The sequence below is a fragment of the Streptococcus mitis genome (assembly GCF_009496155.1).
Taxonomy (GTDB): Bacteria; Bacillota; Bacilli; order Lactobacillales; family Streptococcaceae; genus Streptococcus; species Streptococcus mitis_BQ.
Window position 1 is genome coordinate 1 of the sequence record NZ_WIJP01000005.1, and the last position, 57,671, is coordinate 57,671.

At 40.3% G+C, this 57,671-nt stretch carries 53 protein-coding genes and 1 pseudogene (1 of these 54 running past the window's edge); 15 read left to right on the plus strand and 39 right to left on the minus strand.

Annotated elements, in window-relative coordinates; all coding sequences use genetic code 11:
• Positions 1-415 precede the first annotated feature (415 nt).
• The 3 genes from GEZ84_RS03840 (at position 416) to GEZ84_RS03850 (ending at position 3,045) form a co-directional block, all read left to right on the plus strand.
• On the plus strand, positions 416-985 hold the full coding sequence (locus GEZ84_RS03840) for a TetR/AcrR family transcriptional regulator (RefSeq protein ID WP_319946415.1): 570 nt from the start codon (positions 416-418) through the stop codon (positions 983-985).
• 88 nt (positions 986-1,073) lie between these two features.
• Complete coding sequence (locus tag GEZ84_RS03845; protein WP_153223550.1) at positions 1,074-1,850, plus strand: ferredoxin reductase; 777 nt, start codon at positions 1,074-1,076, stop codon at positions 1,848-1,850.
• A 121-nt stretch (positions 1,851-1,971) separates the two neighbouring features.
• Positions 1,972-3,045 (plus strand): DUF2974 domain-containing protein, encoded by a 1,074-nt coding sequence (locus GEZ84_RS03850; protein WP_153223551.1) that lies wholly within the window; start codon positions 1,972-1,974, stop codon positions 3,043-3,045.
• A 171-nt stretch (positions 3,046-3,216) separates the two neighbouring features.
• Here the strand turns inward: GEZ84_RS03850 and GEZ84_RS03855 are convergent, their stop codons facing one another.
• Together GEZ84_RS03855 and GEZ84_RS03860 are read right to left on the minus strand one after the other, a co-directional pair.
• Complete coding sequence (locus GEZ84_RS03855) at positions 3,217-3,654, minus strand: Rrf2 family transcriptional regulator (RefSeq protein WP_153223552.1); 438 nt, start codon at positions 3,652-3,654, stop codon at positions 3,217-3,219.
• A gap of 75 nt (positions 3,655-3,729) precedes the next feature.
• On the minus strand, positions 3,730-4,572 hold the full coding sequence (locus GEZ84_RS03860) for a metallophosphoesterase family protein (protein WP_194252018.1): 843 nt from the start codon (positions 4,570-4,572) through the stop codon (positions 3,730-3,732).
• 111 nt (positions 4,573-4,683) lie between these two features.
• Between GEZ84_RS03860 and GEZ84_RS03865 the strand changes: the two genes are divergently transcribed.
• The 5 genes from GEZ84_RS03865 to GEZ84_RS03885 all read left to right on the plus strand — a co-directional run bounded on the left by GEZ84_RS03865 (position 4,684) and on the right by GEZ84_RS03885 (position 7,131).
• Positions 4,684-5,334, plus strand: coding sequence for a metal-dependent transcriptional regulator (locus GEZ84_RS03865; RefSeq protein WP_153223554.1), 651 nt, complete (start codon positions 4,684-4,686; stop codon positions 5,332-5,334).
• The gene (locus tag GEZ84_RS11055) at positions 5,300-5,494 is read left to right on the plus strand and encodes a hypothetical protein (RefSeq protein ID WP_153223555.1); all 195 of its coding nucleotides are present in this window, start codon (positions 5,300-5,302) and stop codon (positions 5,492-5,494) included. The genes GEZ84_RS03865 and GEZ84_RS11055 overlap by 35 nt, the downstream gene beginning before the upstream one ends.
• Positions 5,451-6,161: a nicotinamide mononucleotide transporter gene (locus GEZ84_RS03875; RefSeq protein WP_000749117.1), complete on the plus strand. Its 711-nt coding sequence runs from the start codon at positions 5,451-5,453 to the stop codon at positions 6,159-6,161. Before GEZ84_RS11055 ends, GEZ84_RS03875 begins: the two co-directional genes overlap by 44 nt.
• Before the next feature lie 124 nt (positions 6,162-6,285).
• A complete protein-coding gene (locus GEZ84_RS03880; protein WP_153223556.1) occupies positions 6,286-6,699 on the plus strand; it encodes a hypothetical protein in 414 nt (137 codons plus the stop codon).
• 18 nt (positions 6,700-6,717) lie between these two features.
• The gene (locus tag GEZ84_RS03885) at positions 6,718-7,131 is read left to right on the plus strand and encodes a hypothetical protein (protein WP_153223557.1); all 414 of its coding nucleotides are present in this window, start codon (positions 6,718-6,720) and stop codon (positions 7,129-7,131) included.
• A gap of 38 nt (positions 7,132-7,169) precedes the next feature.
• Here GEZ84_RS03885 and dtd read toward each other — a convergent pair whose 3' ends face one another.
• Both dtd and GEZ84_RS03895 read right to left on the minus strand, forming a co-directional pair.
• The gene (dtd, locus tag GEZ84_RS03890) at positions 7,170-7,613 is read right to left on the minus strand and encodes a D-aminoacyl-tRNA deacylase (protein ID WP_153223558.1); all 444 of its coding nucleotides are present in this window, start codon (positions 7,611-7,613) and stop codon (positions 7,170-7,172) included.
• A 29-nt stretch (positions 7,614-7,642) separates the two neighbouring features.
• The gene (locus tag GEZ84_RS03895) at positions 7,643-9,865 is read right to left on the minus strand and encodes a RelA/SpoT family protein (RefSeq protein ID WP_049521216.1); all 2,223 of its coding nucleotides are present in this window, start codon (positions 9,863-9,865) and stop codon (positions 7,643-7,645) included.
• Positions 9,866-10,350: 485 nt separating this feature from the next.
• Here GEZ84_RS03895 and GEZ84_RS03900 point away from each other — a divergent pair, with 485 nt between their 5' ends.
• Positions 10,351-10,578 carry a hypothetical protein gene (locus tag GEZ84_RS03900; protein ID WP_319946416.1) on the plus strand — a complete coding sequence of 76 codons (228 nt, stop codon included), beginning with the start codon at positions 10,351-10,353 and terminating at the stop codon, positions 10,576-10,578.
• A gap of 229 nt (positions 10,579-10,807) precedes the next feature.
• On the plus strand, positions 10,808-11,437 hold the full coding sequence (locus GEZ84_RS03905) for an MBL fold metallo-hydrolase (protein ID WP_153223560.1): 630 nt from the start codon (positions 10,808-10,810) through the stop codon (positions 11,435-11,437).
• Between the two features lie 295 nt (positions 11,438-11,732).
• On the opposite strand, the gene GEZ84_RS03910 is transcribed toward GEZ84_RS03905, so the two are convergent.
• From GEZ84_RS03910 to pepO, 4 genes are all read right to left on the minus strand, one after another.
• Entirely contained in the window at positions 11,733-13,394 is a 1,662-nt protein-coding gene (locus GEZ84_RS03910) for an LPXTG cell wall anchor domain-containing protein (RefSeq protein WP_228113015.1), read from the minus strand.
• Positions 13,395-13,796: 402 nt separating this feature from the next.
• Positions 13,797-14,438, minus strand: a complete 642-nt coding sequence (locus GEZ84_RS03915) for a recombinase family protein (RefSeq protein WP_153223561.1) — start codon at positions 14,436-14,438, stop codon at positions 13,797-13,799.
• A gap of 169 nt (positions 14,439-14,607) precedes the next feature.
• A complete protein-coding gene (locus tag GEZ84_RS03920) occupies positions 14,608-15,372 on the minus strand; it encodes a hypothetical protein (RefSeq protein ID WP_153223562.1) in 765 nt (254 codons plus the stop codon).
• Positions 15,373-15,431: 59 nt separating this feature from the next.
• The gene (gene pepO, locus GEZ84_RS03925) at positions 15,432-17,324 is read right to left on the minus strand and encodes an endopeptidase PepO (protein WP_153223563.1); all 1,893 of its coding nucleotides are present in this window, start codon (positions 17,322-17,324) and stop codon (positions 15,432-15,434) included.
• A gap of 177 nt (positions 17,325-17,501) precedes the next feature.
• On the opposite strand from pepO, the gene GEZ84_RS03930 reads away from it, so the two are divergent.
• The 4 genes from GEZ84_RS03930 (at position 17,502) to tpx (ending at position 20,644) form a co-directional block, all read left to right on the plus strand.
• Positions 17,502-18,224 (plus strand): metal ABC transporter ATP-binding protein, encoded by a 723-nt coding sequence (locus GEZ84_RS03930; protein WP_153223564.1) that lies wholly within the window; start codon positions 17,502-17,504, stop codon positions 18,222-18,224.
• On the plus strand, positions 18,221-19,069 hold the full coding sequence (locus GEZ84_RS03935) for a metal ABC transporter permease (protein WP_000559786.1): 849 nt from the start codon (positions 18,221-18,223) through the stop codon (positions 19,067-19,069). Before GEZ84_RS03930 ends, GEZ84_RS03935 begins: the two co-directional genes overlap by 4 nt.
• A gap of 31 nt (positions 19,070-19,100) precedes the next feature.
• The gene (gene psaA, locus GEZ84_RS03940) at positions 19,101-20,030 is read left to right on the plus strand and encodes a metal ABC transporter substrate-binding lipoprotein/adhesin PsaA (protein WP_153223565.1); all 930 of its coding nucleotides are present in this window, start codon (positions 19,101-19,103) and stop codon (positions 20,028-20,030) included.
• A 122-nt stretch (positions 20,031-20,152) separates the two neighbouring features.
• Positions 20,153-20,644 (plus strand): thiol peroxidase, encoded by a 492-nt coding sequence (gene tpx, locus GEZ84_RS03945; protein WP_057487168.1) that lies wholly within the window; start codon positions 20,153-20,155, stop codon positions 20,642-20,644.
• Between the two features lie 201 nt (positions 20,645-20,845).
• Here tpx and GEZ84_RS03950 read toward each other — a convergent pair whose 3' ends face one another.
• The 19 genes and pseudogenes from GEZ84_RS03950 to pbp2b all read right to left on the minus strand — a co-directional run bounded on the left by GEZ84_RS03950 (position 20,846) and on the right by pbp2b (position 44,056).
• Positions 20,846-23,554, minus strand: a complete 2,709-nt coding sequence (locus GEZ84_RS03950; RefSeq protein WP_153223566.1) for an ABC transporter permease — start codon at positions 23,552-23,554, stop codon at positions 20,846-20,848.
• 1 nt (position 23,555) lies between these two features.
• Positions 23,556-24,257 carry an ABC transporter ATP-binding protein gene (locus GEZ84_RS03955; RefSeq protein WP_153223567.1) on the minus strand — a complete coding sequence of 234 codons (702 nt, stop codon included), beginning with the start codon at positions 24,255-24,257 and terminating at the stop codon, positions 23,556-23,558.
• Positions 24,258-24,502: 245 nt separating this feature from the next.
• Positions 24,503-26,915, minus strand: a pseudogene (locus tag GEZ84_RS03960) (glycosyl hydrolase family 95 catalytic domain-containing protein).
• A gap of 52 nt (positions 26,916-26,967) precedes the next feature.
• The gene (locus GEZ84_RS03965; RefSeq protein WP_000240129.1) at positions 26,968-27,660 is read right to left on the minus strand and encodes a phosphoglycerate mutase; all 693 of its coding nucleotides are present in this window, start codon (positions 27,658-27,660) and stop codon (positions 26,968-26,970) included.
• A gap of 134 nt (positions 27,661-27,794) precedes the next feature.
• Positions 27,795-28,130 (minus strand): hypothetical protein, encoded by a 336-nt coding sequence (locus GEZ84_RS03970; protein WP_319946417.1) that lies wholly within the window; start codon positions 28,128-28,130, stop codon positions 27,795-27,797.
• Positions 28,131-28,264: 134 nt separating this feature from the next.
• Positions 28,265-31,057 carry an isoleucine--tRNA ligase gene (ileS, locus tag GEZ84_RS03975; RefSeq protein ID WP_153223568.1) on the minus strand — a complete coding sequence of 931 codons (2,793 nt, stop codon included), beginning with the start codon at positions 31,055-31,057 and terminating at the stop codon, positions 28,265-28,267.
• 252 nt (positions 31,058-31,309) lie between these two features.
• Complete coding sequence (locus tag GEZ84_RS03985) at positions 31,310-32,185, minus strand: DivIVA domain-containing protein (protein ID WP_001123208.1); 876 nt, start codon at positions 32,183-32,185, stop codon at positions 31,310-31,312.
• A gap of 8 nt (positions 32,186-32,193) precedes the next feature.
• Positions 32,194-32,979, minus strand: coding sequence for an RNA-binding protein (locus GEZ84_RS03990; protein ID WP_153223569.1), 786 nt, complete (start codon positions 32,977-32,979; stop codon positions 32,194-32,196).
• Positions 32,976-33,239 (minus strand): YggT family protein, encoded by a 264-nt coding sequence (locus GEZ84_RS03995; RefSeq protein WP_000898130.1) that lies wholly within the window; start codon positions 33,237-33,239, stop codon positions 32,976-32,978. The genes GEZ84_RS03990 and GEZ84_RS03995 overlap by 4 nt, the downstream gene beginning before the upstream one ends.
• On the minus strand, positions 33,239-33,772 hold the full coding sequence (locus tag GEZ84_RS04000; protein WP_153223570.1) for a cell division protein SepF: 534 nt from the start codon (positions 33,770-33,772) through the stop codon (positions 33,239-33,241). The genes GEZ84_RS03995 and GEZ84_RS04000 overlap by 1 nt, the downstream gene beginning before the upstream one ends.
• 9 nt (positions 33,773-33,781) lie before the next feature.
• The gene (locus tag GEZ84_RS04005) at positions 33,782-34,453 is read right to left on the minus strand and encodes a YggS family pyridoxal phosphate-dependent enzyme (protein ID WP_153223571.1); all 672 of its coding nucleotides are present in this window, start codon (positions 34,451-34,453) and stop codon (positions 33,782-33,784) included.
• A gap of 4 nt (positions 34,454-34,457) precedes the next feature.
• Positions 34,458-35,714 carry a cell division protein FtsZ gene (ftsZ, locus tag GEZ84_RS04010; RefSeq protein ID WP_153223572.1) on the minus strand — a complete coding sequence of 419 codons (1,257 nt, stop codon included), beginning with the start codon at positions 35,712-35,714 and terminating at the stop codon, positions 34,458-34,460.
• Between the two features lie 16 nt (positions 35,715-35,730).
• Positions 35,731-37,104, minus strand: coding sequence for a cell division protein FtsA (gene ftsA, locus GEZ84_RS04015; protein WP_153223573.1), 1,374 nt, complete (start codon positions 37,102-37,104; stop codon positions 35,731-35,733).
• Between the two features lie 216 nt (positions 37,105-37,320).
• Positions 37,321-38,025 (minus strand): TIGR02206 family membrane protein, encoded by a 705-nt coding sequence (locus tag GEZ84_RS04020; RefSeq protein ID WP_153223574.1) that lies wholly within the window; start codon positions 38,023-38,025, stop codon positions 37,321-37,323.
• Positions 38,026-38,115: 90 nt separating this feature from the next.
• Complete coding sequence (locus GEZ84_RS04025) at positions 38,116-38,727, minus strand: NUDIX hydrolase N-terminal domain-containing protein (RefSeq protein ID WP_153223575.1); 612 nt, start codon at positions 38,725-38,727, stop codon at positions 38,116-38,118.
• Entirely contained in the window at positions 38,714-40,087 is a 1,374-nt protein-coding gene (locus GEZ84_RS04030) for a UDP-N-acetylmuramoyl-tripeptide--D-alanyl-D-alanine ligase (RefSeq protein WP_153223576.1), read from the minus strand. Before GEZ84_RS04030 ends, GEZ84_RS04025 begins: the two co-directional genes overlap by 14 nt.
• Before the next feature lie 84 nt (positions 40,088-40,171).
• Positions 40,172-41,215, minus strand: a complete 1,044-nt coding sequence (locus tag GEZ84_RS04035) for a D-alanine--D-alanine ligase (protein WP_153223577.1) — start codon at positions 41,213-41,215, stop codon at positions 40,172-40,174.
• A gap of 176 nt (positions 41,216-41,391) precedes the next feature.
• Entirely contained in the window at positions 41,392-41,988 is a 597-nt protein-coding gene (gene recR / locus GEZ84_RS04040; protein WP_050206372.1) for a recombination mediator RecR, read from the minus strand.
• A 10-nt stretch (positions 41,989-41,998) separates the two neighbouring features.
• Positions 41,999-44,056, minus strand: a complete 2,058-nt coding sequence (pbp2b, locus tag GEZ84_RS04045; RefSeq protein ID WP_153223578.1) for a penicillin-binding protein PBP2B — start codon at positions 44,054-44,056, stop codon at positions 41,999-42,001.
• Positions 44,057-44,247: 191 nt separating this feature from the next.
• On the opposite strand from pbp2b, the gene GEZ84_RS04050 reads away from it, so the two are divergent.
• On the plus strand, positions 44,248-45,099 hold the full coding sequence (locus GEZ84_RS04050) for a MurR/RpiR family transcriptional regulator (RefSeq protein ID WP_153223579.1): 852 nt from the start codon (positions 44,248-44,250) through the stop codon (positions 45,097-45,099).
• Between the two features lie 15 nt (positions 45,100-45,114).
• On the opposite strand, the gene GEZ84_RS04055 is transcribed toward GEZ84_RS04050, so the two are convergent.
• The 12 genes from GEZ84_RS04055 to GEZ84_RS04105 form a co-directional block, all read right to left on the minus strand.
• Positions 45,115-45,999: an ROK family protein gene (locus GEZ84_RS04055; RefSeq protein ID WP_153223580.1), complete on the minus strand. Its 885-nt coding sequence runs from the start codon at positions 45,997-45,999 to the stop codon at positions 45,115-45,117.
• A gap of 17 nt (positions 46,000-46,016) precedes the next feature.
• On the minus strand, positions 46,017-46,934 hold the full coding sequence (locus GEZ84_RS04060) for a dihydrodipicolinate synthase family protein (RefSeq protein WP_001281525.1): 918 nt from the start codon (positions 46,932-46,934) through the stop codon (positions 46,017-46,019).
• A 173-nt stretch (positions 46,935-47,107) separates the two neighbouring features.
• Positions 47,108-47,752, minus strand: a complete 645-nt coding sequence (locus GEZ84_RS04065; RefSeq protein ID WP_153223581.1) for a YesL family protein — start codon at positions 47,750-47,752, stop codon at positions 47,108-47,110.
• Between the two features lie 82 nt (positions 47,753-47,834).
• The gene (locus GEZ84_RS10820) at positions 47,835-48,029 is read right to left on the minus strand and encodes a hypothetical protein (RefSeq protein ID WP_228113017.1); all 195 of its coding nucleotides are present in this window, start codon (positions 48,027-48,029) and stop codon (positions 47,835-47,837) included.
• A 9-nt stretch (positions 48,030-48,038) separates the two neighbouring features.
• On the minus strand, positions 48,039-48,383 hold the full coding sequence (locus GEZ84_RS04070) for a hypothetical protein (RefSeq protein WP_153223646.1): 345 nt from the start codon (positions 48,381-48,383) through the stop codon (positions 48,039-48,041).
• 326 nt (positions 48,384-48,709) lie between these two features.
• A complete protein-coding gene (locus tag GEZ84_RS04075; RefSeq protein WP_000575436.1) occupies positions 48,710-49,162 on the minus strand; it encodes a YhcH/YjgK/YiaL family protein in 453 nt (150 codons plus the stop codon).
• A gap of 125 nt (positions 49,163-49,287) precedes the next feature.
• Positions 49,288-50,127 (minus strand): carbohydrate ABC transporter permease, encoded by an 840-nt coding sequence (locus GEZ84_RS04080; protein WP_153223582.1) that lies wholly within the window; start codon positions 50,125-50,127, stop codon positions 49,288-49,290.
• A gap of 15 nt (positions 50,128-50,142) precedes the next feature.
• Positions 50,143-51,009 carry a carbohydrate ABC transporter permease gene (locus GEZ84_RS04085; RefSeq protein ID WP_153223647.1) on the minus strand — a complete coding sequence of 289 codons (867 nt, stop codon included), beginning with the start codon at positions 51,007-51,009 and terminating at the stop codon, positions 50,143-50,145.
• A gap of 155 nt (positions 51,010-51,164) precedes the next feature.
• Positions 51,165-52,493, minus strand: coding sequence for an ABC transporter substrate-binding protein (locus tag GEZ84_RS04090; protein ID WP_153223583.1), 1,329 nt, complete (start codon positions 52,491-52,493; stop codon positions 51,165-51,167).
• Positions 52,494-52,605: 112 nt separating this feature from the next.
• Entirely contained in the window at positions 52,606-53,304 is a 699-nt protein-coding gene (locus tag GEZ84_RS04095; RefSeq protein ID WP_001135682.1) for an N-acetylmannosamine-6-phosphate 2-epimerase, read from the minus strand.
• A 257-nt stretch (positions 53,305-53,561) separates the two neighbouring features.
• Positions 53,562-57,020: an SIALI-17 repeat-containing surface protein gene (locus GEZ84_RS04100; RefSeq protein ID WP_153223584.1), complete on the minus strand. Its 3,459-nt coding sequence runs from the start codon at positions 57,018-57,020 to the stop codon at positions 53,562-53,564.
• A 327-nt stretch (positions 57,021-57,347) separates the two neighbouring features.
• Positions 57,348-57,671 carry the end of an acetylxylan esterase gene (locus tag GEZ84_RS04105; protein ID WP_153223585.1) on the minus strand. Its footprint extends 657 nt past the window's final position, so 324 of the gene's 981 nt are visible here — the last part of the coding sequence; the start codon falls outside the window, past its right edge; the stop codon is at positions 57,348-57,350.

Genomic DNA, 57,671 nt, shown 5'->3' on the forward strand with positions numbered 1-57,671 from the left:
AAACGCTTTCAGATGAGGGGATTTTGTGCGCTCTTTTTTTCGATGCCTTTCGGCTACAAAAGCGATGAAATCAAGCATTAGTAAAACCAGTGGAACTTACCCTGAAACGGATTTCCACTGGTTTTTATGATTTTTATCAGACTAACTTCCACTTCTACTAGCGGTGGAACTTAGTTTGGAAATTTACCTTTTCAACCTTCATTTCAGTTCTTTTATCCATCCCCTTAACCAAAATTTATATCTATTCTTCTAAACCTTGAGTGTAGTTAAAACGAGATTCCATACTCTTATAACATTGAGAAGCTCCTTATCGAATAGTAGACATAAAAAGTTCTAGCTTTCGGATTGACAATCTGCAAAAGATTTGTTAAGATATGAATGAACAAAACAAAATATTCATTCAGAGGGAGATTAAATCAAATTGGACAAAAAACAGGCTTTGAAATCCGCAGCTTATGAAGTTTTTTCAAAAAAAGGATACAAGGCGACAGGAATTTCAGAAATTGCTAGACAAGCTCATATGGCAGTCGGATCTTTTTATAACTATTACGAAAGTAAAGAGGCTATTTTTTTAGATATCTACATTGATGAAAACAACCGTGTTCGCCAAACTATGATCGAAGAACTGGATTGGGAAATTGATATGATTGATCTTATTAGTCAACTCTTTGCTCAATCCAGAGCACTCGTTTCTTCCAATAAAATCCTTGCAGAATGGTACAATCCTGCCATAGCAGATGAGTTACATAGCTACTATTCCTCAGAAGAAGGGAAGGTCGCGAATCCATTTCATAAATTTCTCGTGAAAACTTTTACTAATCGTTTGCGGTCTGAAGGCTATTCACCAGAAAAAATTCAAGATATTTTACAAGTTTACAACCTATTTTACTACATGGATATGCATATCACAGAAAATGATTTTCCAGATATTAGCAAAACTGTAGAAATACTAGCAACCAACTTCATTAAAGGAATACTGAAATAAAGAAATCTTTTCTTTATTTTTTGGAAATTATTGAATGAAAAAAAATATTATTCATTCATAGAAAATTACTACACTATAGGAGTTAAAAATGAAACGAGGGAAAAAAATGTTCATGATTATTCTAACTACACTTGGAGTGCTCGGCTTTATATCTTGGGGAATCATTACCTATCTTGGACGAAGTCAAACTTTATCGATAAAATCCATTGAAAATCCCAGCGGAGATTTGTATTTAGTTCACATCACAAAACCAAAAAATCAAATATGGAAAGCTGGCTCCTATGCTCAGTTTAAGCTTCCTGACAGCTCGTTTGGTCCAGACAAAAGTCCAGTAAAGGAGGATCAGGCTAGCCGATGGTTAACCCTTGCTTCCACTCCTGATGAGGATGAAATTCTTATTGTAACCCATAATAGTGGTAGCGTGTTTAAGGAAACCTTAACACATTTACCAGCTAGTAGTAAAATTGAGATGAGTTGGCTGGAGTCATCTTTATCTGTTAAAGACAATGACCAAGCACTGGTTTGTTTTGCCTCTGATGTCGGTATTTCTACTCTACGTCCAGTTGTGAAAGAGTGGGCTGGTAAGCGCTCCATCATTCTTAATCATTTAGACAAAGGAGTAAACATTTTTGATAATGAGTTAAGAGAGCTTAGTCAGAACAATCCGAATCTAACTTATAAAACTAGCGAAACCTTTTCTCAAAGCCAAGCATTTCTAAAAAATGCTGTTGAGAAATACAGCAACCAAGCTATTTATCTCTTGACCGGCCAACCTGATGATATAAATGAGATGAAAAATTTCTTAAAAGAGAATGGGATTGACGACAAACAGATGCAAACAAGTATGTTTAGAGGTTTGAAATAAAAGCAAACTGCCTTCTATGTATCTGAATCATATCATTATAGATTGGTATGTAGAGACCATACAAACTAACTAGTAAATTCTATGGAATTGTGATAAGATAAATACAAAGAAAGGAGCTCTTATGGCCAATATTTTTGACTATCTAAAAGATGTCGCACACGATTCCTTTTACGACCTTCCTTTGAATGAATTAGATATTCTAGCCTTAACAGAAATCACCTATCTCTCCTTTGATAATCTGGTCACCACAACTCCTAAACGTCTCTTAGACCTAGCACCTCAGGTTCCAAGAGAACCTAACATGTTGACCAGCAAAAATCGACTCCAGTTATTGGATGAATTAGCTCAACACAAACGCTTCAAGAATTGCAAACTCTCCCATTTTATCAACGAAATCGACTCTGAACTGCAAAAGCAATTTGCGGCTATGACCTACCGCCTCACTCTCGATACCTATCTGATTGTCTTTCGTGGGACAGATGACAGTATCATTGGCTGGAAGGAAGATTTCCACCTGACCTATATGAAGGAAATTCCTGCTCAAAAGCACGCCCTCGCCTATTTAAAAAACTTTTTTGCCCATCATCCTAAGCAGAAGGTCATTCTGGCTGGGCATTCCAAGGGAGGAAATCTAGCTATCTATGCTGCTAGTCAAATTGAGCAAAACTTGCAAAATCAGATTACAGCAGTTTATACATTTGATGCACCTGGTCTCCACAAAGAACTGACACAAACCGAGGGCTATCAAAGGATAATGGATAGAACCAAGGTCTTCATCCCACAAGGTTCTATTATCGGTATGATGCTAGAAATCCCTGCCCACCAAATCATCGTGCACAGTACTGCCTTGGGTGGTATCGCCCAGCACGATACCTTTAGTTGGCAAATTGAGGACAATCACTTCGTCCAACTGGATAAGACCAATAGCGATAGCCAACAAGTCGACACGACCTTCAAAGAATGGGTGGCCACAGTCCCTGACGAGGAACTTCAGCTCTACTTCGACCTCTTCTTTGGCACTATTCTTGATGCTGGCATTAGTTCCATCAATGACTTGTCTTCCTTCAAGGCTATTGAACACATCCATCATCTCTTTGTCCAAGCGCAATCCCTCACTCCAAAAGAAAGAGAAACCATGGGACGCCTTACCCAGTTATTGATTGATACCCGTTACCAAGCATGGAAAAATAGATAAAAAGCTTATGAAAAGGTAATACTCTTCGAAAATCTCTTCAAACCACGTCAGCTTTATCTGCAACCTCAAAGCTGTGCTTTGAGCAACCTGCGGCTAGCTTCCTAGTTTGCTTTTTGATTTTCATTGAGTATAAAAACCTTCTCATAAGCTTTTCTTGTTTTAAAGAAGAAATCACTCCTTCATCTGACTCTCTGCATCAGCCACGACTTCTTCTAGACTGGTCTGACCAAGCTCAGCCTCCATAGCCAGCTGAATTCTCTCCAATTTTTGATCCAAAACATCATGAATATGAGCTCCGACTGGGCAATTTGGATTTGGATTGTCATGGAAACTAAAGAGTTGACCTGTCTTACCAAGACACTCAACTGCCTGATAAACATCTAATAGACTGATGTCCTTGAGATCCTTAACAATCTCTGTTCCCCCTGTTCCACGCGCTACTGAAATCAGCTCTGCCTTCTTCAACTGGGACAAGGTTTTTCTGATAATGACTGGATTGACCCCGACACTAGCAGCCAGAAAATCACTGGTCACCTTGCTTTCCTTCCCCTTGAGAGCGATAATAATCAGCATATGAGTCGCAATGGTAAATCTACTTGGAATTTGCATCCTCTTCTCCTTTTTACGAGGCTACCCTGCCCCTACTCTTCTTTTCCTTTTATTATACCCTTTTTAGTTGTAATGTCAATCATTACCACTTTCCAACCAGGCATCTAACTCCCTATCGTAGCCCTCTTTCTGGGCCAATTCTCTCAGAAATTCCTGATGATGAGTATGGTGAATACCATTGACCAGACTTTCATAGTAAACCTCAAAATAAGGAAGTTTGAGGTCTTTAGCCAGTTGCAATTCAGCTGCCACATCGTAGTCCACCCGTCGGAAATCCATGTCTACCAAGCCCTTGTCATCAAACTCCAAAATCATATACTGGGCCCGCAAGTCCTTCCGTAACTGGGCATCTAGAAAGAAAGGTTGCCCAATCGAACCCGGATTGACAATTAATTGTCCACCAGTCCCGTAACGAAGCAACTGCTGGTGAATATGACCATAAACAGCAATATCACAAGCGGGATTGGTCACCAAGCGGTCAAAATCCTCTTGCGCTCCAGTATGAATCAACTCTCGTCCCCAGTTCTTATCAGGCAGATGATGGCTAATTCCCACCGTCAAATCACCAAACTGACGATGAATCTGGAGGGGTTGATTGTGGAGCAGTTCAATTTCTTCTAGGGAAATTTCCTCTAAAACATACTGGCACTGGCGCAAGAGATAACGTTGACTAGGACGAGTACTATCTAGTTCCTTGCGGACACCATGCCACAGACTATCTTCCCAGTTTCCCAAAACTCTAGCTGTAATCGGTAGTTGAGCCAACAAGTCCAAAATCCTTCTACGCCCTGTCCCTGGCATGAGAATATCTCCCAGAAGCCAGTATTCATCCACTCCTAGCTGCCGAGTATCTGCCAAAACAGCCTCCAAGGCTGTAGTATTTCCATGAATATCTGAAAGAAGAGCTATTTTTGTCATATTCATCTCCTCGTTTTTTCTCTTGCAATAAGTATAACATAAAAAGTCACAGCTAGAGAAATCTAGCTTTTTTTGATATACTAGATAAAGATATTAGACAAGAGGAAACGAATGACCCCGAATAAAGAAGATTATCTAAAGTGTATTTATGAAATTGGCACAGACCTGCATAAGATTACCAACAAGGAAATTGCGGCTCGTATGCAAGTCTCTCCCCCTGCCGTAACTGAAATGATTAAACGGATGAAGAGCGAAAATCTCATCCTCAAGGACAAGGAATGCGGTTATCTACTGACTGACCTTGGACTCAAGCTTGTTTCTGAGCTCTATCGTAAGCATCGCTTGATTGAAGTTTTTCTAGTTCATCATTTAGACTATACAAGTGACCAGATTCACGAGGAAGCTGAGGTATTGGAACATACTGTCTCTGACCTATTCGTGGAGAGACTAGAAAAATTGCTTGGATTTCCCAAGACCTGCCCTCACGGAGGAACTATTCCTGCCAAGGGAGAACTCCTAGTTGAAATCAATAACCTACCACTAGCTGACATCAAGGAAGCTGGCTCCTACCTCCTGACTCGGGTGCATGATAGTTTTGACATTCTCAATTATTTGGATAAGCACTCACTTCACATAGGTGACCATCTCCAAGTCCAGCAGTTTGATGGCTTCAGCAATACCTTCACTATCCTCAGTAAAAACGAGGATTTACAAGTAAGTATGGACATTGCCAAACAACTCTACGTCGAGAAAATCGACTAATTTCTCAAGTACCCAACCAACCCTGAAAGTTTTATTTTCAGGGTTTTATTTCTATCATTTGATTTTACTCTCATTTAGTTGTAGAATATTTGTAAAAAAGAAAGATATTTTAATATATGAAAAAATCACTCAAAATTTTTGCGACATCCAAATGGTTTGACCTCTTCGGGGTTGCTTTGGTCGTTGGGATTGCGATTGCATCTGGTTACCTCAACTCCCGTCTCGACAAATTTGTAGACTGGGGACCATGGACAGCTCTTGTACCCTTTGGATTGATTTCCGTAACCAACGTTGGGATTTCCATGTTGTCCACTCGTTTCACGGGGAAATTAAGCAAATGGGGAAATTACTTTGGCATTGTCAATACGATTTTGTCTGGTACCATTGATTATATCCTTGGAAATAAGGCAGCCATCATTACCTATCCCGTCACCTTCCTCATTTATACCTTTGCCATAAAGAAATGGGAAGCTTCGCAAGAAGGCAGACCCAACCAAATGAGCCAAAAACAGGTAAAATTGGCGGCCATCATCATTTCAATCATCGCCTTCCTCTTTGCCTTTGTGACCAACTATATCGGCTATGGAGGGAAGATGAATCTCCTTGCCTACGTAACAACGATTGCCTTTGCACTGTCCCTCATTGCCAATGCTTTAAACGCATTGAAACTGACAACTCAGTGGGGATTCTGGTTGATTTACAATTTTGTGCAGCTTACAAAGGCTGGCATTCAAGGAAATTTTGCTAATATCGGCAAATACATCTTTTATATCCTCAATGCAATCGGAGCCTTATTTGTCTGGAATGATGAAGAAGTAGAGCAATAGAAGGAAACTCAAATAAAGAAAGCCGACTTTAGAGAATCTTCCTTCTACTATTTTTTATCATTTTACTTGTAACTCCCATTCTTTTGGAGTAGAATGAAGTTAGATAAAAGAGGGAGGTCATCTTATGAAAAAACTCTTTAGAATCCATTTTACAGCAATTGCAGTCATCGATTTGCTACTATTTGCATTTTTTACTACTAGACCCGAGACAGCTTTCGACTGGCTCTTGCTCAGTGGTTTTATTTTCCTCCTTGCTCAGGGACTCCTGCTGTTTCGCTTGGTTGTCCAACTCAAACATCAATTCGCTGAGATTTATCCTCAACTCAATAAAAAGATTCGCTTCTACTATTTAGGGGTTCTCTCCATTGATTTTCTATTTTTTGTCCTTTTAACCTTCGTTAATTCTCATCGTTTTTTATCTCTTATGCCAATCATCACTGCTTGCTATTCTACTTTATATTATAGAACGGCGGACTACCTAAGAGAAAACTATCTAGATTTTTACAACAAACATATCTCTTTGTGGGAATGTCTCTAAGGAAAAGGAGGTTTTATCATGAAGAAAATCATCTTCATCAAAACCACTCAAGTCCTTGTCATTGATGGAATCATGCTGGCTTTTTTGACATTTAAAGAGAGACTTACTTGGGATTGGATTTTGATTTATAGCGGTTGGCTCATCTTCTTTCATCCTGTGCTATTGACCTATCTTTCCAACCAACTTTGTGACCACTTTAGTCAACTCTATTCCCAGATTAGACCGAAGTTCTGGCGTTTTGCCTTACAAATCCTCCTATGGGATAGTCTGATGATTCTCTCCTTGATATGTTTAAGTAATATTCCACTTTTTCTTCAGGGAACTCTCCTAATTCTAGGGCACCTCATCCCTTCCTATCGCATAAGCCAAAGCCTGAAACAAGATTTCCCAAAGGCCTATCAGGAACAGATTTCATTCTGGAGTATTTTATGATAGATGAGAAAGACCAAGCTTACCGGGCTTGGTCTTTCTCATCTATTTTTAGTATCTAGGATAATGGTGACTGGTCCGTCATTGACCAGCTCAACCTGCATATCCGCTCCAAAGATGCCTGTCTGAACAGGCACTTCTTGCGCTAATTTTTGATTGAAAGCGTCATAGAAGTCCGATGCCATATCAGGCTTGGCTGCCCCTGTAAAGGCTGGACGATTGCCTTTCTTGGTGTCCGCAAAGAGGGTAAACTGAGAAATAGAGAGGATTTCTCCTCCAATATCCTTGACAGACAGGTTCATCTTGCCTTCTGCGTCTGAAAAAATTCGCATATTGACAAGCTTTCTCACAGCATAGTCCAAATCTTCCTCTTGGTCCTCTGGTCCAACACCAACCAGCAATAAGAGCCCCTGATTGATTTTGCCCTGAACCTGGCCTTCTATACTCACTTGGGCTTTTGTAACCCGTTGGATAATGATTTTCATAATAGCCTTTCTAGTAAGAGCTAGGACAATTAGCCATTGGTACGTTTAACAGAGTAAACTTCTGGCACACTCTTAATCTTGTCCACGACCGTAGTCAGCGTCGAGAGGTTGGCAATGCCGAAGGATACATGGATATTAGCAAACTTCATATCCTTGGTTGGTTGGGCATTTACTGTTGAGATATTCTTGGTTGTGTTTGAGAGGACTTGCAGTACATCGTTCAACAGTCCTGTACGGTTGAGGCCGTAAATATCGATATGGGCCATATACTCCTTATTTGAGCTAGAGTACTGGTCTTCCCACTCTACATCAAGGAGACGTTGCTCGTAGTTTTCTTGGGCACGCAGGTTCATACAGTCCACACGGTGAATAGCCACACCACGTCCCTTGGTGATATAGCCGACAATATCGTCACCAGGAACAGGATTACAACACTTGGCAATCCGCACGAGTAGACCAGAAGCACCTTCAATGACCACACCACCTTCATGCTTGACCTTGAGAGTTTCTTTATTTTCAACCTTAACCTCGCCACCTTTGACAAGTTCTTCTGCTTCAGCCTTGGCCTTGGCACGTTCTTCCTCACGGCGTTCCTTTTCAGTCAGACGGTTAAAGACGGTAATAGCACCGATTTCTCCAAAACCAATGGCCGCAAAGAGGGATTCTTCTGTCTTGTAGCTGGTCTTTTGCAGAACTTGGTCCATATGACGCTTGTCCATGAATTTATTGGCCACATAGCCATTTTCTTGGAACTGGGCCATCAACATTTCACGACCCTTATTGACTGACAATTCCTTATCTTGATTTTTAAAGAACTGACGAATCTTGTTACGTGCCTTGCTGGTCTTGACCATATTGAGCCAATCACGGCTCGGTCCAAAGGAGTTAGGGTTGGTGACAATTTCAACCTGATCTCCTGTCTTGAGCTTGGTTGTCAGTGGAACCATGCGACCATTGACCTTGGCACCAGTCGCTTTTTCCCCGACTTTTGTATGGATTTCGTAGGCAAAGTCAATCGGGCCTGAATCTTTTGGAAGGGAACGAACCGCACCATCTGGGGTAAAGACGTAAATCTCCTCAGCCAGATAGTTTTCCTTGACAGAGTCCACAAATTCCTTAGCATCATCAGCCTGGTCTTGAAGCTCCATCATCTCCTTGATCCAGTTCATCCCAATAGCTGATTCCTTGCTGTTGACTTGCCCCTTAATGCCTTTCTTATAAGCCCAGTGAGCCGCAACCCCGTACTCAGCCACCTCATGCATGGCTTTAGTTCGAATTTGGAATTCGATCGGTCCTTTTGGCCCATAAACAGTCGTATGTATAGACTGATAACCATTTGCCTTACGATTAGCGATATAATCTTTAAAGCGACCTGGCATCGGTTTCCAAAGCTCATGCACATAACCAAGCATGGCATAAACATCACTTTGGGTATCCAAAATACAACGAATGGCAATCAGGTCATAGATTTCCTCAAAACGTTTTCTCTTGTCCTGCATTTTGCGGAAAATCGAGTAAATATGTTTGGGACGACCGTAAATCTTCCCTTTTAAGTGACGATCCGTCGTATAGTCTTCTAATTTTGTGACTACCTCATCCACCAAGGCTTCACGCTCTCTGCGTTTTTCCTTCATCATATGGGTAATCTTGTAAAACTCCGTTGGATTGAGATAACGGAAAGATAAGTCTTCCAATTCCCATTTGACACTGGAAATCCCCAAACGATGGGCAAGCGGGGCATAGATTTCCATAGTTTCTTTGGAAATGCGCTCCTGCTTGTCTTTTCGAAGGTGTTTCAGGGTCCGCATATTGTGCAAACGGTCAGACAGTTTGACCAAGATAACACGGATGTCCTCAGACATGGCCATGAGCATCTTGCGGTGGTTTTCAGCCAACTGCTCTTCGTGAGACTTGTACTTGACCTTACCGAGCTTGGTAACTCCATCGACAATCACGCGCACATCAGGACCAAACTCTCTTTCCAAATCATCCAAGGTCGCGTCTGTATCTTCCACCACATCATGCAAGAAACCACAAGCTACTGTTACAGCATCCAGCTTGAGTTTGGCTAAAATACCTGCCACTTGGATAGGATGAATGATATAAGGCTCGCCTGATTTGCGGTATTGACCACTATGGCATTCCACCGCATAGACCAATGCCTTATGGACAAAAGCAACATCTTCTTTTGATAAATATTTTTGTGTTAGAGCGACAACCTCATCGCCCGTCAAATTCACTTCTTTTGGCATCTCTACTCTCCAATTCTTCCTACCATTTTATCACTTTTTTAAGAATATGAAAACTAGATTGGAACAGAATAAGAAAAAAATAATTCAGAATTGATTGACAATTCTGAATTATTGATCTATAATATATTACGAAGTTAGATTTTAAACTTAGGTGATAGAAGGAGAGATAGAAGAACGGAAACCATATTGTAACCGAAAGACTTTCTGACTTCCCCAATTCCATTGAAGATACGAAAGATAAACGGTGGAACTCGTGTCACATACACTGGTACCTTGACTGGATTTTGGAATTAATACTCAATGAAAATCAAAGAGCAAACTAGGAAACTAGCCGCAGGCTGTACTTGAGTACGGCAAGGCGACGTTGACGCGGTTTGAAGAGATTTTCGAAGAGTATAAAAATCCTCAAGATACTTTCTTTTATCCTCTAGTTTATAAGGAGAACACCTATGAAAAAAACTGCTATTTCTATCTTTGCTCTCCTAGTGTTAGGAGTTTGCTGCCTGTTTCTATTCAGCCAGCAAAGCTATAAAAAAACAGTCGTTCAATACTATGCTAACGACCAGAACCTGCCCAATAGGATAACTTATAGTGAATATAGCGATAAACGAGAAGCCAACTACGGTGGCACTCTAAATATCACATCTATCAAACCAGCTAATGACGGAGTTTATGCAACATATGAAGGGCAATTGACACCTCTCAAATATTGATAAATTGATAACCAGCCTGTCTTCATCTAATCATGCTGGTTTTTAAGTTCATTCTAAATCCTTACCTATTCTCCCCAACTGTGCTATACTTAATGTATACTCAATGAAAATCAAAGAGCAAACTAGGAAACTAGCCGCAGGCTGTACTTGAGTACGGCAAGGCGACGTTGACGCGGTTTGAATTTTATTTTCGAAGAGTATTAGTGCATTCTTTGAGATTGGAGCCAATATGAAAATCCATAAAACTGTGAATCCCGTTGCCTATGAAAACACCTATTATCTGGAAGGTGAAAAGCACCTCATCGTTGTTGATCCTGGTAGCCATTGGGAAGCCATTCGTCAGACCATCGAGAAGATCAATAAACCGATCTGCGCTATCCTCTTGACCCATGCCCATTATGACCATATCATGAGTCTGGAATTGGTTCGCGAAACTTTTGGCAATCCTCCTGTCTATATCGCAGAGAGTGAAGCCAGCTGGCTCTACACTCCTGTCGATAACCTCTCTGGTGTCCCTCGTCATGATGATATGGCAGATGTGATCGCAGAACCTGCTGAACACACCTTTGTCTTTCATAAGGAATACCAACTGGAGGAATTTCGTTTCACTGTCTTGCCAACACCAGGTCACTCTATCGGCGGCGTTTCTATCGTCTTTCCTGATGCTCACCTAGTCTTGACAGGTGATGCTCTGTTCCGTGAAACCATCGGACGAACAGATCTTCCGACTGGTAGCATGGAGCAACTTCTTCACAGTATCCAGACCCAACTCTTCACCCTACCAAACTACGATGTCTATCCAGGACATGGTCCAGCTACAACCATCGCTCACGAAAAAACTTTCAATCCTTTTTTCTAGAAAGATGATGACAATAGATATCGTAATTTAAGTAAACTATAGCAGTTTGAAATTGGAATAGTACAACATGACTTCTAATTCATTTTTATAAATTACTTTCAATTTTCCAATTGATTTGTTCAGATTTTATTTCATCTCACTATATTTATACTATTTTAGAATTATAAAAACGCATAATATCAGATGTAGAAAATTTGATATTATGCGTTTTATCATGAAAAGATTTTCTAAATTATCTCCTCAAATTGAGTTTTTCACAGTCTAAAATAATTGAACTATAAACTATGAATTGGAGTTATTCTGACTCCTTACGAAAGCTAAATAATCCAGCAGTTAGAGTTAACATTCCAAATAGGGTAGCGAGAATTGAGTGATTTTCTCCAGTATTTGGCAAAGTCTTAGCTACTTGTTTCGAAATAGTTTCAGTCTTAGTTGCTAACGGTTCAGCTTGAGTTTTTGTACTACTTGAGTCATTTCCTTTTTGTTCTGTAGTTGTTGGAGTATTACTACTATTTACAACTGGAACAGGAGTTGGACTACCTCCGTTATTGCGGCTTGCAGCAACTTTGAAAGTCATAGCATAGATACTAAAGTGATTGGTTTCAAAAGTCACCTTATCTGTATCTTGTTTGAACTTCAATGCCTGTAAGGTACCATCTGGAGCAACATAATAGACATTTTCAACTGGCTTATCGGTAGAAAGACTTACTAGAACCATGCCGTTTGGCTGGATAGCCTTACCATTCGCGTCATACAGATGAATGTCAAAGGCCTTGTAATCTTTTGATTCAAGTGAAGTCGGCTTGGTTTCTTCTACCTTGATATAGCTGACATTTTTGAGTGTTGCTTCTGAACCATGTACTCGAACGCTTCCAGATTTGTTCGAAAGAACACGAATATTGTTTGGAATGGCTGGATTAAGAGTAGGAGTTACGGGAATTGTCGGTGTTATTGGAGCAACTGGTGTAACTGGATTTACAGGATTCTCACTTGGCTTCTCTGCTGGTTCCACTGGTTTAGTAGGTTGTGGTTGCTCAACTGGAACAGTAGGAACACTTGGTTGCTTGTCTGGCTTAGGCTGTTCGCTTGGCTTAACTTCTGGCTTTACTTGCTCGGCTGGTTTTTCAGCAGGGTTCTTAAACAAGAAAACGTAAGTATCGTAGGTCTCACCAAATAGATTGTATGAATGAGTTTTAGTTTTCTCATCATAGCGATTTGTTTCTTCACTTGGGTATCCTGGATAATAAAGTTCTTCTAGTTTTTTATCCTTAGTCAGTGTATAAACCTGAATATCTTCTTTCTTCTCTTTTGATTTGATATTCAAAAAGATACCACCACCTTGGAGAGTTCGATTTGTTCCGTAAGTTGGTTTTCCATTTTTATTAGGAACTTCATAGAAGATTGTATAAGCTTCGTAGTTCATTCCTTCCAACTCTGGAACTTTTACTCGAACAAGAGCAGGTCTAAACCTACTATCCATATCTTTATAGTTATCTTTAAATTTTATTTCTTTGCCGTTTTCGAACATCGGTCTATTGAAATTCGAACTGAAAGTGCTTGTTTTTATATGGGATCCTGCATGAAGAAAATCTGGCTCAGCTGTCCACCAACCGTAAGATGTTTTTTCTACATTTTCAGTAGGAAGCGGAATAGCGAGGTCTTCTGTTGTTAGAGTAGGACGACCTGCTCCGTTAAACCAGCGTTTTGGCTGGTCTTTTCGATAAGGAATCTTTGGCAATCCAACATTTTCAGCTGGCTTCACAGGTTTAGCAGGTTGTGGTTGCTCTGCAGGTTTAACTTCTGGTTTAGGCGCGGGTGTTGGTTGAGTAGTATTAGGTTGAGCGGCAACGTTTGGCTGCGGCGCAACGTTTTCCTCAGCATGCACCAAAGTCGGCACGGCAGCACTAAGAGTGACAGCAGAGAAGGTAACAATACCTAGTTTAGTGAGTTTATTCATAATTTTTCCTCCTCAGGAATATAAAATTGCCTTTTTAGGCTTATAAAATGACAAAATCAACTTCCTTTCAAGACCACAAAAGCAAAATTTTGAGCCAACTCATTATCTAAACATTTAATGTTCTTGATAGAAGCCTTAAATGAACCTTCATCCATTAACTGAACAATACAGCTATTACATATCTTAATAATTTTTAAATTTTTTGTTACCAAAAGCTCGCTACCTCCTTTAGAGATAGGGAACTAAGTGTATCGCGTAACGACCGTTAAACGATACACAAAAAAATACCAGTCTAATACAGGTTAAAAACACTGTTAAACTCGCATTTTTTAAAATATTCATATTGTTGTTTTGACTGTTTTATCAAACGGTCGTTAATCGAAACAAATTTACGGCTTCATTCTACCATTTTTCCCTGTTTTTAGCAATGATTTTCCGTTTTTTTTGACGATTGTTCGCCACTTTATTACGTTCTAACACTTTATATAGGGTTGATGTAGAAATTTGTTCAGCTTTTGCAATATTACGTATGCTTATATCTGAATGTAGATATTTGTTAAGTATGCGCTCCTCCTTTTCTTTTGAAATCCGTTTTGCTCCTAATCTAACACCATTTTCCTTAGCTTTTCGAAGTCCCTCTTTTGTGCGAAACCTCAGATTTTCCAGCTCATTTTCTGCCACAAAGCCTAAAATGATGCAAAGTAATCTGCCAATAAGAGAACCTGTTTCTAGTTTTTCATGCAAACTGACTAGGTGAATATTAGATTCATTAAATAGTTCAATAAGTTCTAGTAGCTTAAACATAGATCGAGTCAGTCTATCTAACTTATAGATAGTGAAAGTAACCTGCTTGCCATCTTTCGAAAAGTCAGAGGCCAGTTTTAAGGCTTTTGTGAGTTCAGGACGAGTGTTATTTGCACCAGATTCCTTTTCTATAAAAAGTTTATCGCAATGTTTGAGAGCTTCGATTTGCACTTTCAATCCTAAATCTTGCTTATGAGTAGATACACGGGCGTAGCCTATGTTGATAGTCTTTTGAGACATAAAAATCCTCCTGTTATCTTGATACAGAGGGATATTTTACTATGAATTTTAAAATAAGAAAAGACCTGCAATCCTTTCTTCTAGTACGCAAAAAACCAAGGAATTTTTTATCCTTGGTTTTTGTGTACTGCTATTTTATGACGTCAGAATCTAGCCTATTTATCAAGTACTAGTTGACCCGCTCGAGTTCTTTCCAATCAAATTTAGCTAAATCAACTTCATTAGAAGAAATCTCTAAGACTTGCTCTGGCTTTTGATTCCCACCAATTTGGAGAGTCCCTTCTTTAATCTTCTGCACTCCGTCCTTATTAAAGGCATAAAGGCTTAAGTTCATTTCTGGTCGTGTTGACTGCCAGTCTGCATATATGACTTGACCATTTTCATAAATGACTAAACTGGAACGAAAGCCACCTGCAGAAGCTACATAAGCTGTATGAAGCAACTTAGGTTGTTTATTTTCTAAATAATAAATGGCTGAAACAAATTTTTCATCCCCAATAAGCAACTCGTCTTGACCATCCTTATTCAAATCAACAAGGGCATATTTAAAGTCTGGTGCATTTTGATAATCCATTCGAGAGAAAATCATGCCATATTCTTCTGATGTAATCTTGTGTTGTTTATTTTCCTCGTATAAATCTTCTCTATTCCCTTGCTTTAAAAGGTCTGTAAAATGATTGTACCGCTCTATTACTCCCTCGTACAAATCTTTTCCTGTTTCACTTTTCTTTTCCATTGTTGTTGACGGCGTTGCCATTGAAGAACTCCTACTAGTTTGGCTCTCTGACTTCGTAGAGGTTTCCTTATGTTCCTCTTTGGTCGAAGATGATTGTGTTGCCGAAGGTTCTATTTTTTCATCTTTTTTGTTTGCATCACAAGATGCTAAAATAAAAATAGTAAGAATAGCTGAAAGCATCATTAAAAATTTCTTCATGTTAACCTCTTTAGCCCATCCTATGCAGATTTACAGATTTTAGTATTAGATTGGATTCATTACCAAATAATCACGCGCTCTTCTGGTGAACGCCACATACCGTCCCCTTCTTTGACATCATAGGTTGTAAAGAAATCATCGAAGTTTGGTACTTGCACATTGACACGAAGTTTGGCTGGCGCGTGCACATCGACGCTAGCCAAGAGTTTCATAAATTCTGGACGACCTTTCATGCGCCAAATACGACCGAAGTTGTAGAAGAATTCTTCTGCTGAAAAGTCTGGTTCTCTCTTAGCTGCTTCAAGCGCTGCAGCGATTCCTCCCAAGTCAGCCACGTTTTCTGACACAGTCAGTTTACCATTAATGGTTGCTCCATAAGAATCCTGTCCATCAAACTGGTCAATAACTTTTTGTGTTTTCTCCTTGAAGGCAGCATAGTCGCTCTCTGTCCACCAATCCTTGAGGCTACCATTTTCATCAAAGGAAGCTCCGTTGGTATCAAAAGCGTGGGAAATTTCATGGGCAATAACCGCCCCAATACCACCGTAGTTAGCAGATGATGATTGATGCAAGTCATAGAAAGGCGCCTGTAAAATAGCTGCTGGGAAGACAATCAGGTTCTTCTGCGGATTGTAGTAAGCATTGACCATATGAGCAGGCATGCCCCATTCCTTGTAGTCTACAGGCTGGTTCCACTTGCTCCAACTGTGCTTGATTTCCACACGCGCAAAGGCTAGAGCATTGTCAAAAAGGCTAGCATTTTCATCCACTAGCTTGTCCTTGTAGCGTTCTGGCAATTCCTCTGGGTAACCGATGTAAGGCTTAATGACATTGAGTTTGACGATGGCCTTGTCACGAGTTTCTGGAGTCAACCAGTCATTTTTAGCCAAGCGTTCTTTATAGACATCAATCATGGTTGCCACTTTTTTCTCTACGTCTGCCTTGGCCTCTGGAGAGAATTTTTCATGGGCATACCAAAGACCCAAGGCTTGTTTGAAAGGACCTTGTGCTAGCTGGTAGGCTGCCTTGACCTTGTCTTTGGCTTCTGGAACTCCTGAAAGCGCACGGCTATAAGCACCTGACAAGACACGGATTTCTTCTGTTAAATAGCTGGTTGAGAGATTGACCACACTCAAAATCAAGGTTGCCTTGAGGAGAGGCCAGGCCTCTTCACTATAGAATTGATCTGCTGCTTGCCAGAAACGTTCCTCGTCTACGATAACCTTGTCTGGTACTTGTCCAAGAACAGCTTGGAAGAAGTCATCCAGAGGTAGGGCAGGCGCAAATTTCTTGAAATCTTCATATGAATATGGGTGGTAGAGCTTGGCATATTCTGAACTTTCTTCATTAGAGAGCACCACTGCCGCAACTCGACGGTCCAATTCTAGTCTTTTCTCTAGCAAGTCTTCAATTTCTGCATCAGAGAAATCATAAGCCTTGAGGAGAGTTGCGCTGGTTTCTTTCCAAAGAGTCAAGAGTTCTTCGCGCTGAGGATGGTCTTCTGCATAGTAGGTTGTGTCTGGCAGAATCGTGCTTGGAGCACTAGCCCATAAAACGTTGATTCTGGCATCCATAAAGTCTGGTGATACACCAAAAGGAAGGAAATTCGGTTTTCCTGCAAGCTCAAACTCTGCTAGTTTGGCAGTGAAATCCGCAAAAGTCTCCAATTCTTGGAATTCTTTAAGAAGTGGTAAGACAGGTGTGATACCGTCAGCTTCTCTCTTATCAAAATCACGAACTAGGCGGTGGTATTTGACAAAGTTTGCCAAGATAGCATCCTCAGGAACCTCTTCTCCTGCCAACCACTTGTCTGTTGTCGCCAGCATCAGGTCTTCAATTTCCTGGTCTAAATCAACAAAACCTCCCGTTTGAGACTTATCTGCTGGGATTTCAGCTGTCTGTTGCCATTCTCCATTGATTGCATCATAAAAATCATCTTGATAACGTGTCATCTTGTTCTCGCTTTCATTTGTACTTGTTTTTAGCTTAACAAAAATTAACTGGGAATGCAATTAAAAATGAACTTTCCTTTTCTATCATTTCTCAGTTATTATTTTAATTTTTTGAAAAATTAACTTGACTTAATTTTTTTTTTAAGGTATATTAAGAGAAAGGAGGAATACAAGTTTATGATACGTATCGAAAACCTCAGTGTCTCCTACAAAGAAACGTTGGCACTTAAGGATATTTCACTAGTGCTCCAAGGACCAACAATTACCGGTATCATTGGCCCAAACGGCGCTGGGAAATCAACACTAGTAAAAGGGATGCTGGGAATTATCCCACATCAAGGTCAGGCATTTCTCGATGACAAGGAAGTTAAAAAATCCTTACACCGAATCGCCTATGTCGAACAAAAAATCAATATCGACTACAACTTTCCCATCAAGGTCAAGGAATGCGTCTCGCTAGGACTCTTTCCCTCTATCCCTCTCTTTCGCAGTTTAAATGCTAAACATTGGAAAAAAGTAGAGGAAGCCCTTGAAATCGTCGGCTTAGCTGACTACGCTGAACGTCAAATCAGTCAACTGTCTGGAGGTCAATTCCAGCGGGTCTTGATTGCCAGATGTTTGGTGCAGGAAGCCGACTATATCCTCTTGGATGAACCTTTTGTTGGGATTGATTCTGTCAGTGAGGAAATCATCATGAATACGCTGAGAGATCTGAAAAAAGCTGGGAAGACGGTTCTCATCGTCCACCACGACCTCAGCAAGGTTCCCCACTACTTCGATCAAGTCTTGCTTGTCAATCGAGAAGTGATTGCCTTTGGTCCGACCAAAGAAACCTTTACCGAAGCCAATCTCAAAGAAGCTTACGGTAATCGACTCTTTTTCAATGGAGGTGACCTATGATTGCAGAATTTATCGATGGATTGCAAAAATTCCATTTCCTACAAAATGCCTTGATAACAGCTATTGTCGTCGGGGTCGTAGCTGGAGCTGTGGGATGTTTCATCATTCTACGCGGGATGTCACTCATGGGAGATGCCATTTCACATGCTGTTTTGCCAGGTGTAGCCCTCTCCTTTATCTTGGGCCTTGACTTCTTTATCGGAGCCATTGTCTTTGGATTGCTAGCTGCCATCATCATTACCTACATCAAGGGGAACTCGATTATCAAAAGCGATACCGCCATCGGCATTACCTTTTCTTCTTTCTTAGCCCTCGGTATCATCTTGATTAGTGTCGCTAAAAGTTCAACTGACCTTTTCCATATCCTTTTTGGTAATATCCTAGCCGTCCAAGATACGGATATGTTTATTACTATGGGTGTGGGGGCAGCCATTCTCTTGTTGATCTGGATTTTCTTCAAGCAACTCTTGATAACTTCCTTTGATGAACTCTTGGCCAAAGCCATGGGAATGCCTGTCAATTTCTATCACTACCTTCTCATGGTACTCCTGACTCTCGTGTCTGTGACAGCCATGCAAAGTGTCGGAACTATCCTGATTGTAGCCATGCTGATTACCCCAGCTGCAACTGCTTATCTGTATGCTAATAGCCTGAAAAGCATGATTTTCCTTTCCTCAACCTTTGGAGCTACTGCTTCAGTTTTGGGACTCTTTATCGGTTATAGCTTTAACGTTGCGGCAGGTTCTAGTATCGTGCTTACAGCTGCCAGTTTCTTTCTCATTAGCTTCTTTATCGCTCCAAAACAACGATATTTGAAACTGAAAAATAAACATTTGTTAAAATAAGGGGCAAAACCCCAATAAATTGGAGGATCTAATGAAAAAATTAGGTACATTGTTCGTTCTCTTTCTTTCCGTCATTGCTCTTGTAGCATGTGCTAGCGGAAAAAAAGATGCAACTTCTGGTCAAAAACTAAAAGTTGTTGCTACAAACTCAATCATCGCTGATATTACTAAAAATATTGCTGGTGACAAGATTGATCTTCACAGTATCGTTCCTGTTGGTCAAGACCCACACGAATACGAACCACTTCCTGAAGACGTTAAGAAAACATCTCAAGCTGATTTGATTTTCTATAACGGTATCAACCTTGAAACAGGTGGCAATGCTTGGTTTACAAAATTGGTAGAAAATGCCAAGAAAACTGAAAACAAAGACTACTTCGCAGTCAGTGAAGGCGTTGATGTTATCTACCTTGAAGGCCAAAACGAAAAAGGTAAAGAAGACCCACACGCTTGGCTTAACCTTGAGAACGGTATGATTTTTGCTAAGAATATCGCAAAACAATTGAGTGCTAAAGATCCTAGCAACAAGGAATTCTACGAAAAAAATCTCAAAGAATATACTGATAAGTTAGACAAACTTGACAAGGAAGCAAAAGCTAAATTCAACAATATCCCTGCTGAGAAGAAATTGATCGTAACCAGTGAAGGATGCTTCAAATACTTCTCTAAAGCCTACGGTGTCCCAAGTGCCTATATTTGGGAAATCAATACTGAAGAAGAAGGAACACCTGACCAAATCAAGACCTTGGTTGAAAAACTTCGCCAAACAAAAACTCCTTCACTCTTTGTAGAATCAAGTGTGGATGACCGTCCAATGAAGACTGTTTCACAAGACACAAATATCCCAATCTACGCACAAATCTTTACTGACTCTATCGCAGAACAAGGTAAAGAAGGCGACAGCTACTACAACATGATGAAATACAATCTTGACAAGATTGCTGAAGGATTGGCAAAATAATACTCTGAAAAACGTCATTCTCATGTGAGCTGGCGTTTTTTCTATGCCCATATTTCCGGTCAAATCATTGGAAAATTCTGACCGTTTCAGCTACAATGGAAGAAAAAAGATTGGAGTATCCTATGGTAACTTTTCTCGGAAATCCTGTGAGCTTTACAGGTAAACAACTACAAGTCGGCGACAAGGCGCTTGATTTTTCTCTCACTACAACAGACCTTTCTAAAAAATCTCTGGCTGATTTTGATGGTAAGAAAAAAGTCTTGAGTGTCGTGCCTTCTATCGATACAGGTATCTGCTCAACTCAAACGCGTCGTTTTAATGAAGAACTGGCTGGACTGGACAACACGGTCGTATTGACTGTTTCTATGGACCTACCATTTGCCCAAAAACGTTGGTGTGGTGCTGAAGGTATTGAAAATGCCATCATGCTCTCAGACTATTTCGACCAGTCCTTTGGACGTGATTATGCCCTCTTAATCAATGAGTGGCACCTATTGGCACGCGCAGTCTTTGTCCTTGATACTGACAATACTATTCGCTACGTTGAATACGTAGACAATATCAATTCTGAACCAAACTTTGAAGCCGCAATTGCAGCTGCTAAAGCCCTATAGAAAAAATCCTCTGTCACAAAGAGTTCCCTACTCTTTGAAACGGAGGATTTTTGTTTACGAGTAAACTCAAGTTCGATCTGATAAAAACAACTAATACTCTTCGAAAATCAAATTCAAACCTCGTCAACGTCGCCTTGCCGTACTCAAGTACAGCCTGCGGCTAGTTTCCTAGTTTGCTCTTTGATTTTCATTGAGTATAAATTATTCTACAGATTTCAAGGCTTCAAGCATATCAACCTTTCTCAGATGATAATTGACAAAGAAACCAAGCAAGGTCAAAATGATGCTTACTGCTACTACCGGAATCACATATACTTCCCAGCCTACCTGCGGATAAAAGAGAATAGTCGCAGGCGAAATCATTTGAATCAAAAATTGATGTAAATAGAAACCAGCTACTAGGCCAAGGACGATTCCCACAAGCGACAGCACAATCGTCTCACGATAAATGTAGAGGGTGACTTCATTATTATGAAAGCCGAGAACCTTGATAGTAGAGAGTTCACGGATTCTCTCAGCTACGTTGATATTAGTTAGATTGTAGAGGATAACAATAGCCAATAGAACCGATACGATAACTAAGATAGTCATGGTCTGATTGAGTGAGCTAGCGACGGAGTCAAATAGTCGAATAGCTGAAGCATTCTGGACGACGCTTGACACCGCAGCTTGATTCATAAGTAAGCCTGCCTGCCTTTCTATACCAGATGCACTGATATCCCCTAGTGAGACCAGATAAGTGTTGGCTTGGGGCACCTGTCCGTAAATTTGCTCATAGCTAGTCTGACTCATATAAATAAAGTGACCAACGTAATTCTCAGCAATTGCAGCGACCTTTAGCTCCTTACCTTCAATTTCTAGAGTCTGCCCAACCTTGACACCAGCCAGCTGGGCGACTTTAGCTGTAATAACGACGCCATTGTTTAATGTCAGCTCCTGCTGATGATGCTGCAGATGGATAAAGGGTGTCAAATCTTCCTTATCTGTCATCATAAGGGTAATGGTTTGAAGACCAGCCTTGCCTTTGAAATCCTTGTCTAGCGTTTTAGAATAGATTTTCTGGTAGGCTTGGATATCCTGCCCTTTCAACACTTCTTCTAACTCTGCCTTGTCCTGATTGGTCGCACTAGGATTTTCAGATATAATCATCTGATACTGTTGAATTTGTTGAAACTGTCTAGACGGAACTCCTGCTACAGAGGATTGGATTCCCAAACCTGCAAAGAGCAAAGCTATAGAACCTGCTATACCAAAGATCGTCATTAACATCCGATGCTTATAACGGAAGATATTACGAGCTGTTACCTTATGAGTAAAACTGAGACGACGCCAAATAAAACCGATGCGCTCCAGTAAGATTTTAGCTCCTTTAACAGGAGGTTTAGGCAATAAAAGCTGGGCTGCTTCGTCATGAAGTTCCCTACGAGCCACCAGATAGGCTGGTAACACACTCGCCAACCAACTTAAAGCAAGAGCCAGTAAGCTATAGGTCCAATAGAACTGAATCTGGGTTTCTCCCACCACCATACCTTTTGTAATAACACTTGAAATCACACTGGCTAGTAAATAATGGCCAAGTATGCTACCTAGAGCTGTTCCTACAGTCCCAGCTACTAGACCGTAGAAGAGAAATTTAGCGATAATATCCTTACTACGATAGCCCAAGGCTTTAAAAATCCCTGCATGAGTTCGCTCTTCATCCACAAAACGAGTCATGGTTGTAAAAGTTACCATGGCTGCTACGACATAAAGCACCACAGGAAAGATATTGCCCACTGCCCGAATACTGGCTGAAGCATTGCTATACATGAGATATCCTTGACCACCTGGCATGGTTTGCCGATTATAGACTTGATACCTTGGCTCCGTCAAATCATCCAAAACTTTCTGATGTTTTTCTAATTTTTCCTTTTCTTTGGCTAGATTTTGTTCAGCCTGCTTTAGTTTGTCCTCTTCCTTACTCAATTCCTGCTTGGCTTGGATAAGTTGAGCACTGGCCTGCTCTCTCTGAGCTTGAGGCAGCAAGGCTAGTTGACTCTCCTGAGCCTGTAAACGAGCTTGAGCAGTTGCTAAACGACGCTTGCCTTCCTGCAAATTAGCCTGAGCCTTGTCAAGGGTCTCTTGCCCCTTGTCTAGAGACTCTTGTCCTTCTTTTTTCAAGAGTTGCAGACGTGCCTTGCCATTATCTGATAAAGCTTGTTCTAGGTCTTCCTGATGCTGTTTGGATTTTTCTTCATAAGCAGCTGAGAAAGCATTTAATCCTGACAAATCTTGATATTTCAAACGAGCTATATTGTAGACTTTCTGATCAAACTGACTAGGTAAAATCACCCCATAAGCGGTTAAAGTACCACTTCCACTTCCTGCGTAGCCCATATCTCTCTGAGAGAGGATTTCAGCTGAATCCACAAAACCAGTAATGGTATAGGTATGGTCTTTTAAAGAGGAATGACTGCCTTCTTTTTCTTTAAAGCTAATCTCCTGTCCCACACGATATTGGCCTTGCAAATGACTGGCTAAAGCAATTTCCTGTCCTGTCTGAGGGAGTCGTCCCTCTCTTAGCTGAAAGGTTGAAATTCGCGCTGGTTTGGAGTAGAGCCGAATAGCATCCTGCCCATTCTCCATAGTCACATCTGTCAAATAGCCAAACTCAACCTCTGCACCCTCTATCTGTTCTAGTTCTTCTTGATCTGCTTGATCCAAACCATAGTTAGACATAACTGCCAAATCCAAGGTTTGCGCAGTTGTTAAATAAGCATTAGCTGTCGCCTCCATGTTAGGACTGGTTACTTTGAGACCTACTAGGGCTAGAGACCCCAACATCATCAAGGTCAAGATGGATAAAAAACGCCCCTTGGAGCCTGTGAAGGACTGAATTAAGTCCTTCCAATAGGTTTTTCGCTTGATCATGCTAGTACTCCAATGTATCAATATCCTGAGGATGATGGTTCATCACCACATCCTTGACACTGGCATCGTGCATATGAATCACGCGATCAGCAATGGGCGCCAAAGCTCCATTGTGAGTCACGATAATCACCGTCGCTCTCTTTTGACGAGACATATCTTGGAGGATTTTCAAAACCTGCTTGCCCGTCTGATAATCCAAGGCTCCAGTCGGTTCGTCACAAAGGAGAATTTTAGGATTTTTGGCTACCGCGCGTGCAATGGAGACTCGCTGTTGCTCCCCTCCAGAAAGCTGGGCTGGAAAGTTATTGAGACGATGAGCCAGACCTACATCTGTCAATACCTGTTCAGGATTCAAGGCATCTGTCACGATTTCAGAAGCCAGTTCCACATTTTCCTTAGCTGTCAAATTGGACACTAGATTATAAAACTGAAAAACAAAACCTACATCTTCACGACGATAGTTTGTTCGTTGGTGCGAACTATAGTTGGCAATATTGGCACCATCGATCCAAATCTCCCCCTCATCATTGGTATCCATACCTCCTAGGAGATTGAGAACTGTTGACTTACCAGCACCTGACGCACCTAGAATAACAACCAATTCTCCCTTTTCAATCTCAAAATTAACATCACGATTGGCCACAATCTCCGTGTCCCCAACCTGATAACGTTTGTAACAGTGTTTCATCTCAATATAAGCCATCAGACCTATCCTCTCTCAAACAAATTACTTCCTACTACCATTATAACGCTTTTTCAACTAGTTGGAAACTGCTTACATTCTCAAATCCTTCAAAAAAGGCAGTTTCAAATCACTGCCTTCTAATACTCAATGAAAATCAAAGAGCAAACTAGGAAGCTAGCCGCAGGTTGCTCAAAGCACCGCTTTGAGGTTGCAGATAAAGCTGACGTGGTTTGAATTTGATTTTCGAAGAGTATGACATCTTCTTAAAAAGAAAATTGAACCAGATCGCCTTCTGCTGTCGCCACTGAAATACAATCTTTCTCTATGCATTTCACTTTTGCTTTTTCTTGATTCACTTCAATCATACTTTTTTCAATACCTGGATAGGAGACTCGCAAATCTCCCCCACTTCTTGATAAAATGATCAACTGTAAGAGTTTTTTATCCGCCCAGCTCATGCTCACTTCAAAATGTCCACGTGCCACTAAACCTGAAACAGAACCTGTTGACCAAGCATCGGGTAGGGCGGCTAGAGGCACCAGATAAGCTGTATGAGACTGGAGCAACATTTCTGCCATGCCACTGCTAGCACCAAAATTACCATCTATCTGAAAAGGAGGATGGCTACACCAAAGATTTGGCAAGGTGGATGTCTTTAACTGCTCTGCTAATAATTTATGGGCTCGATTGCCATCTCCCAAACGCGCCCAGAGATTGATCTTATTAGCCTTGGACCAACCTGTGCCGCCGTCTCCACGATCATTGAGGCTAGAACGCGCCGCTTCAAGATACTCCTGTCCCTTGTAGCTAAAGAGATTGCCAGGATAGAGTCCCACTAGATGGGAAGCGTGCCGATGCTGGGCCTCCACTTTTTCATTTTGAAAATGTTGCTCTTCCTCCTCATACCACTCTCTGATTCGACCAGATTGATTGATTTGTAGAGGATTAAGCAGGTCAAATTTTTCTTTGACTTCCGTCAACAAGTCCGCATCCAGCTCTAATTCTTGAGCAGCCTGAATAAAATCATGGAATAATTGCCAAATCAGAGATTGGTCATAGGTATTGCCAATCGAAATCGGCCCATGTTCTGGAGAATAAGACGGAGAAGAGACCCAACGATACGCCTGCTGATCCTTATGTAAAAAGGCATTCCAAAAACGAACCGTTTCCCTCAACATGGGATAAATTTTCTCCCTGAGATAGTCTTGATCCCTATAAAATGAATAGACCTCATAAACAGTTTGCATCATCCACGCATTGGAAGCTGGCGACCAACCCCAATAGTAATCCCAACCAGGTGCCGTCCAACCAAAAGGAGTCGCTTGGGTATGGACTAACCAACCATTCTCCTCCCCTTCCCGAGAGATGATTCCTGCATACTTTGCAGCTGCTAGACGACCATAAACACGTAAATCATCTATATTAATTGATGACTGGAAAGGCCGTCTCTAGGAGATTGGTAACATAGGCTGGCCAATAATTCATCTGAAGATTGACATTTAAGTGATAGTCCGAATTCCAAGGAGGATTGTCGACCGCATTCCAGACTCCCTGTAGGTTAGCTGGTAGCGCATCTGGGCAGTCTCTGGACGAACTAATCAATAAATACCGTCCATACTGGAAGAACAGCTCCTCCAAATCCTGCCCCTCTTGTGACTTATAATTTTTTAACAAATCATCCGTAGTGGATATGTCACCATTAGCTCCCAAATCCAATTGAACACGCTGGAATAAGGCTTGATAGTCCTCAATATGCCTTGATTTCAATTGGGTATAACCCTCTTCTTTAGCTGTCTCCACCAAGTCCTTTACCTGTTGCTCTAAATCTATTTTCTTGCGATAATTGCTAGCAGGATTTTGGGCAAAATCCGTCTTAGCCACCAAGAAGAGATTGGCATAACTGGCTCCTGATATCTGAACCTTATCTGACCAGACTCTAATGTCTCCATCCGTTTTCCAAGCTAGACAGCTAGCAAACTGCAGGTCATTGTCCTTAACCCGCCCCTTCATCAAGATATGGGAAGTAGAGATATCCAGCTGGCACTCCTTGTAATCCAGTTTTTCCTGCTCATACTTTCCATCAGAAGCCAAATCACGAGTCAGCGACAGGTCCATAGTAAAATCTAGAGTTTCCGACCCTTCCTTAGTAAAGCGCTGAACCAAGAGATCATCTGGAAAACTGGCAAAGACTTCACGTTCAAATCTCGTCCCCTTATAGACATAAGAAGTTGTCGCAAGCGCCTTACTGATATTAAGCTGTCTCTGGTAATCCGTCACCTGATACAAAGTCTTACCTTGATTGCTAAACTCTATGTGAATATCACCAAAGGACAGATAGGTCCCATATTGACTCGTTTTTGGTCCAACTAGGTGCTGTTCAGCCAGTTCCTTAGCAGTATTGTAGTCTCTATTTTCCAAAGCCTGCCGAATCTCAGCTAAAAAAACATACTGATCCTGAAGATTTCCACCCTGGTAATCGGAACTATCAGGAAGAGGACCACCAGACCAAAGGCTCTTTTCATTGAATTGAATCCGCTCAGCACCAATAAGCCCAAATACTTTTGCCCCTAAAGAACCATTGCCTATCGGTAAAGCCTCTTCTTCCCAACTTTTATATGTTGTTGACGCTGGTTGCTTGTAGGTCAGCACATAATCTTGTTTTTTATTCCTTATCATACTACCATACTAACATAAAAAGTCTAGAAATCAATCCTAGACTTACAATTTTTTATTTTCCAAGGTAGTATTCAGAAACTACGTTCAATTTTTCGTCAAATTCGAATACCAATGGTGGGAAGTTAGGGATTTCCACGTCCATGATTTCGTCATCTGACAAACCTTTGATGTGTTTTACAAGGGCACGGATTGAGTTACCGTGAGCTCCTACGAATACGTTTTTACCATCTTTAAGAGCTGGAGCGATTTTATCTTCCCAGAATGGAAGGGCACGTTCCAAAGTCACTTTCAAGTTTTCAGCATCTGGAATAACTGAATCGTCAAGTGAAGCGTAACGACGGTCAGTGTGAGCTGAGTGCTCATCATCACGATCCATGTTTGGAGGCAATACATCGTATGAACGACGCCAGATGTGAACTTGCTCATCACCAAATTGTTCAGCAGCTTCAGCTTTGTTTTTACCAGTCAAACCACCGTAGTGACGTTCGTTCAAGCGCCATGATTTTTCAACTGGAACCCATAATTGGTCAGAAGCTTCAAGAGCCAAGTTAGTTGTTTTGATCGCGCGTTTCAATACTGAAGTGTAAGCTTGGTCAAATTCGATACCAGCTTCTTTGATCAATTTACCAGCGTCAATCGCTTGTTGTGTACCTTTTTCAGACAAATCAACATCAGCCCAACCAGTGAAAAGGTTAGCTTTGTTCCATTCAGACTCACCGTGGCGAGCAAAAACCAATTTTACCATTAGATGGATTCTCCTTTAAATTTTCCGAGGTTTCCCCTCGTTTATCTATTCTATTTTACACAATTTTTCACAAAAAAGCTAGTCAAAATCGATTAAAAAGAGAAGAGGTAAACGCCCCTTCTCCCAATAAACAACTATTCTTGAACTTGAAATTGTTTCAAGCTTGTTAAAAAAAGGGCACCACCGATGACAATGACGATGCCACCAATCCAGCCTAAAAATGGAATCAAGCCTACTACAGAACCTACGATTAACAAAATAGATGGTGCCATTGAAATACGCTTATCATCCTTATAGTAGATTAGAGAGAGAATTCCAAGAATTAGAGTTGCGATTTTCACTAATGTAAAAACAATGAAAATAATCGCCAAAATTACTCCCGTAAAATCTTCATTCTCAAAAATAGGTACAATCATTAATATAATTACAGGTAAAATTGCCAAGAGCGTGCCTGCGATAGTCCCAATAATTCCAGCAACTTATGCAAGTGTTTTTGTCTTCATAACTGTCTCCTTTTATTTTAATAAGGTATATTATACCATATTTTTATTAAAGTTTTTATTTTTTAAAAAAATACAGGAATTTCACCTGTATTTTTCTTAGACTATTTCTCTTCAAATCCTTCTGCAACTGCGTCTGCAAAGTTTTCTTCTACGATGCTTGCACAGTGGTCACAGATAACTGCCTGGTAGCTGCGTTCTGCTGTTGTTGGGTCGATACGACGGCAACGGTCACATACTTCACCTGCAGCGCGTTCAACTGTAAAGGCTACATCTTCGAAGCTAACGGCAGCTTCTGGAGCTGCTCCTTCTGCAATGGTCAATTCAGACACGATTAAAAGTTGAGCTACATTGCTGTTTACTGCTTCGAGTAGAGTTTTCACAACTTCGTTTGGATAAACTGTCAAGTGTGCTTCAAGCGATTTACCGATAACTTTGGCATTACGAGCCTCTTCCAAAGCTTTTTGAGCTTGTCCACGGAAGTCCATGAAGGCAGCCCATGTATCCAAGATTTCTTCTTGATTAGCAAATGTCTCTGCTTCTGGCAATTCTGACAATTGAACGAAGTCTTCTACTTCAAACTCAAGATATGACCAGATTTCCTCTGCTGTGTGAGGAAGGATTGGTGTCAAGAGTTTGGTGATTTTCACAAGAATATCATAGAAGACAGTCTGCATTTGACGGCGTTCCAATGATTTTGCACCTTCGATATAAACAACATCTTTGGCAAAATCAAGGTAAAAGGCTGACAAATCAACGTTGATAAAGTTCACCAAGGCCTTGTAGATTGTCAAGAATTCAAAGTTAGCATAAGCGTCACGAATGATCTTAACAAGCTGGTTAAAGCGAATCGTCATGTACTTATCAACTGAACGAAGCTCATCGTAAGCTACTGCATCTTGAGCTGGGTTAAAGTCAGATGTATTGGCAATCAAGAAACGAAGGGTGTTACGAATCTTACGGTAAGTTTCAGAGACTTGGCTCAAGATATCCATAGAGATACGCACGTCGTTACTTGAGTCGACACTTGTTACCCAGAGACGCAAGATTTCAGCACCAAATTGTTTTTCAACATCGCTTGGAGCAATAGTATTTCCAAGAGATTTAGACATCTTCTCACCTTTACCGTCAAGGGCAAAACCTTGTGACAAGATTTGTTTGTAAGGTGCTACGCCATGGTTGGCAACAGATGTGATAAGTGATGAGTTGAACCAACCACGGTATTGGTCAGAACCTTCTAGGTAAAGGTCTGCTGGGTAAGTCAACTCAGGACGGTTTACCACAACTCCATTCCATGATGAACCTGAGTCAAACCAAACGTCCATGATGTCTGTTTCTTTCTTGAACTCGCCATTTGGTGAACCTGGGTGAGTAAATCCTTCTGGCAAGAGGTCCTTAGCATCACGTTCCCACCAAATTCTTGAACCGTGTACTTCAAAGAGTTGAGCTACGTGTTCAATCGTTTCAGCTGTCATGATAGCTGTACCATCTTCAGCGTAGAAGATAGGAAGTGGAACACCCCAAGCACGTTGACGAGAGATAACCCAGTCGCCACGGTCACGGATCATATTGTAAAGACGGACTTTACCCCATTCTGAGTGGAATTTCACTTTTTCAATTTCGTCCAAGATGTCTTGGCGGAATTTAGAAACTGAGGCAAACCATTGTGGAACTGCACGCCAGATGATTGGTTTCTTCGTACGCCAGTCAAATGGGTATGAGTGAGAGATTTCTTCTCGGGCTAGAAGGAGGTTACCAAGTTTTTCAATAACAGTTGGAACTACCTTTTCATAGAATTGACCTTCAAACTCAGGACCAGCATTCTTCATCATGATACCACGTTCGTCAACAGTCACTGCAACTTCAAGACCATTAGCAATACCAACATTGTAGTCATCCTCACCAAAACCAGGGGCTGTATGGACAATACCTGTACCAGAGTCAGTTGTAACATGGTCACCAAGGATAACCAATTCATCTACAGCTGTATCCCATGGGTGTTCTGTTACGATATGATTCAATTCTTGACCACGGTAAGTTGCTAAAACTTGAACATCAGACCAGCCAAACTTCTCAGACAAGCTAGTCAACAATTCTGCAGCAACTACAAACTTACGATTTTCACCAGCAGGTTGAACCAAAACGTAATCAATATCCGCTCCAACAGTCAAACCACGAGAAGCTGTGATGGTAAATGGAGTCGTTGTCCAGACAACGATATAAGTATCTGCATCTAGAACACCTTTGCCATCTTTTACCTTATTGGCATAGTAAAGAGATGTAGAAAGCAAGTCATGGTATTCAATCTCTGCTTCAGCAAGGGCAGACTCTGATGACCAAGACCAGTAAACTGGCTTGGCTCCACGGTAGATATAGCCCTTGTTAGCCATTTCACCGAAGACACGGATTTGTGCTGCTTCATAATCAGGAGTCAACGTCACATACGGATTTTCCCAGTCACCAGAAACACCCAAACGTTTAAAGTCTTCACGTTGTTTATCTACTTGTGAAAGAGCGTATTCACGGCAAAGTTTCAAGTACTCAACCAAGTCCATTTCTTTGCGTTTGACACCTTGTTTTGCCAAAACTTGCTCGATTGGTAGACCATGAGTGTCCCAACCAGGGATAAATGGTGCGTAAAAACCTGACATAGATTTTGAGCGGACAATGATATCTTTTGAAATCTTATTCATAGCATGGCCAACGTGGATATTTCCGTTCGCGTATGGAGGGCCATCATGCAAGGTGAAATGAGGTTTTCCTTGGTTCAATTCTTGACGACGTTGGTAAAGTTTTGCATCTTCCCATTCCTTTTGCCAAACTGGTTCTTTGGTAGGAAGTCCTGCACGCATTGGGAAAGCTGTTTTCCCAAGGTTAAGGGTATCTTTGAGTTTCATGGTATCTCCTTTATAAATAATAACAAATTAAAAACCACGACTGCCAAAAAGGACGAAAATCGTGGTACCACCTTTATTTGGAAAAAGATTTAATCTTTCTCCCTCTTATCCCGTAACGTGGGGAACGTCAAATCTTACTCCATTCAGACTTGATTGTTTGAGAGGATAATCTTATCATTAGGGATTACAGGACTCACACCATCTCCTGCTCGCTGGAAATATAAGGATAAGATATTGTTCTCAGATTATTTCTTATAAAATTGTAACAGATTCTTGCGGTGCCACAAAACCTGGTTCTGAATTTACAGCTTCAGTAGCAGGTGTTGGGCCTGAGTAATGGCTTGGGGCTACTTCTGGTTCTTCATACATCGGACCAACTGGATGAGCTAGACTTTCTTCAACAACAGGAGCTGGTGAAACTACTTGTTCCTGCTCGGCTCTTGCTTCGGCTTCCGCAAGTTCCTTATTAGCCGCTTCGATACGTGCTTGCAACTCTGCCATTTCCTCAGGAGAAAACTGACGAGTAATATCAATTGGTTCTTCCTCTGAATGCTGTTGTAAGACAGAGTCACCTAAAACTTCGCTAACAACTTCTTTAAAGGCCTCATCACTTGTTTGAAGATAAGTCGCTGTTGGGCGAAGAATGTCTTCCCAATCTGATGATTCAACAATTGCTAACTGGCTCTCAATGGTAGATTTGAGACGTTGGTGAAAGACACGACTCTTGTTCTTCAATTCTTCTGTTTCAACAGCAACTTTCTTAGCATTATCAGTTGCGTGACGAAGAATTTCATTTGCCTTATACTTAGCTTCTTCCAATAAACGTTGTGCATCTTGCTCTGCTTGATGGATAATATTATTTGAACGTTCAGCTGCAGCTTGTTTTACTCGTTCAGCTGTGTCTTGTGCAATCAATACAGACTGGCTCAATGAATCTTTCATCTCATCAAAGTAAGACAAACGCTCTTCCAAACTCTTAATATGTAAATCCTTATCATGATTAGAGCGAACTAAATCCTCATAATCACGGACTACAATATCTAAAAATTCATCTACTTCTTCTTGATCAAACCCTCTGAAGCGTGTGCTAAAGGTTTTATCTTTGATTTCTAACGATGTAATTGGCATATTTTTCCTCACTTACTTAATAACAATTGGACCGTTAATTTCTTTTTATCTTTTTTGGTTTGCCCATTATCTCTAATGAGTTTCAATCGACCAAATTTCCTTACACTAATCAAGTCTCCAACTTGAACTGTATAATCTGATTTTTCAACTAAATGGTAATTAACTTGAACTGCCTGCTTTTCAATTAACTGATTTGCCTGATTTCTTGACAGTTTGAAGACCCCCGCTAGGAAAACATCTAATCTAGAACTAGCGATACAAATATCCAATTCTTGATAATCTTCTGCTGTAGCAATTTTCTCAGTAAAATCCCGTTCTTCTAGACGAACAGGTAGACGGGCAATTTTCGTAATGCCGTCTTGGAAAAGGAGAGTAAACTGTCGATTAATGATAATCTGTGCTCTCTCTTCATTGACTAAGATATCACCAAACAGCTTCCTATCAATTCCCAGCTGATTTAAAACAGTCCCTAATATTTTTGCATGCGTTAAACGTTCAAACTTATTAGAATAAACTATTTCTTGCAAGGATAGTTCAAAATCAGAGAATTCGGGTTCGAAATAATCAGGATACAGGAGTATCCGTACGTATTCAGTTTCAAGAAACTGCCGACTACTCATGTAGGAGATGCCCTTCGTTGATGCTAGAACCTTTAGAATCTTTTCTTGATGAGGATTTACAAAAGGTGTTAAAAACGGAGAATAAGAATCTTCTACCTTTTTTATCCATTCGGCTCCTTTATCAATAAAAGACGAATCATTCTTAGAAAAGTGTTGATAAATCATCTTGTTCATAGAAAAATCACTAAAAGTCGAATCAATTGGTTCCCTAAAAAATGCACTAATAATACCGCAATCCAGACAGACAAGTCAAGCCCTGCAATCTGAAGGGGTAAGCGTTGTAAAGGAGCTATTATCGGTTTCACTAAGCTAATAATCAAGCGACCTAGGCGCGATTCATAAGCATTTGGGAACCAAGACATCAGAGCAAAAACGACTAAAATCAGTGAATAGATATCTACTGCATTTTGAATAAAACGAATGAGAAAGAGCATTATTTCACTCTCGTACGCTTCATGTCAAAACCAAATTCACCATTTTGTGATTCATCTGGTAAACGAATATCTTCAACATTTACAATAACATTCACTGGTGTCAACAGATACATGGTAGAAGCTACCTTTTTCAAATTTCCAGCTAGAACATGACAAGCTCCATCCAGATAATCTAAACAACGACGTGCTTGAATCTCTGTCATATATTGAAAATCAATCAAAATACTTTCGTTACCAGCTAATAAATCAACAATATCTGTAGCATCTTCGTATTTGCGTGGGTAACGAACATCAATTGTCACCTTATCTGTAGAACGTTGACTTTGCATAGCCAACTCTTGTTGACGGGCATGAAGACGAGTAATGTTTTTTTCTTTAGATGGCGTAGTTGCAATTTGTTGAGGTAACTCTTTTACGGAAGGAACTGGAGCCACAATCGGTTCCTCAGCTTTAGGCTGATAAGTAATACCAGCATCTTCTCCATCTTCTGTAAAATAATCTATAAATCTATCAAATCTATCTTTTAAAGACATATTTCTTTCCTACTTAAAAAATGCTGTACCAATTCTGACAAATGTTGAGCCAAATTCAATCGCTTCCTTGTAGTCACGACTCATACCCATACTCAAGTCCGTCATTGGCATATTGGAAATTTGTTTTTCTCTAATTTCTAGTTGCAAATCCTGTGTAGCTTTAAAAATTTCTTTCAACTCATCACTACTAGCTTCAAAAGGAGCCATAGTCATCAAGCCTACATATTCAATTTTATCTAAGGTTGCTAATTCTGGCAAGAGCTCCAGTAGTTCTTCCTTTGAAAAACCATGTTTGCTCTCTTCCCTTGAGATATTCACTTGTAAGAAACACTTAACAACTCGGTCACTTCTCTTTTGAATTTCTTCTGCTAGCTTTAATGAATCCAAAGCGTGGAAATAATCAACATACTGAATGACATCTTTGACCTTGCGTCTTTGCAAGGTTCCAATCAAATGCCAGGTAATATTTCTATCTTTTAAAGCTTCATATTTCTCAAGAAATTTATCCACACGATTTTCACCAATATGATGCACACCTAGCGGAAGCAAAGCCTCCGCTGTCGGCACGTCTACATATTTTGTAACAGCAAGAACTGAAACAGAATTATCTTCTCTTCCTGCCTGCTGACTTGCATCTTTTATTTGTTGAAAAACACGTTCTGTATTTTCTTTCAAATTCATTTACTTAACGATTTTTGAAAAATGGAGGAGTTTCTAATTCATCCTCTTCTAAAGATGGTGCTTCGAAACGTTCGACTGGTGATACAACTGAATCAGTTGGACGAACAATCGTCTCACGTCGCAAATCCCAATCACCAAAAGCAGATCCTTGAGTTTGTTCCAATCGACGTTGATTTTGTTTTGGCAATTCAGCTGTTTCTGCCATATCAAAATGACGATCAAAGCCATGTGAATGAGCTGGTTTCACTGTCTCACGGTAGTTAGTAGTAGGTCTAGCTTGTGGAGCTACTACCTTTTCAACACGATCTTGACGAACACCTGTTGCAACAACTGTTACGCGAATTTCATCACGCATGCTTTCATCAATAGATGTTCCGAGCCAGATGTTCACTCCTTGACCAGCTGCTTGGTTAACGATTTCCGATGCTTCTTCTGCTTCAATCAAAGTCAAGTCAAGTCCGCCAGTAACGTTGACGATAACATCCTCAGCACCATCAATCGTTGTTTCAAGAAGTGGTGAGTAGATTGCTTTACGAGCTGCTTCTACTACACGTTCTTCTCCACTACCAATACCGATACCCATTAGGGCGTTCCCTTTATTTGCCATAACTGTTTTCACATCGGCAAAGTCAAGGTTAATCAATCCTGGGTTGGTAATCAAATCGGTAATTCCTTGAACACCTTGACGAAGAACGTTATCCGCTTCGCTAAGAGCCTCCAAGAGCGGTGTTTTCTTATCAACAATTTCAAGCAAGTTGTTGTTTGAGATAATCAATAGAGTATCTACATGCTCACGTAGTTGATTGATTCCTTCTACAGCAAATTGTCCACGTTTGCTTCCTTCAAAACCAAACGGACGTGTTACAACACCAACTGTAAGAGCACCTAAATCTTTGGCGATACGAGCAATAACAGGAGCAGCTCCAGTTCCAGAGCCTCCTCCCATACCAGCAGTGATGAAGACCATATCCGCACCACTGATAGCTTCCGTCAGTGTTTCTTCGCTTTCTTCAGCAGCTTTACGACCAACCTCAGGTTGACCTCCTGCACCCAAACCACGAGTCAATTTAGGTCCCAACTGAATAACAGTCTCAGCTTTTGTACTACTCAATGCTTGTACATCTGTGTTTGCTGCGATAAATTCTACGCCTGTAACACCTTCGTCGACCATACGGTTGATGGCATTGCCACCACCTCCACCGACACCAATTACTTTAATCACTGCACCTTGAGCAGCAGCTGTATCAAATGAAAATGTCATAATTTATTTTTCCTCTTTATTCGTCAAACATGCTTCCGATCAAGCCACGGAAACGATCTGCTAATTTCGGTTTATTTTGTGAAGCTTGTTGGAAATCCGCCATTGGTTCTGTAGGAGCCACCGGCTCTACTTCTGGAGTAGGAGCTGGTTGAACAGGCGTTGATTGTACAAACTGAGCTGTTTTCTGAATCATTCCCCCAAAACTAATTGGTTGATGAGTCAGAGCAACTTCACCCTTGACTGCTCGTTGAGCCAAAAGATTGACTTCTGTCAATTGTCCAGCGAATTCCGATAGACTAATCACATGCGCAAAGGCTGGATTGCGAATACCAACTTGGTTTGGAACATAGAGTTTGACACGAACGCCAAAGACTTCTTGAGCCAATTCTACCATACCCGGTAAAATAGCATTTCCACCGATCAAAACAATTCCACCAGGAAGATCCAATAAATGTCTTCTCTCCAAGTCTTGTTTGATTTGTTCAAAGATATGCTTGATTCGTGCAGAAATAATCTCTGACAAGTAATTTTCTGTTACTTCAACAGGTTCTACTTCCCCGATCACTTCAACTTGGAATGTTTCTTTACTTGCGAGAGGAGGATAAGCCTCTCCATAGTTTAATTTCAAACCTTCGGCTAGTTTCTGTGATGTCTTCAAGACTTTAGAGATATCCTTAGTTACATAATCTCCGCCTTCTTGGAGAATATTGGTGAACTGGAGTTCTTGGTTACGAATTGTAGCGACAGTCGTTTGACCTGCCCCCATATCAATCACTGTAGTACCAAATTCACGTTCACCTTCGTTCAAAACTGATTGAACCATTGCTAGTGGTGAAATGATAACATTTTCAACCTGAACACCTGCACGTTCAACTGTCTTACGCAAATTGTGCAAGATAGTACGAGGGCCTGTATAAAGCAAGCCACGCATTTCAAGGCGAACCCCCATCATGCCACGTGGGTCACGAATTCCTTGGAAACCATCCACAATAAATTCTTCAGGAATAAAGGTAATGACTTCACGGTCAGGTGTCATACTCTTTGTCAAAGCTGATTTGACAACATTTTCAACATCTTGATCCGTAATTTCCTTGGTATCAGATGTTACTGGAATCATCCCTTGAGTTGGTTCTACCTGCAGAAGATTTCCAGGCAAGCCGACATTCACTGATTTAATCGAAATGCCTGCCTTTTCTTCTGCTTGGGAAATAGCTGATTTGATAGCAGTTGCTGCTGCATCAATATCAACAATGATTCCATCCTTTACACCTTTACTTTTGGCATTACTCACGCCAATTACATTTAATTCACCATTTCTCTGCTCGGCTACAAGCACCTTAACAGAGCTTGTTCCAATATCTAGACCTGTAAAAAAGCCTTCTCTAGCCATTACATCGCATCCTCTCTATCTTCCAAGTTTCTCACTTCGTAATATTCCATAGCTAAACATGGGCATAGCTATTCACAGAATATTATAACACAAAAAATCTGATTGTGCTTAGTTTTTCCTAAATTTACTAGCCAATTTTTAGTTTTTCTGTTCAAAAATTCATTCACTGTAAACTTTATCAACAATCTATCTAGTGTACAAAAAGAAAGCTCATTTCTAAGCTTTCTTTGCAATCATTTTTTCTGCTTCTTGTTCTAAAAATAGTTCCAAGATTTTCTTTGTCAACGTAATCGCTGCTGACAGGGCCAGAGAAACGATTAAATAATTAGCTACTAAGCCGTGATCTCCAACCAATGGCGGTTTTGTCAAGAATCCATAATCTCCACCTGTTACCAAATTGACCACAAAAATCAAGGCATTTAGGGCAAAAGTCATGATAAAAATTCTCTTCACATCTAGCAATCGTGCATCATACTGTCTCAATAGATAAACTAGAGAGTTCCCCAAGAGTGCTAAATGCCCAAAGATAAAGGACAAAATCGCAATATGGGGGAAAGGATAGGCATCTGGCACTGGATAAACAAAGGCTGCTAATGTCCCAAATGTCCCCAATAATGCAAAATACTGCCTATATTTAGACTGACCAGGAAGCAAGAGCACCACAAACATAGCCATACGGCAATGGTAAAAGGGTAAGCTTTCTGACAGTGGCATATGATTGACCCAATACCAACCATAAAGTAGAATCAACTGAACAGCCTGTAAAATCTGGAAAAATCGTTGGTAAACCTTCTTTTCACGATAACGATAGGCTGTATAAAAGGTCAAGGCCAAGAGTGTAAATATACTGACATACCAAAAAAGATCAAACTTGGGTGGCTCTGTTGCCTGAGTCGTAAAGAAAATATCCCATAAATTCATCTAGTCTTCCTCGTGATTCAAAATTTTCCTGCATATTATTATACCATGCTATTTGTCAAAAATGGATTTAGAAATACGATAATCATCTTTTTAGTCAAGATATTGCTCCCTCTGACCTTGATAAACCTGCCAAAGAATCTCTATTTGCTCTTTGGTAATGCGTTTTTCAGATAAGGCTGGCAGTTGGTCAATGGCAAAAAATTGAAGGTCAGCAATTTCTTGATTTTCTTGGAATTGCCCAGCGAGAAGCTTACATTCAAAAACAAACTTTGCATACTGTTTGCTCTGTAGTTGGAAACGATTGGTATCAAAAACAGCTAGTAGTCTTTCTACTTTAGCTTCAAAACCGGTTTCTTCTTCAATTTCCTTGAGAATATTTTCTGTTGGAGAATAGCCGACTTCACCAAAGCCACCTGGCAAAGCCCAATCATTCTCTCCTTGTCCCCTAACCAGACAAATTTTTTCATCCTCAACTATCCAAGCACGGACGTCCATTAAAGGAGTCGCATAAGCGGAGGTCGGTTTCAAGAGTTCTGCCACTTCGTCTGCATCAAGGTCTGATACCTGATTCAACATTTCAGATAACAGACTTCGCAAGTCTTCGTAGCGCTCACGGTCAAAAGGATCCTTTGTAAAGGTTAGTCCAGTATCTGTAAGAGCAATCATTCTTTGAAGATACTTAGCAAAATCACTTGTCTTCATTTTCTAAACTTTCTACCAACTTAGCTAGATTCATAGAGTTAGAGCCTTTGAGCAAGATTTGGTCATGGGCTCCAAGGCTTTCTTTGACCTGCTTAACTAGGTCTTCAAATTGGTCTTGGTCTTCTGTTTTCTTGAAGTAGTAAACGTGGCCAATTGGGAACATTTGACTGGCCAGTTGAGCTAATTCAGCAATATCTTCTCCGTAGAAAATCACGGTATCAAGTACATCTGGTGAGAGGCTCAAAATCATCTGGTTATGGAGTTGAACAGACTGGTCACCGAGTTCCTTCATATCCGCCAAGACTGCAATTTTCTTGCCACCTTCATTGGCTGGAATAGCAGAGAAAGTCTCTAAAATCAATTTCATAGCAGTCGGATTGGCATTGTAAACATCTGACAGAATGTCTGCTCCATTGGCTGCTTTCTTCCACTCGGTACGGTTACGTGTCAATTCAAGATTTTGGAAGGCCAAACGAATTTGCTCCTCTGAAACTCCTTCTTGTAGGGCAACATAAGATGCAATCATAGCATTGGTAGCATTGTACTTACCAGTCACTGGCAAATCAAGAGCTTTTTCCAAGAAATTAGCTTTAAAGGTCAGACTGTCCTTGCGCTCAACTAAGTCTGTAATTTCCAGCTCTGCCCCTTGCCCAAAACGAACTACCTTTTTGTCAGTTGGCAAGTAGTCCTCTACAATAGTGTCAGCTGGAGCTAAAAGCAAGGAATCAGGTGCCATCCCGTCTGCAATTTGCATTTTTCCTTTAGCAATTTCAGAACGATCTTTGAAAAAGGCCAAATGGGCTTCTCCAACCAAGGTCACGATGGCTGTCTTTGGGTGAGCCAATTCTGACAAGAGATGAATATCTCCCAAGTGATCCTGTCCCATCTCCAAGACCAACTTTTCTGTTCCTTCAGGCATGTGAAGAACCGTGTAAGGAAGACCAATCTCATTATTGTAGTTTCCTTGTGTTTTGTAAGTTTTGTAGGTTGTTGATAGCAAGTGTGCTAACATATCCTTGGTCGTCGTCTTACCATTTGAACCCGTAACTGCAAAGACATCAACAGCTGTTTTCTCAAGATAGTAGGCAGCTAGTGATTGAAAGGCAGCCAAAACGTCGTCTACTAGAATGTAGGGATGATTTGCGACCTCTTTCTCAGACAGGGTTGCAGCAGCGCCATTTTCAAAAGCTGTTTCGATAAAGTCATGGCCATCACGCGCACCTTTTAGGGGCACAAATAAGTCCCCTGCAGCAATCAAACGACTGTCAAATTCCGCCTTAACTAGTGGACTATCTGGATAAATTGTCACATCATTTTTAGCCCCTACAACTTGGGCCACTTCATGGATTGTTAATTTCATTTCTACTCCTTTAAAAAGGGTTGAAGTCCGAGAACTCTGATCACCTTGCAGTGATGGTTCTGGCTCCTACCCCTTCTTTCATTTTTATAGCAAATGCGCTTCGCGCTTGTCAAAACTTTCCTTGGCAAGGTCCACCAAACGCTCGATTAGGTCTGGGTAACTGATTCCCATATTGTCCCAAAGTAGTGGGTACATAGACCACTGGGTGAAACCTGGCATGGTATTAAGCTCATTTAGGAAGATTTCTCCCTTATCTGTATAAAAGAAATCACAACGAGAGAGACCGAGGCCACCAATGGCACGAAAGGCTGTTTCTGCATTTTGACGCATGACAGCTACCACGTCATCACTGATCTTGGCTGGGATATCCATGGTAATCTTGTTATCAATATACTTGGCGTCATAGTCATAGAAGGCAACATCTTTGACAACTTCTCCTGGCAGCGTGCTTTTGACATTGTAGTTACCCAAGAGACCAACCTCGATTTCACGGGCATTCACTCCTTGCTCAACCAAGACGCGGCTGTCATATTGGAAGGCCAGTTTCAAGGATTGACGAAGTTCTTCTTGATTTTCAGACTTAGAAATACCCACACTTGAACCCATGTTTGACGGCTTAGTGAAGACTGGATAAGTCAATTTTTCTTCAACTTCAGCGATTTTAGAAGTCACATCATCCCCTTCAACGATAGCCACATAAGGAACTTGGGCAATACCAGCAGATTCTAACACACGCTTGGTCGTGATTTTGTCCATAGCAAGGCTTGATGACAAGATATTACAGCCGACATAGGGCATTTTCAAAACTTCAAGGAATCCTTGAACAGAGCCATCCTCTCCCATCGGACCATGAAGGACTGGAAAGACCACTACCCCTTCTTCATAGATAGCACTTGGAGCAACTTTCTTATCCCAATCAATAGTCGCATTGGTCATAAGACGGTCCTCTTGACCAGGAGTCTGGCTAAATTCTTGCGTTTTGATAAAGTCACCTGACTGACTGATAAAGAAAGTCTTAACAGTGAAACGATCGTAGTTAACCGCACGCATGACACTTTCCGCAGAAAGGACAGAGACTTCGCGCTCTGCACTACGCCCACCGTATAAAAGAATAATCGTTTGTTTCATATTACTTGTCCTAATTCTAATAGAATACTTGCTCTTTAGTATATCATATTTGCTTCTTTTTTTGAAACTTGAACCTGATACTAGTCTTTAAGAAATCTAAAGAGAGACCGATAAAACAAATGTCGGCCTCCTTGATTTTTTGTATAAATGAATTGAGTTTGTTAATTTGTCTAGACTTACAGCTCTGTCCGATTTTCAATGGCTCGTAAGAGTGTGACTTCGTCCGCATACTCGATATCTGCTCCCACAGCAAGACCTCGTGCCAGGCGTGTAACTTTAATCCCAGCTGGCTTGAGCAAACGTGAAAGATACATAGAAGTTGCTTCCCCATCTGCTGTGGCATTGGTTGCTACGATGACCTCTGAAACTTCACTGTCCATCAGACGAGTCATGAGACTCTTGAGATTGATATCATCAGGACTGACGCCATTCATAGGAGAAATGAGTCCGTGTAAAACATGATAGAGTCCGTGGTATTCTTGGATGTTCTCCATGGCTGCCACATCACGACTATCCTCGAGAACTAAAATCGTTGTCTGGTCACGACTTGGATCGGTACAGATAGAGCAAGGATCGTCATCAGTCAAACGACCACAAACTGAACAATAGGTTAGCTCTCTCTTAGCAGAAAGGAGGTTTTTGGCAAATTCATTGACATCGTCATCAGACATTCCAATAGTATAGAAGGCCAGACGGGTAGCCGTCTTAATCCCGATACCTGGTAACTTTGAATAGCTATCAATCAGCTTGGCAATAGGTGTTGGATAAAGCATATGTTCCTTTCTAATTCATTGGATGATGTTGGTTATAGAGGTTGATAATGTCGCGCGCAATGGAAGGTCCGACACCATTTGTAAGGTTGGTGTTATGAGGGAAGACAACAGCTACAGCGATTTGAGGATTATCTGATGGTGCATAGGCCACAGCATTAGTATTGTTAGCTTCTTGACCACCCTCAACATAACTTTCGGCAGTACCTGTTTTACCACTAATGGATACAGCTGCACCATTGGAAAAGGCACGACCTGTCGTCAGAGCACTCCCACCATGTGAAACTTGATAAAATCCTTGTTGGAGGATGGAAACATCAGACTCAGAAATATTAATTTTATTCATTTCCTTGGATTCAACAGATTGGATTAAGTTCCCTAAGCCGCCTTGTTCATTGTTTCCATAAATCCCCTCGACAATGTGAGGTGCAATCCGAACACCGTTGTTGGCAATGGTTCCAACGTACTGGGCCAATTGCATAGGAGTGTAGTTATCAAACTGACCAAAGGCATTGGTAATGTAATTAGCAAAATTATACTCTTTTGGTATAAAACCAGTTGATTCATCTGGAAGGTCAATGCCTGTTGAGGCTCCAAGACCATATTCAGCAAATGTCGAACGAAGTTTCCCCATAGCTGATTTCAAATTACTAGTTCCAACAAACATATTAGGTTGATAGGTCTGTCCCATAATTCCCAAAGCCGTTTGAACCATGTAGGTATTAGAAGAATACTCCAAGGCTTCCACAGCTGTAATCGGGAATGAACCGTAAGCCTGAGTATACCATGAATTAATTGGAGCTGAACCTTGGAAGACAATCGGTTGGTCTGTCAAGGTTTGGTTCCCTGACAAGACTCCATTTTCCCAACCAGAACTGATGGTCGCCGCCTTGACAACCGAACCTGGGACAAAGACATTAGTCACCGTTCCCAAGGAATCAGGCGTTAGCTCTCCCGTTTTCAGATCATGTTTGAGCCCTGACATAGACAAAACTGCACCTGTTTTTGGGTTCAAAGCAACTGCATAAACACCTTCAGAATATCTAGCTCCTCCATTTCCTAACTCGGAATTGAAGTAACTTTTAAGAAGATTATCCACACTATCTTGGAAGGCCAAATCAATGGTCAGTTTAATATTGTTCCCTTTGCTACCGTCTTCGATATTTTCAACACTTTCCATGTTACCGTACTTATCTAGATGGATTTCTTTCACCGAACGTTTTCCTTGCAAGGTTTCCTCGTATTGTTTTTCTAAATAAGAAGTCCCAACACGGTCATTTAAAGAATAACCCTTTTTAATATAAGCATCTGCTTCTTCAGCTGGGAGACCAGCTTTTTCACTGGATACACTACCTACTATAGAAGAAAGTGAAGTTTCTAGAACTTTTCGATCCCAGGAAGTCGAAATACTGATGCCAGGTAAATTCTTAGAAGCCGAAGCAATCAAGGCAATCTGTGTATCTGTCAAGGAATCTGTCGCAATGGTACCTGTCGCAAAATTTTCAACTGCATTGAGTTGGCTAAAGAGGTAAATTTCTTTCTTTTCGTCATCCGAGTAGGTCAATTGACTTGGATTGATACTTTCAACAGTGTTATTGTAAAGTTCGGATTCAGATAATTGATTTCCGTCAGAATCTAGTCGTTTCTCATGTGGTAAACTTTCCACTGCTTTCTTATAGACATCTTGATCTGCTAGGTAATAGTCTGCCAACTGTCGGTCAGTCAATGTTGGAGAAGAAACTCCCACATAGGCTAGCAACTTCTTGGCTGTTTCTTTCAAATCTGCAGCCGTCATTTTGTTGTTTCGAGTAAAGGAAACAACTTGTTTCACAGTATTTTCAACCAAGGGCTTGCCGCTGGCATCATAAATTTCGCCTCGAGCTGAACTAGTTGTCACCTTTGTTTTACTTGCCGATGCTAGTTTTGTCTCATAAAAATCCTTGTTCAAAACCTGCATGTAAAGCAGGCGACCAATGATGGTCATAAAGAGCAAAATAACAATTGAAAACAATAAATTAAGCCGAATCGGAATCGAATGGCTGTCAAATTTTCTCATACAAGTCAGTCTCATTTCTATTTAAAATCTCATTCTTCATTGTACCACAAATTGAGAAGAAAATTATGGAAAATGGGAGTACTTTATTTGATTTTTAAAAGAGCTTTTCTTTTTTATTTAATTATCATTATTTTGTATGGTATAATAATATCAACCAATAGAAATTTCTGACTTTTAATTTAATATAAATCATACAAAGGAATCCTATGAACAATCAAGATATTCCCTCTATTATTGATCTCCACTTTGATGAATTAACTGAATTAGAGCAAGAAATTGCTCACTATTTCTTACAGGTCGATACGATACAGGATGATTTATCATCACAAAATGTCGCTCAGAAACTTCATATTTCCCAGGCGGCTCTAACTCGTTTTGCTAAAAAGTGTGGTTTTACTGGCTATAGAGAATTTATTTTCCAATACCAACATCAAATTGATAACCAAAATCTTCAGCTATCGACCCATAATCCTCTTATACAAGGTGTTCTCAGAAGCTATAGCAATATGCGAGAGCAAACTCAGGAATTAATTAATGAAAATCAAATTGAACGAATAGCTAATATGATAGAAGATGCTGAAAGAGTCTATTTTTTTGGCACTGGAAGCTCTGGCCTTGTCGCTCGTGAGATGAAATTACGCTTTATGCGTTTAGGAGTGGTCTGTGAAGCTATAACCGATCAAGATGGCTTTGCTTGGACTACTAGTATCATGGATGACAATTGCTTGGTTCTAGGTTTTTCACTATCTGGATCTACTCAATCTATTCTAGACAGCTTGTTAGATGCTAAAGAAATGGGGGCAAAAACAGTCCTCTTTACCAGCGTACCAAACAAAGAAAACCAACTGTATACTGAAACTGTACTGGTTGCTAGTCACAATCAATCATCCTATATCCAGCGTATCTCCTCTCAACTTCCAATGCTTTTTTGGATTGATTTAATTTATGCTTACTTTTTAGAAATCAATCGAGAAAATAAAGAGAGAATATTCAATAGCTACTGGGAAAATAAAAAACTTAACGGCTATCGAAGACAAAAAAGAGCTAGAAAATCCTAGTTTGGCATTGCCAAACTAGGATTGTTTTGTCTTGAAATGATAATATGCACCGAGCATACCTGCTGTATTCTGATGATGAGCAAATTCTAATCTCGTCTTATCTGCTAGACTTGGTACCAAAGCATCTTTCAAAGCTTTTCGAATTTTAGGCTTGAGAATAGCTTCTTGTCCCATGATACCACCACCTAGAATAACTACTTCTGGATTGGCCACATAACAAATATTAGCTAGACCTTTTCCTAGATAGTCAACCATGCGGTCGATACCATCCATGCAGAGTTTGTTCCCTTCAGTAGCTTCCTTAAAGATTCTACGACCATTCCACTGATCAACTGGATCACCATGTGCTTCTGCTACATAACGAACCAAAGCTGTGGTTGAGGCTAAATCTTGGAAGGCTCCATCCTGCATGTGTAGATAGCCAACCTCACAGGCAGAGTTACTAAAACCATGGAAGACTTGACCGTCAATAATTAAACAACCACCAATACCTGTTCCAATGGTTAAGCAAAGTGTCACACTCGCTCCCTTGCCTGAACCAGATACTGCCTCAGCAAGGCCTGCACAGTTAACATCATTTTCAATTTCACAAGGAATATCAAAGCTAGTCTCGATTTCCTTCTTGAACTGCGTACCTGCATAATTTGGAATCTGTGGGCCAGCATAGAAAATTTCACCCTTGTCAGGATCCACCATACCTGCCGAAGAAATGGCAACACCTGCTACAGAATCTTTTTCAAGATAACTAGCTACAATCTGTTTGGTTTTCTCTAAAATATGGGGACCACCCTTATGTGCCTCTGTCGGTATCTCATGCGATTCAAGAAGTTGCCCCTCTTGATCAACCAAACCATACTTGATGTTAGTTCCACCGATATCAATTGCAACGTAGTGTGTCATAAATACCTCCTTATGAATTAGAGGAAGCGCTCCTTAGTTTCACGAATCAAGGCTGCAGCTGCTTCCACAACTGGACGATCTTCTTCAGTCACTGGTGTCAAAGGTGAACGAACAGATCCAATATTAAGTCCTTCATTGATCTTCAAGACTTCTTTAATGACACCATACATATTTCCATGTGCAGAAGTGAGTTTACCAATGATTGCGTTGATAGCATATTGTAATTCACGCGCTGTTTCCAAATCTTTATCCGCAATCAATTGGTTGAGTTTCAAGAAGAGTTCTGGCATCGCACCGTAAGTACCACCGATACCAGCCTTAGCACCCATGAGGCGTCCCCCTAGGAACTGCTCATCTGGACCATTAAAGACGATATGGTCTTCTCCACCGAGGCTCACAAAAGTTTGGATATCTTGAACTGGCATAGAAGAGTTCTTCACACCGATAACACGAGGATTCTTCAACATTTCAGTATAAAGACTTGGAGTCAAAGCAACACCTGCCAATTGAGGAATGTTGTAAATAACATAGTCTGTGTTTGGAGCTGCAGAACTGATATCGTTCCAGTACTTAGCAACTGAGTATTCTGGTAAGCGGAAGTAAATTGGTGGAATTGTTGCAATGGCATCTACACCCAAGCTTTCTGCATGACGAGCTAGTTCCATACTATCTTTGGTATTGTTGCAAGCAACGTGAGCAATGATGGTCAGTTTACCTTTGGCAACTGCCATGACTTCTTCCAAGATTAACTTGCGGTCTTCAACGCTTTGATAGATACATTCGCCAGAAGACCCATTGACATAAAGACCTTGAACACCTTTATCAATGAAGTATTGAACCAAGGCACGTGTACGTTCTGGACTTACTTCTCCTTGTTCATCATAACATGCGTAGAAGGCTGGAATGACACCTTCGTATTTTTTCAAATCTGACATAGATTTTCTCCTATTATTTTTATTTTCTGCTAGAGCAGATTCTTTCTTTACTTCTTTAGTATACACTTTACCGAAAAGGCTTTCAATATCTTGTAGGCACTTAGATTTTAGTTTCTCGCTTATAGAATAGCGTTTGGAGCCTTTGAAAGTAGTTTCAGAAATAATTGCAACCCTTACTCATACTTAGCAAATAGCTTTTCCATCACTCCTACTTGTAAAAAAGTAAGAAGGCCAAAACCAAAGAGAATAAAAGCTGACCCTCCCAATAGAAGTGTAAAGGCTGATAGATATAGAATCATCAAAATCAAAAAGATAATTACGATCATCAAGATAAACCAAGGAGCGTTAAAACTAGCCAACATCAGTCCTTTTTGAAGAATTTCTTTCCAAGATAGGTCATAACGTGCCGCGATAGGGTAACTAGCCAACATCACAATAGTGAGGAAGATAAGAATGCCTAGACAAATAGCTTTCACCAATTGGAAGGGCAGAGCTGTTTGACCCCAGAAAAGATAGAGATCTGAAAGGGTAAGAAATACAATTCCTAACTCCAACAACCCCAACTGAAAACCTAGTTTCAGATTTTGCCTAAAAACTCTTAGATAGGTTCTAAAAACTGGAACACGTCTACTTTGCTTGACTTCAAACATCGTCTGATAGAGACTAATTTTGGCTACCCCAATCGTTACGATTGGCAAACAAGTTACTACAAAGAGAAGATTGACTGTTACAATATCTAAAACCTTCTCACTAATTCGCATTAGAAAATTATCTGTATCAAATGCAGCCTTGATGAGACTTCTTCCTTTTTGTGACATGTTTGCTCCTCCATCATTTTTCTTTGTAAACTGTTTTCTTTTTTGTCAGTAAAGCTTTCATAAGTCCCTACCATGAACAAATCTATTTTTTCTTTTTTCTTTTGGACTTTTTTCTATTTTTATCTATGGACGTATAATCTATATATACCCCGAACAGCGAAGCAATTAAAATAGTACTCCAAGTATGCTCATTAAATCCATCTAGCCCTCCACGGACTATCATTGCAAGCACTGTCCAAGCTAACATATTCAATAAAAAAATACAAAGTGCTTTCATTCTCGCATTTTAAAAGTTTATACGACCATTGTTAGGGATTTTATCATGTGCATCCCAAGCTGCAGCAATATTGTAGGCAAAATTACCATATACATCAGCTACATTCACAGCTATTCGTAAAATCCATCCAGAAATCTTGGTCGCTAATCCTACTCTTGCTGCTGCAGTTGCAGCTGCCCTACTTAAGATCGAGCGCGCCATACTAATACCATACTTAGCCGCATAAGCACCTAATTTTATGTATCTACCAATCAATGCATTCACAATGCCCCTAATTATCCAAGCCATCTCATCAACTGTAATTCCCTGTCTATCTAAGAAACTAGCTCTTGCAGCATACTTAGAAGATACCATTTCTAGCAATTCAATTTTACGTTCATCTGATATGTCTGGATAGACTCCTTTGCTATCTTCCACCAGATCCTTAATTTCTTGTTCAGTTAGCAAGTAATTTTGAGATAATTTTGCATCTATTCGATCTATTTCTGACTGTATAGTTTGAATATTCGAAACTTCATTTGCATACACAATTGAAGGTAAAATACTACTCATTAGCAATAAACAGACTGACAAGAAGATACCAATTTTTAAATATGTTATTCTCATTTCTCTACCTCACAAAGATCAATTTCATGGTAGAGTATTATCAAAACCTCACAGAAAAGCAGTTCATATTATTTCTAATCAATCAAAATTTTAAACAAATACTTGCGCACTTGATCTTCCATACCTGCATAACCATTTGGTTGATGTGGCTCTCCTGGGAAGAAAATCGCAAAATTGTGATAACCCAACAAGAGTGGGTAGTGTTCATGACAATGGACAAAACCAATATCACTCGCTTCGTCAAATGCTACTGCTTCATCTTTGATACGTGAACCGTAGCTCGAATATTCATGCCCTTCTACCAACAAATGCAAGTCTGCATAGTTCTTGTGATGTTCAAATTGGTCATTTTCAGCTTTATTTAGAACATTTTCTTGAACAACTAGAAAGACCTTATCACCATCAATATCATATTTTCCTAACTCGAATGAATCTTTACGATGTTCATAAAGATAATCAATTGCCTTATCAAGATTGGGATGAATCCCTTTATAGAAGCTAATATTTTTCAAATCGTCAAAAATCATTATTTTCTCCTTTAAAAATCGTCATTAAGCGATTAAAACTAACACCTCCAACAGTGTCATTTACTGTCGGAGGCTTTTAGATAGTGCTAACAATAGCCAATTGATACTGTAAAAGAAATCGTTTCTTATCCTTTAACAGCTCCCATAGTAATACCTTGTGTGAAGGATTTTTGGAAGACTAAGAAGACTGTTACGATTGGCACAGCAGCAAGAGCTGCCCCTGCCATGATTAAACCATAGTTGGTTGCCATTTCAGCTTGCATGGTCGCAACCCCGAGTGAAATAGTCAAATTGTTACGTGAAGTCAACATTACCAACTGCATGAAGTAGTCGTTCCATGTATTGATGAAGGTGAAGATTGCAAGAGCCGCAAACCCTGGTTTTACAATTGGGAAGGCTACGCTCCAGAAGGTACGAATCTCACCACAACCGTCGATTTTAGCTGATTCAAGCAACTCTGTTGGAATATTTTCACTAAATTGTTTCATGAGGAAGACCCCAAACGGCCATCCAATCAAAGGCAAGATAACTGCCCAAAGAGTGTCATGAATTCCCATGAAGTTGACGATACGTACCAATGGTACAAGGACAACCTGTTTTGGAAGCGCCATAGCAGCGATGAAGATGGCAAATAGGATACGTTGACCATAGAAACGTTTTTTAGCCAATACATAACCTGCTAGAGAAGAGGTTGCACAGACTAGGAACATGGTTACCAATGAGATAAATACTGAGTTCCACATCCATTGCATAGCAGGGTTTTGCACCATGAGTTGTTGGAAGTTTTCCATGGTTGGCATTTTAGGGAACCATTGTGGCGGAATCATAATGGTATCAGGTTGTGACTTGAAGGCACCTGTCAAAATCCAGTAGAATGGAAAGATGAACAGCACAGTCAACAAGAGCAAAATGATTGTTGAAATAACAGTAAAGGCTGTTAATGGTTTTTTTTCTGTAGATTGCATAGCTGTCTCCTTTCTTTAGTATTCTACGTCGTTTCCGAGTACTTTAAATTGAACAAAACTTACGATAGCAATCATAACTGCCAAGAAGACACCAATTGTGTTGGCATAGCCATACTCTGTCAATTGGAAGGCTTTTTCGTATAGGTAGTACATCAAAGTGCTTGTAGAGTAGTTTGGACCACCAGATGTCAAAAGCTGAATCAAGGCGAAACACTGGAATGAGTTAATTGTTGTAATGATTGCGATATAAAGAGTTGTTGGAAGAAGGCTTGGCCATTTAATCTTCCAGAAAACTTGAAACTCAGTTGCACCATCAACGCGGGCAGCTTCAACCAATGAATTATCAATATTACCCATAGCAGCGATGTAGAGGATAATCGGTTGACCAACTGAAGTTGTCAAGAGGATAATCATAATTGCCATCAATGCCCAGTGCTTATCACCAAGCCATGAAATGTTTTGAGAAATAATATGACTTGATTTAAGAACAAAGTTCAAGATACCTGATAGTGGATCATAGATCCATTTCCATACAACTGTTACGGCAACACTACCTGTAACAACTGGAAGGAAGAATACGAAACGATAGAAAGATCTAGCGATAGCATTTTGATGGTAGGTCTGTGACGCTACAAAGAGCGAGAAGAGAACAACTACAGGAACTGATCCAATAACCAAAATAACTGTGTTAATCAGAGATTTTGTAAAGACAGGATCTTTAAACATACGGATATAGTTATCTAAGCCCACAAATTGGAAACTAGTCATAGAATAGTTAAAGAAACTTGTGATGAAGCCCATAATCATTGGTGCTAAAACAAAGACAACAAAGAAGAATAAAACTGGCGCTAGGAAAGCATAAGAAATGACGGTTTCTCTCATACGAATTTTATTAACTTTCACTGTAGGCACCTCTCTTTCCTTTTCTTTTTATTAATAATCTCCTAAGAGAATGATGATTTACCTTTTAAATAAAAGCCCCCTTTTCTTACACAAGCGTGCAAAGGGAAAAGGGGCTACAAAATCTGGTTTAGGGTTTATTGTTTAGTAGCTTTTTTGATAGTTTCGTTTGCTTTTTCAGTAAATGCTTTCAATGCATCAGCTGGTTTTTGATCGCCATTTGAAACTGATTGCAACATTGGGAACCATAGAGTTCTCATTTCTGCAAAACCATCAATTGTATTGTAGTATGGAGAATAGTACTTAGTCCAAGCACCGATTGTTTCCATACGTTTGTCATCATAGAGTTTACCAAATGATGTACGAACTGGGAATGCTCCTGTACGAACAACATCTTTTGGCCCCCATTCTTTATCATCTGCGATGAATTGAACAAATTTCTTAGAAGCAGCGACTTTCTTGTCGTCTTTGTTGTTGAATACTGCAAATCCGTTTACAAGGTATTCAAGAGCTGGTTTACCAGAATCAGATGGGAATGGTACTTCTACTACTTCTACTTTACTTGCTTCCAAGAGTTTACCTTGGATACCATTTTGAGCTGGTGCCCAAAGGATTGTGTAAGATGTTTGACCGTTAGCAAAGTTTTGGATGTCTGCACCACCATCAAATTGTGAACCATTGTTCAACAAACCATCTTTAATCCAGCTAGCTGCTTTTTCAAGACCTTTAACGAATTTAGGATCATCAGTTGTATACTTAGTAACATCTTTATCTGTTACAGAAGCTCCGTAAAGGTTTGCTACAAAGGCACGTGTTCCTTGGTCTCCCCCTTGACCTGAACTGAACAATGAACCTGGTGTATAGCCTTTAGCTTTGAGTGCTTTCAATACTTTTTCAAAGTCGTCTGTTGTCCAGCCTTCTTTTACAAGATTCGCAACTCCAGCTTCTTCCAACATTTTCTTGTTCATAGCCATGTAGAATGGTGCTGAACTGATTGGATACATATAAGCTTTATCGCCAGCTTTACTTGCTTTTACAATGTTTTCATTGTTAACATCTTTAACAAAGTCATCTGTGAAGAGATCGTTCAAGTCAGCCAATTTTCCATTTTTACCGTATTGGATGATACGTCCTGGTGCGTCAAAGAGGACGTCCGGAGCTGTACCTGCTTCGATAGCTGTAGTGATTTTTTCTGGGCCTGACTTAAAGTCGATGGTTTCCAATTTCACTTTTACATCTGGGTTTGCTTTCTCAAAGGCTGCGATGATAGATTTTTCATATGTTCCAACACCGTCACCAGTTTTTTCTTGAGTGAAGACTGGGAATGCCCACCAAGTGATTTCTGTTTTTCCGCTATCGCCACCAGATTTTCCAGCATCTTTACTTCCACCAGAATTTCCACAAGCAGCAAGGCCAAGAATCGCAGCACCCGCAAGTACTGTACAAGCTAGTTTTCTAAATTTCATTTGTATTCTCCTATTTATAAGCGTATCCATATTGGATAATGAGTTCTTTGCATCTGTATACGTTTTCATTTTATCCGACGCTTCCACCACTCTCCTCTGTTTTGAGATTGTGTTATTTAAGACCAGCAACAAAGCGTTCTGTAATCTCTTTTGGTCTAGTAATAGCGCCACCAACAACAATACCTCGCACTCCATATCCTAGGATTTGTTTGGCTTGTTCTGGTGTATGAATTTTCCCTTCAGCGATGACATCTACACCCGCATCACAGAGTTTTTTAATCAATTCAAAATCTGGACCGTCTACTTTTGGACTGTAGGATGTGTAGCCTGATAAGGTTGTTCCTACAAAGTCAATTCCTGCTTCTACAGCTGCTAGACCTTCTTCGAAGGTACTTGTATCAGCCATCAAAAGTTGGTTAGGATATTTTTCCTTGACCTGACGGATAAACTCCTGAATCTCTAAACCATCGTAGCGTTCACGCTTGGTACAATCCAGAGCAATCACTTCTATGTCGAGTTCTGCTAGTTCATCAACTTCTTTCATAGTAGCAGTGATGAAGGGCTCTTGAGGTGGATAATCTCGTTTGATAATCCCTATAATCGGAAGTTTTGTAACCTCTTTAATTTCCTTGATATCACGAACACTATTGGCTCGAATACCGACTGCTCCACCTTGTTCAGCTGCTTTGACTAACAAGGGGATAACTCCTCCCGCTTCTGTATAAAGCGGTTCGTGAGGAAGGGCCTGACAAGAAACAATGATTCCATCTTTAATTTGATTAATCAAGGCTTCTTTAGTAATCTGTGGCATCCTTTTTCCTCCTTTTCCTTTTTTCTTATGAGACAATTATATACTATTTTTAAAGCGCTTTCAATAGTTTGTAGTAGCATAGATTCCAATTTCAAAAGTATTTTATAGAACAGCTGTTTCTGAAAGTAGTTTCAGCTCACTCTTATTTTCAATTCGCTTAGTATCTAAAATGATAAAAAGAGATAGCCATCTTTCAAATGGGCCATCTCTCTTTTATCATTAACGATGAGCAAAATTCATTTTATTCAAGACCTAATCTAGTTCTCTTTTCGTTTCTTTCCAAATGTCAAAACAGATAAGAGACCTGCCACTAATCCTAGAGAAATAAGGGTTGTATTTTCTTTACTTCCAGTATTTGGTAGCTCGTTTTGTTTAGCCGCTGGTGCTTGATAAGTAGCATCTTGTCCAAGAGATAACTTCTTAGCTGGACGTTCGTTTGCAGCTGCTAAGACTGGTTTAGTTTCTCCCTTGTACTCTGGCACTTCATGGATTGCTGCCTCAGCGCCATTGACACCTCCTTTATATTCAGGAAGGTCATTTGAAGCTGCCAAGACAAAATTAGCACCTCCGGTATATTCAGGAACCTCATTTGAAGCTGCCAAGACAAAATTAGCACCTCCGGTATATTCAGGAACCTCATTTGAAGCCGCTAGAACTGAATTTACGCCCCCTTTGAACTCCATTTTTTCTACTATTGGTGCTGGTTCTTCTCCTACTGTTGCCAATTGACCTGTATATTCAGGAGCTTCTTCAGTTACTACAGCCTCCTCGCCATTAACTCTATCTGTAAATTCTGGCTTTTCTACTGTTGGTGCTCCTTCTCCTGCTGTAGCTAATTGACCTGTATATTCAGGAACTTCTGCCGCAACTGCTCCTTCTTCGCCATTAACTCTACCTATAAATTTTGGAACTTCATTTGTCGCAGCTTCGCTTCCATTTATACCATGAGTAATTTTAGAACCAACTACTGAAACAGGTAAATTATGTATACTTTCGATAGCGCCTTCTGCTAATCCTGTAACTTTTTGACCAATATCCTCAGGATCTACTGTAAACAACAGAGTCTTGGTATCATACTGCGTCATAAACATAGCCGTCTTACCATTTGCAAGCTGTAATGTTGGTGCTTGATTGACCAATACTTCTGAATCAAATTCCATGGCAATAATACCTTGCCCCATATGAACTGCATGTGTAACTCTTGCTTCGGTTGGAGAAACCATATCCTTACTTAAGAAATCCCAATTGAATTTCTTATAAGACAGGGTATATTCGTTTTGGTTGTTATCTGCATGCTCATAAAGCAAACCAAATTCACCATTTCCAAGATCTTGCAAGGAGTTATAAGCAAATTTACCACTTTGAATAGGGTTATGCTTAAGCCAAGTTAAATCTCCATTCGCTTCCACTCGTGCAACATGCACCAAACCATTGTAACGTCCTGGACCACCTGCATTGCTGAGGACAATATATTCCTTACCATTTTGCACAGTATGAATAGCTGACATTTGAACATAGACATCTTTGACATCCGCATAGCGCTTCACATCTTTTTCCCAAGTGGCTCCACCATCTTTACTTGTAGCAACTTGAAGATCACCTGTCAATCCGCGCATGAAGAGTTTGAGATCTCCATTATTCAACTGAACAACAGTTGACTCCGTATTTTGAGCACTTGGATTATTCATAGTTGAAGAATGAATCGTTTGGTTGCCTACTAGACGATTATCATTGACTGCCTCACCTGCATTCCAAGTTTCACCATGGTCATCTGAGTAAATGACGCGTGAAGACTGAGAACCACCTAGATAGGATACGTTATTTGTCGTATAAGCAGGGATAACAAGTCGCCCTTTGTGAGGACCTGAGTGCAAAGCAATACCTGTACCAGGCCCAGTACCTAAGAAGTGCATCCAGTCCTTACGAATACCGTACGTTATATCTTTTGGTGCAGACCAAGTTTTTCCATCATCATCACTATAAGACATCCAGAGATAGTTGGTGTTTGAAACCCTAAAGATATTCTTGTCGCTGTAATCAAAGTAGACATTACCGATAAGTTCTTCACCTTTGTAAAGGTCTCCCTTATCACTGTATGCTGGCTTCTTAGGATTCACTACAACTCGGTATTCGGTCTTTCTATTTTCAGGATCAAAAACCTCACCATTTTCACGGATTGTATAACGTCCTGCTTCACCTTTTTTGTACAGAACTTGGTAAACCTTATCCCCAATTTGCTCATAGGCTTGCGGTGCTTTTCCTGGCAAATCTCTAACTGCTTCACCTTCTACAAACATATCAAAAATAGAGAATATTCGCTTAGTTTTCGGATCTTGGACTAGAGCCATGTCGATATTGACTGGTGAACCTGCATGAGCTCTTCTGGCATTCTCATTATCACGAGGATTTGAGATGACAATTCTATCTCCCCATGTTTTGCCCTTATCATCACTACGACGAACAACCATACCGATGTCACCCCAGTCAGAGTGATGCAAGCGTCTCTCATCCGCACCAGCAATCAAGGTTCCCTTATCAGTTTTAAGGAGGGCTGGAATACGGTAGCTTGCGATACCATCTTTATTCGGCTTGCGGTTCTCACCACCTTGAAAAACATCCAGCTTATCCGTAACTTTTGCTCCTTCAGGAAGTTTCTTTTCCAACTCTCCTCTTTCAAAAAGCTGGCTACGTTTTTTAACTTCTTCTGGAGAAAGGGCACGATCATAAACCGTTAGATTACGAACTTTAAGATTAGAGCCCCAGAAGTTTTTGCCTGTACGTTTGGTTGTCCCAATTTGCACCTGGTTGACATCTGGCATATCTTTGATGAAACGACCAGACTGAGGACTTGTGCGCGACAAGACACCATTTACATAGACGCGAACCTGACCTTTTGGTTGGTCTGCATTTGGTCTTTCAACTGTAAAGGTTACAGAGTTCCACTCACCTGGCTTAATCTTCAAAGGAGCAGTTTTATAATCACCATAAAATTGATTTCCATTACCATCACGACCTTCAACGATTGCTGTGTTATCAAGGATGGCCATGGTGAAGTACTCATTTACTTTGGTATCACTAGAAACTGAGAAAAGGTTGTAAAAACGTGGAGCAGATGCATCTGGCTTAAACTCCATATGAATGGTCGCATTTTGAAGTTTTTTAAGCTTATCGAGTTCCTCTTTCATATCAACTCTTTGACCGTTTGAAGGATTAGTTTCTACATCTTCTTTTTCTACTACAGTGTTGACATTTTTTAACTCTCTAGCATAATAATCTCGAGGAATCATGCCCTCTTCTTCTTTATCTTGGTCCTTGTTACTTGCTTCTGTAGTTGCAGAATCTGTTTCTGGTTTATCAGCAGGAGCTGGTGTATTTTCAGCTGCAGGGGTATTTGTTGGAGGGGTTGTCTCTGCTTCAGTAGTCTCATTTTTCTTCAACTTATCCTGATTAACTTCCACACCATTGTCTTTCGCTGTTGCCAATTTTCCAGCTAATTCACTATCTAAATTTGCAAGACTTCCTGAAGAAGCTTCTTTTGGTAATTCTGATAAACCTTGATTATTATTTTTAGCTGCAGTTACAGTTGAGTTTCCTTGTTCATTTGCCAATACAGGATTTACTCCAAACACTACTGCACCAATAGTTACAGAGGCTACACCCACTGCAAATTTACGAATGCCATATCTTTGTTTTCTATCAAAATTCTTCTGATTCATCTTTCTACCTTTCAATTTCACAAAAATAAAGCGCTTTCTTTTTGCTTTAAAATTTTTACTCCCCATCATAGGAAAACACAAGAAAGCAATTAATAAACGAGAGTTGCTCTCCTTCTCTCTTTCAACATTTAGCTAGCTGCAGTCCAAACAGTAGCTCTTTCACTCCTTTCCTAGACACTTTTTCTTTATTATACAATAAAGTCATAGGTTTATCTCGAGCTTGCCATAGAATAGATTTTACTTTCAGTAATATTTTAATATTTTAATATTTTTAAAAGTACTTTCAACATTTATAACAAAAAGAGAGATACTGGGCTCTCTCATTCATTATTTTACGTACTTAAAGGGAATCTCACTTCCACATAGCCAGTTGTAGACTTGGTCATTGACAAAGACATTCATGGCTTCGTGAGCATACTCAGGCATGATGCGATAGGCTTTATCGCAGGTCAGACGGTTGTAAATCGCAAACTGGGTAATCGGATAGCAAACATCATCGTCCAAGCCCGTAATCATCTTAACCTCACCCTTGATACGATGGGCAAGATTTTTCACATCGATATAGGCCAGGGTCGCCATGATTTCCTCCTCAGTTTCGTGGAAGGGGTCGTGAAACTTGAAATAACGGAAAAGTTCATCATAAGCTTCACT

Coding starts and splice junctions, on each gene's coding strand:
- GEZ84_RS03845 (WP_153223550.1), top strand. CDS start 1,074: ATGAAACGAGGGAAAAAAATGTTCATGATTATTCTAACTACACTTGGA.
- GEZ84_RS03850 (WP_153223551.1), top strand. CDS start 1,972: ATGGCCAATATTTTTGACTATCTAAAAGATGTCGCACACGATTCCTTT.
- GEZ84_RS03855 (WP_153223552.1), bottom strand. CDS start 3,654: ATGCAAATTCCAAGTAGATTTACCATTGCGACTCATATGCTGATTATT.
- GEZ84_RS03860 (WP_194252018.1), bottom strand. CDS start 4,572: ATGACAAAAATAGCTCTTCTTTCAGATATTCATGGAAATACTACAGCC.
- GEZ84_RS03865 (WP_153223554.1), top strand. CDS start 4,684: ATGACCCCGAATAAAGAAGATTATCTAAAGTGTATTTATGAAATTGGC.
- GEZ84_RS03875 (WP_000749117.1), top strand. CDS start 5,451: ATGAAAAAATCACTCAAAATTTTTGCGACATCCAAATGGTTTGACCTC.
- GEZ84_RS03880 (WP_153223556.1), top strand. CDS start 6,286: ATGAAAAAACTCTTTAGAATCCATTTTACAGCAATTGCAGTCATCGAT.
- GEZ84_RS03885 (WP_153223557.1), top strand. CDS start 6,718: ATGAAGAAAATCATCTTCATCAAAACCACTCAAGTCCTTGTCATTGAT.
- dtd (WP_153223558.1), bottom strand. CDS start 7,613: ATGAAAATCATTATCCAACGGGTTACAAAAGCCCAAGTGAGTATAGAA.
- GEZ84_RS03895 (WP_049521216.1), bottom strand. CDS start 9,865: ATGCCAAAAGAAGTGAATTTGACGGGCGATGAGGTTGTCGCTCTAACA.
- GEZ84_RS03905 (WP_153223560.1), top strand. CDS start 10,808: ATGAAAATCCATAAAACTGTGAATCCCGTTGCCTATGAAAACACCTAT.
- GEZ84_RS03910 (WP_228113015.1), bottom strand. CDS start 13,394: ATGAATAAACTCACTAAACTAGGTATTGTTACCTTCTCTGCTGTCACT.
- GEZ84_RS03915 (WP_153223561.1), bottom strand. CDS start 14,438: ATGTCTCAAAAGACTATCAACATAGGCTACGCCCGTGTATCTACTCAT.
- GEZ84_RS03920 (WP_153223562.1), bottom strand. CDS start 15,372: ATGAAGAAATTTTTAATGATGCTTTCAGCTATTCTTACTATTTTTATT.
- pepO (WP_153223563.1), bottom strand. CDS start 17,324: ATGACACGTTATCAAGATGATTTTTATGATGCAATCAATGGAGAATGG.
- GEZ84_RS03930 (WP_153223564.1), top strand. CDS start 17,502: ATGATACGTATCGAAAACCTCAGTGTCTCCTACAAAGAAACGTTGGCA.
- GEZ84_RS03935 (WP_000559786.1), top strand. CDS start 18,221: ATGATTGCAGAATTTATCGATGGATTGCAAAAATTCCATTTCCTACAA.
- psaA (WP_153223565.1), top strand. CDS start 19,101: ATGAAAAAATTAGGTACATTGTTCGTTCTCTTTCTTTCCGTCATTGCT.
- tpx (WP_057487168.1), top strand. CDS start 20,153: ATGGTAACTTTTCTCGGAAATCCTGTGAGCTTTACAGGTAAACAACTA.
- GEZ84_RS03950 (WP_153223566.1), bottom strand. CDS start 23,554: ATGATCAAGCGAAAAACCTATTGGAAGGACTTAATTCAGTCCTTCACA.
- GEZ84_RS03955 (WP_153223567.1), bottom strand. CDS start 24,257: ATGGCTTATATTGAGATGAAACACTGTTACAAACGTTATCAGGTTGGG.
- GEZ84_RS03965 (WP_000240129.1), bottom strand. CDS start 27,660: ATGGTAAAATTGGTTTTTGCTCGCCACGGTGAGTCTGAATGGAACAAA.
- ileS (WP_153223568.1), bottom strand. CDS start 31,057: ATGAAACTCAAAGATACCCTTAACCTTGGGAAAACAGCTTTCCCAATG.
- GEZ84_RS03985 (WP_001123208.1), bottom strand. CDS start 32,185: ATGCCAATTACATCGTTAGAAATCAAAGATAAAACCTTTAGCACACGC.
- GEZ84_RS03990 (WP_153223569.1), bottom strand. CDS start 32,979: ATGAACAAGATGATTTATCAACACTTTTCTAAGAATGATTCGTCTTTT.
- GEZ84_RS03995 (WP_000898130.1), bottom strand. CDS start 33,239: ATGCTCTTTCTCATTCGTTTTATTCAAAATGCAGTAGATATCTATTCA.
- GEZ84_RS04000 (WP_153223570.1), bottom strand. CDS start 33,772: ATGTCTTTAAAAGATAGATTTGATAGATTTATAGATTATTTTACAGAA.
- GEZ84_RS04005 (WP_153223571.1), bottom strand. CDS start 34,453: ATGAATTTGAAAGAAAATACAGAACGTGTTTTTCAACAAATAAAAGAT.
- ftsZ (WP_153223572.1), bottom strand. CDS start 35,714: ATGACATTTTCATTTGATACAGCTGCTGCTCAAGGTGCAGTGATTAAA.
- ftsA (WP_153223573.1), bottom strand. CDS start 37,104: ATGGCTAGAGAAGGCTTTTTTACAGGTCTAGATATTGGAACAAGCTCT.
- GEZ84_RS04020 (WP_153223574.1), bottom strand. CDS start 38,025: ATGAATTTATGGGATATTTTCTTTACGACTCAGGCAACAGAGCCACCC.
- GEZ84_RS04025 (WP_153223575.1), bottom strand. CDS start 38,727: ATGAAGACAAGTGATTTTGCTAAGTATCTTCAAAGAATGATTGCTCTT.
- GEZ84_RS04030 (WP_153223576.1), bottom strand. CDS start 40,087: ATGAAATTAACAATCCATGAAGTGGCCCAAGTTGTAGGGGCTAAAAAT.
- GEZ84_RS04035 (WP_153223577.1), bottom strand. CDS start 41,215: ATGAAACAAACGATTATTCTTTTATACGGTGGGCGTAGTGCAGAGCGC.
- recR (WP_050206372.1), bottom strand. CDS start 41,988: ATGCTTTATCCAACACCTATTGCCAAGCTGATTGATAGCTATTCAAAG.
- pbp2b (WP_153223578.1), bottom strand. CDS start 44,056: ATGAGACTGACTTGTATGAGAAAATTTGACAGCCATTCGATTCCGATT.
- GEZ84_RS04050 (WP_153223579.1), top strand. CDS start 44,248: ATGAACAATCAAGATATTCCCTCTATTATTGATCTCCACTTTGATGAA.
- GEZ84_RS04055 (WP_153223580.1), bottom strand. CDS start 45,999: ATGACACACTACGTTGCAATTGATATCGGTGGAACTAACATCAAGTAT.
- GEZ84_RS04060 (WP_001281525.1), bottom strand. CDS start 46,934: ATGTCAGATTTGAAAAAATACGAAGGTGTCATTCCAGCCTTCTACGCA.
- GEZ84_RS04065 (WP_153223581.1), bottom strand. CDS start 47,752: ATGTCACAAAAAGGAAGAAGTCTCATCAAGGCTGCATTTGATACAGAT.
- GEZ84_RS10820 (WP_228113017.1), bottom strand. CDS start 48,029: ATGAAAGCACTTTGTATTTTTTTATTGAATATGTTAGCTTGGACAGTG.
- GEZ84_RS04070 (WP_153223646.1), bottom strand. CDS start 48,383: ATGGTATCTTCTAAGTATGCTGCAAGAGCTAGTTTCTTAGATAGACAG.
- GEZ84_RS04075 (WP_000575436.1), bottom strand. CDS start 49,162: ATGATTTTTGACGATTTGAAAAATATTAGCTTCTATAAAGGGATTCAT.
- GEZ84_RS04080 (WP_153223582.1), bottom strand. CDS start 50,127: ATGCAATCTACAGAAAAAAAACCATTAACAGCCTTTACTGTTATTTCA.
- GEZ84_RS04085 (WP_153223647.1), bottom strand. CDS start 51,009: ATGAGAGAAACCGTCATTTCTTATGCTTTCCTAGCGCCAGTTTTATTC.
- GEZ84_RS04090 (WP_153223583.1), bottom strand. CDS start 52,493: ATGAAATTTAGAAAACTAGCTTGTACAGTACTTGCGGGTGCTGCGATT.
- GEZ84_RS04095 (WP_001135682.1), bottom strand. CDS start 53,304: ATGCCACAGATTACTAAAGAAGCCTTGATTAATCAAATTAAAGATGGA.
- GEZ84_RS04100 (WP_153223584.1), bottom strand. CDS start 57,020: ATGAATCAGAAGAATTTTGATAGAAAACAAAGATATGGCATTCGTAAA.